Source organism: Pseudochryseolinea flava, assembly GCF_003286915.1.
Taxonomy (GTDB): Bacteria; Bacteroidota; Bacteroidia; order Cytophagales; family Cyclobacteriaceae; genus Ohtaekwangia; species Ohtaekwangia flava.
Map to the genome: position 1 here is coordinate 173,015 of NZ_QMFY01000007.1, position 57,671 is coordinate 230,685.

The following is a 57,671-nucleotide window of genomic DNA, read 5'->3' on the forward strand; positions in this document are numbered from 1 at the left end:
TATCCGGATCTTCGTTTTGCATACACAGAAAATTATTTCGACATCAAAAATACCAGCGAACATGGTCGTTGGTGGGGAAATACACAAGAAGCCTTATACACTTTTCAATTACCCGAAGGTTCTGTCGTTACATCGTTATCGCTTTGGATCGAAGGTAAGGAGCAAAAAGGAATTTTAACCTCAAAAGGAAAAGCAACCGAGGCATACAACACCATTGTAGGAAAAGAAGTACGCGATCCGTCCGTCGTCCATTGGCGTGAAGGTAATACCGTTGTTGTTCGCGTGTTCCCATGCACTACCGAAGAGGAACGAAAAGTAAAAATTGGAATTACGACACCGCTCCAAGTTCAAAACGGTGCGCTAATCTATAGCAACATCATGTTCGACGGACCTTCGCCAAATGAGGCACAACAAACAATTCGCATTCGCTTTCCAAAAGGAAATGCTGGAATTCAATTGCCCAACACCTTTGAACGCGACAATAAAGGCTATTTCACTGCAAAACAATCTTACGACGAAAAGTTTACACTTAAACTTCCACTGACCACTATTCCAAAAAACAACCAATTCTCTTTCGACGGGTTCACCTATCAAATCGCTGACCACCAACCAACCACTACCCACCTCGATGTGAAGTCGCTATACTTAGACCTTAACAACTCCTGGACATCGGATGAACTCTCCGCAATACAAAACACTCTTGACTACGCTCATGCCATCGCTTACACTGAGGGTGAATTCATCAACATTACACAAGCAAATTGGAGTCAAATCGTTCCAATTCTCGCAAAGCGAAATTTCTCCATCTTCCCATTTCACAAGATTAAAGATGTCGATCATGCACTCGTCGTAACCAAAGGAAATCCGCTTTCAATACAACTTTCAGATTTGAAAGACACACCATTTTCAGATGCATTGCATACCTATTTCAGTGATGAGAAGCGGATATTCACTTTCAACCTTACCGGTGGAACATCGACGTACATCCGCTCATTGCGTGAACTCAGGGTATTGCACTACGCAAGCGGAGATACCGAATACCTAAACAAACTCATCAAATCGAAAACATTTCCGACTGCAAACGAATCTGAGAACCGTGTTGTATTGCATGATGCAAACGTCGCCATTACGAAAACTGTATCAGATCCAACACCTAACATCAACACAGCACCAGACCACCTCGCAAGACTATTCTCCTACAATGACATCATGCGACAAACTGGTTATCATCATTTCCAAAAGGAGTATACCAATGACAACCTCGTCACCGAAGCCGCGAAAGCTTACGTCGTGTCGCCTTTATCAAGTTTAATCGTCCTTGAAACGCAAGCGGATTACGATCGCTTCGGAATAAAAGACGTCAATAACACTTTGGGCAATGCCTCGAAGCAATCAACAGGAGCTGTTCCTGAACCACACGAATGGATCATGATCATCCTCTGCGGAATCATCATACTCTATTTCAAATTCAAACAATAGCCGATATGATTTCGAGCGCCAACGCCATTCGCCTATCAAGCATGCTCATGACACTCCGCTTACATCATTTCATCGTAAGCCTGGTTATTCTCGCCGGTGCGATCGCTGCACTTCCACTTTCATTCTTCTCCGCCACGAATGTCTGGATGGGTGCGCTGCTCTTACCCTATGGTTTAATCATTGTGTCACAGCCGCGTTTCAACTTCGGTTACTGTTTGATGGCCATGGCGTTCGGCGCTCTATCAATTGTATACGGTGTTCGAATGTTCTACTTTTTTACGCTTGCATTTTCTATCCTCACACTCGTCGAATTTTACGTTGGAAGAACACATCGTCTAATTCTTTTCCTGCTTCTTGCCATGTCGCCATTTTTTAATCAGGTTATAGGATTGCTTGGGTTTCCCATTAGGATTTTGCTTAGTGAATGGGCGGGAAACCTCTTAGCCACCGCGGGCTGGGATGTTCACACTGACGGCAACATCATCGTGATGAGCGACGCAACATTTAGTGTTGACCAAGCATGCATGGGATTGAACATGCTGGCCATTTCAATGTTGATGACGGTTTTTATGATCGCGTTCCACATGCGGAAATTTAAGAAGACAATTTCATTCACCGCTGTTTCGAGTCTTTTTACATTAACATTTATACTCAACGTAGCTTCCAATTTTCTTCGTATCCTAATACTGGTTGTGTTTAAAATCTTACCGGAACATCCGCTGCATGAACTGGTCGGCATTGTTTGTCTGCTGCTCTATATCTTGCTACCACTTTATTTTATTACGAAATGGATCATTTCAAAGCTGGGCCAACCTCTTACTTCTTCTCAGCCGCAAATGCCATTAACAACAAAACAGCGAATGGTATTGTATGCAGTTGCCTCGAGTTTATTCATCGTCGGCATCTTTGTCAACTTAAAGCGCCACGATATTGACAATGCAATTTCTCAAGCTACGATTCACCACGACAGGATAGGCGTTCATTCTCATTTCAGAGACATCAAAATGAAGCACCTCGACAAGAATATTACCAAGCTATCAAATAATAACGTCTTGCTATACCTCAAACCCATACCAGAATTTTTTACGGGTGATCATTCACCGCTTTTTTGCTGGCAGGGTGGCGGATATGAATTCAAGAAAATTAACATCAAAAACATATCGGGCAATACTATCTACGTTGGACAAATCATCAAGGGTGATGAGAAACTTTTTACTGCTTGGTGGTATAGCAATGGAGAGATCATCACCATCGATCAATTCGATTGGAGGATCCGGATGATGAAAGGAGAACATGCGTTCAATCTTGTCAACGTAACCTGTGCTACAGAGCAAGCCCTGCAGGCCACAATAACAGAATTATTCAGTTCCTCATTGATAACTCTTAATCAGCGTTCCATATGACATTGGAAAAACAAATTCGATACCTCATCATTTTGTTCATCGTTGGATTGGTCTTCAGCGGCGTGACAGCTTTTCCTATCGAAACATTGTTGGCTTTCGGAAAGCAATGCCTCGACAATTTAAAGATTGACAATAGTCTTAGTCAATGGATCAATTTTGTTTACAAAGGCGTGACCGAGATGAATAAACGATTTCCATTTATGGCTTATGGAACAGATTGGCTCGCATTTGCGCATTTGGTTATCGCAGTTGTCTTTATAGGCCCATTACGTGATCCCATCAAAAACATTTGGGTCATTCAATTCGGACTTATTGCATGTGTCGCGATTTTTCCTTTGGCGATTATTGCTGGAGGCGTGAGAGGAATTCCCATGTTTTGGCGACTCATTGATTGCTCCTTTGGTGTTATCGGCGGCATACTGCTTTGGATTTGTTATCAGAAAATACTCAAACTCGAAAAAATTAAAACAGCATTATCATGAACACTACAACAAAAACAGTTATAGGTGTTATTATCTTTTCCATTGCCATGGCAGCATTAGAAAGTGCCGTGGTGGTATACTTACGCGCATTATATTATCCGGGAGAATTTACAGTTGCGCTTCGTTTGATCGAAGAAAAGATACTGTTGGTTGAAATCGCGCGAGAAGCTGCTACGGTTATTATGCTTGGTGCTATAGGATATTTATGTGGACGCAATTTCAAGGATAGATTTGCATACTTCCTCCTTAGCTTCGCCGTGTGGGATATTTTTTACTACATCTGGTTAAAAGTATTCATCAATTGGCCGGCAACGATTATGGATTGGGATATTCTCTTTTTGATTCCAATCACTTGGCTTGGTCCGGTGTTAGCGCCTGTGATATGCTCTGTTAGTATGATCGTCTTGAGTTACATGCTCATTACGCGATCATCGCAATATGTGATCTCTAAACAAGTATGGAGCTTTTTGCTTTTAGGGTGCGCGTTGATTCTATATACTTTCATCAAAGATTACAGCGCGATTTTGATTGATAACAATCTGCTTTCTGATTATGCCAACATCATGCAAAATGAAACATTCGTTCGAATTGCTTCATCGTACATTCCAACGTCTTTTAATTGGGCAATCTTTATTTGTGGAGAAGGATTAATCTTGATCGGAACGTTCTTTGTTTACCGTTCCGAACAAGATCACAGTGTAGTCAATGAGATGCTTAAATTTATCCCCAAGACCTAAAATTAGCGAATGGTCTTTAACCAAAAGTTATCGCCTGATGTTTTGAGTTTGCCCTCATTTTTATTCCATCCAAGCAAGTGGTTCTTTCCGTTGAAATTATGAAAGAGGTAAAGCTTTCCATCAACAATTTTAAAAGTAGAAGGATCGACTTTTACACGCTTTCCATCTGTTGCCATTGAGAATGCATCCCATCCACCGTAGGCAGGCTCATACTTCTGTGGAGATTTTTTAAATTCTTCCATGTTTTCAGCACTCACAAAATAATAGTCGATGCCTTTGTGTGTTACTTCAAATTTGTCAATTCCTTTCGCTGGTTTGCCTTTGAAATAACTTACTACATCAAATTCTCGAGCAGCCACACCGTTGTCAGTCAAATTAAAATTACGACGGCGTTGTGCATCTTCACTTTGTGCCATTACGTGCAACGACAAAAAAGTTAAAATGAAAGCAAATGATATTTTCATATACGATTCTTTATGCTCACAAAATTAGTACACTTAACGAGCAGACTAAGGTATTTTGGCGAGCGGATAAGAAGCTTAAAGCTGAAAGCGATGATGGTCAATCTGTATCATACCGATTCTCGCAAAAACTAACATAAGCAATGTTATGACCAACCCTTAAGAAAACACTAAATCTTTGATTGTAAGAGACATAAGCACAAAATAGAAAATCAAAAAAAACTAATTTATTTAGTTTTTACACTAATTATATTGGTTTTTATAGTTTTGTATAACAATCACAACGGGTTATGTCTCGCACATCGAAAGCTGATATTTTTGCGGCATTACAATCGGATATTCTCCGGCTGCAAGGCTTTAAGCCATCAAGCCATATACAAGTTGACGCTGGTCTTGGCCCGCTCATAGAAGCTTTTCCCAATGCGACATTTCCGTTGGGGGCAGTACATGAATTTCGATTTGAAAAAATAGAAGATTCTGCTGCGACGAATGGTTTTCTTTCTGGACTATTATCGAATGTAATTGCCGAACATGGTACCATATTATGGATTAGTGCTACACGTACATTATTTCCACCAGCGCTAAAAAATTATGGCCTTCAGCCTGACCGTTGCATTTTCATCGATTTAAAAAATCAAAAAGAAGTTATGTGGGCAATGGATGAAGCCTTAAAATGTGGCGCCTTATCTGCTGTTGTTGGTGAAGTGAACGAAATTGATTTTACAGCATCAAGACGTTTACAACTAGCGGTTGAAAAAAGTCAAGTTACAGGATTTATTATTCTACCGGAGGAAAAAAAAATCAACACAACCGCTTGTGTTTCGCGCTGGAAAATAACCGCACTCCCCAGTACTACTATCGATGATTTACCAGGTATAGGTATTCCCAAATGGAAGGTTGAACTTCTTCGTATACGCAATGGTAAACCAGGCGTGTGGGAACTGGAATTACGCAAAGGAAAATTTGAACAAAGTATAAATCCAAGCGCAGAAACATTGAAGCGGAATACCGAAAGCATTCAGCAAACAGCATAAGGCAACTCTTCATTAAAAATTAATGAACGCTTTGAACCTCTCACGAATTTTAAAACAGCAATCTATTCTAACACGAGCAATTGAGTACTTATATTGCCATATGGTTTCTTCACTTAAACACAGATTGGTTTTCACTTCGTCAACCTGTGTTAAAAACATTGCCATTGGTATTGCGTACACCATCTCATGGAAGAATGGTGATAACCAGCACAAATGCCGTTGCTGAATCCAAAGGCATCAGAAAAGGAATGGTACTGGCTGATGCCCGTGCCATTATACCAGACCTCCAAATAATAGACGACCAAGCTGATCTTCCACAAAAACTTTTACGGCGTATAGCGGAATGGTGTATTCGTTTTACGCCCATTGTTGCTGTTGACCTTCCCGACGGACTTTTGTTTGATGCTAGTGGATGTTCCCATCTGTGGGGTGGCGATGAAGCCTATGTAGGTGACATCGTTAAACGTTTAACACAACGTGGCTATAACATTCGTGTAGCACTTGCAGATACACCTGGGGCTGCTTGGGCTGTCGCACGTTTTGGCAATGATTCACTGATCATACCGAAGGGAAAACAATTGGAAGCAATTCTTCCCTTACCGCCAGAAGCATTGCGTTTAGACGTAGAAAATTGTGAGCGACTTCATAAACTCGGCTTTCATCAGATTCAACAATTTATTAATCTACCACGCGCATCACTGCGTCGTCGATTTGGGCAACAAGTACTAACACAATTGGATAAAGTATTGGGAAGCGAAGTAGAATTTCTCGATCCTGTTATTCCTGTAGTTTCTTATCAGGAAAGACTTCCATGTTTGGAGCCAATCATAACCGTTACAGGTATTGAGATTGCCTTGCAAGAATTATTAACCATGCTTTGTTTAAGATTACAGCAAGACCAGAAAGGAGTTCGTACGGCAATATTTAAAAGTTATCGCGTAGATGGAAAAATCGAGCACGTTGAAATCTCTACCAATCGTCCTTCACATCATGTAAAACATTTATTCAAATTATTTGAACTTAAACTTTCATCTATAGAGCCTGCGCTAGGAATTGAGCTTTTCGTTTTAGAGGCATCAAAAGTTGAAGATCATTTTTCGAAACAAGAAAAGATGTGGGAAGATACAGGTGGGTTAGATGACATCAGGCTTGCAGAACTTCTCGATCGCATTGCCAGTAGGGTTGGCATGTATGCTATTCACCGTTATGTCCCTGCGGAACACTATTGGCCAGAACGTTCTTTCAAAAAGGCTAACTCTCTGCAGGAGGAACTTACAACGTCTTGGCGGACTGATAAGCAACGTCCGCTTCAAATTCTTCGAAGGCCTGAGCGCATTGAAGTAACAGCACCAATACCAGATTATCCCCCCATGTTGTTTATCTATAAGGGAAGGATACACAAGATCGTTAAAGCCGATGGTCCTGAACGCATTGAACAAGAATGGTGGCTTCAACAAGGGCAACATCGCGACTACTATCATGTAGAAGATGAATCAGGACATCGATACTGGCTCTTTCGATTAGGACATTATCATGACAAGATTTTCCAATGGTTTATACACGGCTATTTCAGTTAATCATGTTGATTCTTAAGGAATGTTAAATGAAGTACACTGAACTTCAAGTAACGACAAACTTTTCTTTTCTTCGTGGAGCATCGCATCCGGAAGAACTGGTGGAGCATGCCGTGCAGTTAGGATACGATGCCATTGCCATTACCGATCGAAACAGTTTGGCTGGGATTGTTCGAGCGCATGTCGCTGCAAAAAAATTAGGAATCAGAATTATACCCGCTTGTCGTGTCGATTTTCTCGATGGATCAAGTGTACTTTGTTATCCTACTGATATCCATGCTTACGCACGACTCTCCGCACTGCTTACGTTGGGAAATAGCCGAGCGGAAAAAGGACAATGCATCCTTTATAAGGAAGATCTATATCAGCACGCAAAAGGTTTAATATGTATCATCATTCCTCCTTCATCCTTAAATAAGAATTTTGATTTCGAAGATTCTTTTAAGAACGAAATCCAAGAATACCGACGTGTATTATCTCAAAATCTTTATATCGCAGCGACTAAAACTTACGATGGAATTGATGCAAAAATACTTCATCGTATTCATCAGATATCAAAGGAATTTAAAATTCCTGTTGTCGCGACAAATGATGTGCATTACCATAATACAGCGCGCCGCGAGTTACAAGATATAGTAACGTGTGTACGCGAAAAATGCACGATACACAACGCTGGCTTTAGATTGCATGCTAATGCAGAAAGATTCTTAAAGCCCATGGAAGAAATGCATCGCTTGTTTCGCCAATATCCTGATGCTATTATCAATACACAAATTATTGCTGATGCATGCACATTTTCTCTTCAAGAATTAAAGTACTGTTATCCCAAAGAAGTTAATGACTCTGGCAAAACACCACAAGAACAGCTTGTCTATTTGACGTGGGTTGGTGCACATGAGATATTTGGAACCGAGATACCTCAAAAAATAAAAGATACTATTGAATACGAATTAAAGTTCATCGCTCAAGTGAACTATGCGGAGTATTTCCTCACCGTTCACGATATTGTTACCTATGCAAAAAGTAAAAAAATTCTTTATCAAGGTAGGGGATCTGCTGCCAACTCAACTGTTTGTTATTGTTTAGGTATCACCTCCGTAGATCCTTCAAAGTTCGAATTACTTTTTGAACGTTTTATTTCTTCGGCAAGAAATGAACCACCCGACATTGATGTAGACTTTGAACATGAACGCCGAGAAGAGGTGATGCAATATGTGTATCAAAAATACGGACGCGAACGTGCCGCTATCGTTGCCACTGTAACACAGCAACATCACAAGGGGGCTATTCGCGATGTCGGTAAAGCCATGGGGCTTTCAGTAGATATCATTAATCGTTTGTCCGGACTGATTTGGGATTTCGCTGATGACGGATTCGATCGAAGAAGAATTCTAAGCCAGGGAATTAATCCGGATGATCCTACCATTCACAAAGTACTTCAGCTTACACACCAATTCATTGGATTTCCCCGGCAACTTGGACAACATACTGGGGGCTTTGTCATTACAGATGGGCTGCTCTCTGATCTTTGTCCAGTACTCAATGCCCGAATGAAAGATCGAACTTGTATTGAATGGAATAAGGACGACATCGAGGCACTTGGTTTTCTGAAAATCGACATCCTTGCCTTGGGCATGCTTACGTGTATCCGTAAAGCCTTCGACCTTGCCGAAAAACACTACGGACTTCAACTCACCCTTGCCAATATACCACAAGACCAAGAGGAAGTTTATGAAATGATTAGTCATGCCGATACTATTGGTGTTTTTCAAATCGAAAGTCGCGCTCAGCAATCGATGTTACCAAGATTACGGCCGAAATGTTTCTACGATCTTGTGATTGAAGTTGCCATCGTTCGACCAGGACCTATTCAAGGCGATATGGTTCATCCATATTTACGACGAAGAAACGGTGAGGAACCTATCGAATATCCGTCTAAAGAACTTGAAGATATTTTAAAAAGAACACTAGGCGTACCGTTGTTTCAGGAGCAGGCAATGAAAATTGCCATCGTCGCTGCTGGGTTTTCTCCCGCTGAAGCCGATGAGCTCAGGAGAAGTATGGCTACTTTTAAAGCCAAGGGAAAGGTGTCGTTCTTTGAAAAGAAGCTTATCGATGGCATGATGACCAAAGGATATACCGAAGAGTATGCACGCCGGGTATTTCGCCAGCTTGAGGGTTTTGGTAGCTATGGGTTCCCTGAAAGTCATGCGGTCAGTTTCGCATTGCTCGTTTATGTTTCATCATGGCTCAAATGTTATCATCCGGATGTATTTGCTTGTGCTTTACTGAATAGTATGCCCATGGGATTCTATCAACCTGCGCAAATAATCATTGATGCTCAAAAACACGATGTTATCGTAAGGCCAGTTGATATCAATCATTCATCATGGGATAATGTGCTTGAAGAAAAAACAAATAAATATTGCGCGCTTCGACTAGGGTTTCGGCAGGTGAAAGGTTTACGTGAAGACGACATCAAGATACTGCTGGAAAAAAGAGGAGAGGGCTATCAAACGATTCATGAATTGCAGGCAATTGGTCTTTCTGAAACATTGCTAGAAAATTTGGCAGATGCAGATGCCTTTAGATCCATCAAGCACGACCGACGCGAAGCGTTATGGGAGGTCTCTACTAAAGACAAACCACTCGCGATCTATCGGGATCAACATACAAGTGATATTGTTGAAGACAAAATTACGCTTCCTAAAATGACATTGTCCGAACACGTTGTCTATGATTATGCTACCACATCGCTCTCGTTAAAAGCGCATCCTGTCAGTTTTGTGCGAAAAGATTTAGAAAGACTTCGCATAACCCCAGCTTCCAAACTAGAACAAACAAAGGATGGCGACCAGGTAAAGGTAGCCGGGTTAATTCTCGTTCGTCAGCGTCCAGGAACTGCGAGTGGTATTTGTTTTATTACCATTGAAGATGAAACAGGAACAGCAAACCTTGTCGTATTCAAAAATTTATTCGACAAATACAGGAAGGAAATTATTCAGTCCAAACTATTGATGGTCGAAGGTCAAGTACAGAAGGAGGGAGAGGTGATCCACGTCGTTGTAAAGCGATGTTACAACGTATCCAAGCTGCTGCAGCAACTTACATCCACGCAAGGAGAAATACCGACCGCTCCAAAATCACGCGCCGATGAAACATCATCACCGTTTCTAACAAAACCCACAGCCGAAAGTGAAATCATCCAGGGAAAGATATTTCCAGACGGAAGAAATTTCAGATAGTCATTCGCAACAAAGATTCAGCGAATAGTAATGGCAAAAGGGCGTTTAGAACAGAGCCAAATGCTTATTATTGCAAGCTATGAAAAAGGTTGGGCTCACATTGGGGAAATTTGCTCCGCTTCATCGTGGTCATCAATATATGATTGAGACGGCACTGCAAGAAATGGACGAAGTGTTAGTTATCATCTATGAAGCGAAAGAAATTACAACGGTACCACTACACTCCAGAGCACAATGGATTAAATCGCTATATCCTTCTGTAAAAGTAATAGAAGCGCCGGACGGGCCGACTGAAGTTGGCTATACGGAGCGAATCAAAAAGATGCACGAGACCTATATCCTGGCGTTGCTGAATGGCACCAACATCTCTCACTTTTACAGCAGCGAACCCTATGGTGAACACATGAGCGCTGCACTGAAAGCCGTCAACAGAATTGTCGACACAGCGCGCGTAAACATTCCGATCTCAGCAACAGCGATCCGCAACAATACATTTGCAAACAAGTCTTTTCTCGACCCATTGGTATATCGGAGTCTGATTACCAATGTAGTCTTTCTGGGAGCACCTTCTACGGGAAAATCAACAATCGCAGAAGCATGTGCCAAACATTTTCAAACATCCTTTATGCCTGAATATGGTCGTGAATATTGGGAGTTATATAACGTCGACAGAAGACTATCAGCAACACAGCTCGTCGATTTAGCGCATGGACATATTGAAAGGGAAAACGAAAAACTGTTGAAAGCCGACCGATATCTTTTTACAGACACAAATGCCATTACAACCTTCATGTTCTCAAATTACTACCATCGCTATGCGTTGCCTGAACTTGCTGACTTAGCTAAAGTAGCTGAAAAGCGATATCACTGCGTGTTTCTTTGTGATGTTGATATTCCTTATGACGACACTTGGGATCGTTCTGGTGATGTTAATCGGAAACAATTTCAAGAAGAGATTATCACAGATCTTGAAAAACGAAATATTCCTTTTAAATTATTGAGTGGAAGCGTAGAAGAACGCATTAGAAAAGTAGCATTAGAATTAGCGAACCTGCAAAAGATATTCATACCATGAGTGAACTGTTTGATAAAGCGAAGGGATTTTTTCAAAAGGTACCACAAGCGCCTACTAATCCGCACTCGGAACCGAGTAAAGTAAAATTTGATGTTCATGACCTCTATGGCAGTGATGAACAAAAAGCCGATCAAGGAACCGTCGCTTATGATGAAAAATTAAGACAAGCATACTTTTGGATTACCAACACGGCAATTATCAGTCCATACTACGATATTGAATACGATGACGGTGATGGGAAACAATTTGTATTTGGCGATAGTAAAGTGAAACTGACATTGCCGAATGGACAGAGTTATTCAAGCTTTGTTCTGATCCCATTACTCAATCTAGTTGTTCGGGGTAAATGTTTGATCGTCGGAGGGCCTGGTCGTGGAAAGACAGCGACGGCTGTATTGCTAGGATTACTTGCTGGGTACTCGAAGACCGACGTGCTACGTGCCATTCAACATGGACAGCCACAGATGACAATAAGTGATCTTCTCGGGCATCCGCTTCCTGCCGATATGGTGAAAGCAGAAAAAACTTCAGACATCCGTATCGCTTGGCGAAAATGGTTGAGCATGCGCGTTAAAATTATCGATGAGTACAACCGTATCCCTACGCGCACGCAATCTGCGTTACTAACCGTACTCGCTGACAATTATGCTGAGATCTTTGATCAGATCTATGAATGCCCGCCGTCGTCGTGGTATCTTACGGCGAATGATGATGCGGGCGGAGGTACTTATCAAATTATCGAAGCTTTAAAAGATCGGATAGATATTGTTATACGTGCCTTTCATTTCAATACACGCTTTATCGAAGATCTTCAAAAGCGAATTGAACTGAATTTTAAACCGGAATCGATGATCCCAGAAGAGATCATTTTTTCTGAAGAAGAATTGGATACGGTTTCAAAACAAATTCGTGAAATAGAAATTCCCAGTGCGCTGCGTAAGCGAATAGAATTCTTTTGTAGAAATTTTGAATTCTTCGAACCTGCATCCGATCGTATCGAATACATGACCAAGGATACCGCCAAATTATCAGGCGTCGATTTCCACACGTTGTTCAGCCAAGATAACGGCAAAGATCATGTGAAAGATCTTGGCTCCCAAACCATCAATGGAATCTCCGTAAGGAAGATTCAAACGCTTCTCATTTTTTCTAAAGCATTGGCCTACTTCCGTGGTAATCGTGCCGTTGAACTTGAAGACATCCGGCAGATTATGCCTTTCGTGTTGCATGATTCCTTCACCCAACATTTGGAATCTCCATTCTTTGATCAACCCGGAAATGAAAAATATCGCGTTGACCGTATTATCTGGATTAGAAAATTATTTGATCTATCATGTGAGGAATACCTCAGTCAAAATCTGGACCATGACGACCCTGTCGAAAAATTTGAAGCAGAGTTTAAAAAAGGACTTGAGAATATTTCATTACGTGATATCGAGAAAAGATTATTAGAAATAGAGAAACAGCTTTACACGTGGTCGCAAGACAAGAAACTATATGGATTTAGAGCTGATGATATTTTAAAATTGAAGTATCTGTATCAACGATACACTAACTACAGGCGCTGGCTGCAATGGAAAAAATAAGCTATGGTCCTTTAATTGAACACCTGCAGATAAAAGGTGACTATTATAATCAGCGGTATCGCGAGTACGAGTTACGGCATGGCACCATTGATTCGGCGCTCATTGCAATGTGGATCGTTCAAGTGATTGAACCAATAGTGTCGGCGACAGCAAGTAAAGAAGAAGATGTAGGGAAAGTTTTTAATCCAATGTATGATGCGCTGCTTTCATTGCTAGGGAATCAACTGGCGATTACGTTTGAATCTGAGTATCGATATGCGTGGCTGATGCTCAAGAAGAACCCGAACCTCGTGCGGCACTCGTGCACAGAAATAATGGCTGCATTAAATTCGGCACTCACTACAGTTCGAAAATACCAGCCGACGAAGACGATGATGTGGATTGACATGGTGAGCAAATCATTACCACAATGTCTAACGCTTGACGATTTCTTGAAATGTGGACGAATCAGCGCATGGTCGGTGGGGCTAGCACAACTGAGGAAACGGTCTTTAGAAGATCTGCAGTCATTATCATTTTCGCTGAAAGAAGTCGTGAATAACCGCGGGCCGTTCTTGCAACAGATTGCAACCAAACAATGGTTATCGCATACCCCGGCATTTGTTGGAAAGGTTGGAGGCTTCGTTGGAAATGGTGGAACATTTCATTGTCCACCGAAAGTTTCAGCGATAGATTCAGAAATTGTAGCCTCAGACAATGAGGACGCTTCCGTATTGTTTGCGGATGGTTTCGGATCAATACTCGTTCAGGGAACACCCTTTCTTGCGAAAGACGCTGCACAATTGGCAACAACAAAAGTCTTGAATGATTTTCGATCACGTTATGGAAAATCAATTGTTCCATTCGATGACATCACCTCAGCAGTGCTCACACACAACACACTGGTAATTTCAAGGGAAAGCTCTTTTTTTCTTTACATCTATGGATGGCAAAATTAACGTAAGTACCGAAACATTGAGATCGCAATGGCGAGAAGCGTGGATTTCTGCGCGATCGGTGTGGAGTGCGTTTTTAATGTTAAGAGAACCGGTGTGGTGTCTTACTTCTGAAGCGGCAAGAAAAGAAGGGTTGACTGGAAGTTTCGCAATGATTCGTCTTACAGATCATCGCATTGTGATTGACTTAGAGAAAGTAAAAAATTACGGCGTCGGTGATGAAGCCGTACAGGTATTGGCTCACGAGATCGGACATCACATTTACACACCTGCAAATCTCAGAGATAACGCAGTGCTTCTTGGACGAATTCGATGGTCGCTTGCAGACATGGAGGATAAGGCTGCATTTGTAGCAAATATTTATGAGGACTTGATCATCAACGACATTCTTCATCGGTCGAAAGATCTAGACATGGCTATTGTTTATCAAAAAATAAACAAGGATGTACCATTCTCACCCCTGTGGACATTGATCATGAGAACGTACGAATTTTTATGGAAGCTAAAGCGTGGTTCTCTCGCAACAGATTTATTACTTCACAATGACAAGATCGATGTTGACGCTTCACTGATGGCATCGTTGGTGAGAAGTTATGCTAAACGTTGGATCGATGGTGGTGGTCGATTCGCTGCGTTGATGTATCCTTATTTGGTAGAAGAAGAAGCCTTCAAAAAAGGAATGGCGAGTATGGCGGTATACCTGGACACCGAAAAAGCAGGAGAGGGCGGCGGAATGATTTCCGGGCTGGTTGAACTTGATCTAGAAGGAATAGAAGGTGCAATTGATCCACGAACAGAAGCAACAGGTGATAAGCAACCTAAGAACAAAAAAACTATTGACATCTCTGCGTCGTTTGGAAAAACAGATAGAGGGGGAACAGGGCCTAAACAACGATATCTTCAACCCGGTGTTTACATTGATTTACTGAAGCAAGTCAATCCGAATGTTGATGAGCAAGCGTTGATCAATCAATACTATCGAGAAATAGCGTCGCCGCATCTTATTCGTTTTCCAGTCGAGGTCACCAAGTCGACAGGTATAATGATTCCGGAAGGTACCGACGTATGGGAATCTGGCGATGCGATTGAAGAAATTGATTGGCTTGAATCAGCAATAGCTTCACCACATATTGTCCCGGGTTATAGCACGCGCAAGCGTCTTTATGGAGAAGATACCGATAGCGATCAAAGCATGAAACCATTGGACGTATACATTGGTATTGATTGCTCGGGCTCGATGTCCAACCCAAGAGTTTCTTTTTCATGGCCTGTATTGGCTGCAACGGTAATCGGACTTTCTGCATTGCGGGCAGGTGCCAAAGTAATGGGATGTTTGTCGGGCGAACCTGGAAGCTTTATGGAAACGAAAGGCTTCGTCACAAAAGAAGTGGACTTACTTACAATCTTGACATCATACTTGGGTACCGGATATTCGTATGGTATCCCACGATTGAATACGCCGTTTCACGCGCCGTTGAAAAAGAAGTCGCACGTTGTTATTGTAACCGATGATGATATCTTTCATATGCTCAATGCAAAGGAAGCTAATCACTGGGCAATTGCGGAAACTGCACTACAACATGCGGGTGGTACTGGAACAATGGTATTGCATTCGCGGCCAGATTGGAACAAGCCTGGTGTAAAACTATTGCGTGATATGGGATGGCATATTCATTATGTTACGGATGAGTCGTCGATGCTTGATTTTGCACGTGAGTTTTCTAAGAAGAATTATCACAAAAGAAGATAATCATGAAGAAGCAGAAAGAATTGTTTGCACTACTTCATCATTTGAAGAATTGCCCGTCTGATTTTTTAGACGTCAAGGAGAATCTATCCAAAATGATTACGAAGGCGCTGATCGCCGATCTATTCAGAAAATTGTTTAACGATTTCGAAGATGATAAAGATCTCAAGGCTTTACTTTCGCAATTAAACGTCTCAGAAAATGAATACCGTGCAATTCGTGTGGCTACTTGGTTCTTTGATCAACCACTTTTTCATGACAATAATCTACAAGACGGCATCACCAGCTTTTTATTCGAACGGTTACCATTGCTCAGTAAACATGTTAAAGCGGAAACCTGGTTAGATGACGAAGATAGAACAGAAGAGTTTGTGAGAGAAGCGCTTAGAAGTTGTCATGTACTGATCGATGGAGAAAGCGAAGATGAAGCACAAGATCGACTCGACGCACTGAGTACGATTAAGCGGTTGAAGATATTGGAAGAAACAAATGCACCACTTCTTCGAATGAAAGCGATTCGCCAAGCAATGGCGGAAAAAAAGGCACGCGAAGCTGCAAACGTTTATGGACGCGAGTAAGAAACCGACAGTGGCGCTAACCGATGAAGAGCGTTTCCCGCTCATCAATGATCTGTTCTATTTAAAGCAAATGCAACAGGACGACACGGCGCCAAAATTCAATTTTCAATCTGGAGATCGGCTAAGGTCCGAGCAGCTAGCGCATGTGAAGTCGTACGCGTCGAAAATTAAAACGAAGCAATTCTGGAATACGGATTCTCAACCATCATGGATGTCAGAATATTTAAACTGGTGTACGAGCACAGTTCCATTTTATACAAATCGATCCAATGTGTTAACGTCACACCCAACGATCAGAAGGCGCGACATTCATGATAGTCCTTGGCAGTTTGTCTCGGCCGATTGCGATCTCAAAGATTTGTTAGTGTATCAGACGTCAGGTACGACTGGCGCTGCAATGGATGTAGTATTTGACCCGATATCACAAGCGTGTTGGATTCCTCAATTGGAATCATTGCTGCAACCATTAGGCATCCGATTATCGCGCAGCAACCGGCATGTAGCCATAGCGTTGATTTGCGATCAACAAACGACAATCACGTATGCATCATTAAGTACATATTTGGATGGAGCCGGTGTGCTTAAAATCAACTTGAATCCCAGCGAATGGAAACGTGATGATGATCGCAGGGATTTCCTTGAAAAGTATAATCCAGAAGTTCTCACAGGCGATCCATTTGCGTTCAACTCATTATTGGCGTTGCAACCTAACATTAGACCGAAAGCAATGGTATCATCGGCGATGAAGTTGACAAATGACCTTCGGCAAAAACTTGAATCGTATTTCGACTGCCCTGTCTTAGACATATATTCGCTGACAGAGTGTAGGATGGTGGCTGTGGCGGATGGAGATGGTCGACACCGGGCGATTCGTCCGGAACTTTATTTTGAAATTTTTCATCCGCAAGAGGATGTTTTGATGCCGCCAGGTGAAAGAGGTGAACTTGTGATTACGGGGGGCAACAATCCTTTCCTGCCTTTGATTAGATATCGTACAGGCGATTTCTGTTCGATGACCATTGACAACGGCACTCCATATCTCGTGGATTTAGAAGCTCGTCTTCCCATTGCGTATTATCGCAGCGATGGATCCTTCATAAACAATATCGATATCTCTCGCGCCATGACAGATTTCCCACTCGTGGGTTTCTCCATACATCAACAGATCGATAAGCATGTAACATTCAAAGGATGGTGTTCGACGTTGGATGAAAGGATGAGCGAAAAAATCAGGGCAACACTTGAAGACCTTTTTGGAGAAAACATTTCTGTAAAGGTTTCGTGCACGCGCGAAACACCGACAACGAAACCAGTTTCATTCACGAGCGATATAGGTTGACCGCTCAGATACTTTTATGATTCTTTTGTCCGTCTTCGGACACTCAAAGTTCATTATTTGATCGTCTCGGAAAATATTATTGGGATTTTCTTCTAAAAACGCAGGTGCAACCAATGGCATACTATTGGCGTCTTAGGGACACGTTACTCAATTGAGCCGAAAATTCTTCGTATAAAAACCTAAGTCCATGCTGCGTAATTACATCAAGATCGCGTTCAGAAATCTTCTTCGCCACAAAGCATTCTCTTTTATAAACATCTTTGGACTTGCCATCGGTATGGCGTGTACAATCCTCATCATGCTATGGGTGCAAGATGAATTGGGGTATGATACCTTTCATGAGAAGAAAGATAGGCTCTATCGCGTGACATCAGCACTACCGGAACTTGACTTAAAGGCGGCGATATCTTCAGCGCCGATTGGTCCAGCGGTCAAAGCAGAGATACCAGCAGTTAAAAGTACAATGCGATTTAGCGCGAATAATTATGATCTCATGCAAGTGGGCGATAACATGTTCGAAGAGAAGCGCATCTTTTACGTGGACTCCAATTTCTTCGATTTTTTCACATTCAAAGTAAAGTCAGGAGACATTAAAACAGCATTACTCCAACCTGATAACATCGTTATAACTGAATCGATGGCTAAGAAATATTTTGGCAATGACGATCCGGTTGGGAAGACGATTAAGAAAAATCATAAAGATGATGTGAATATAAGCGCGGTGATAGAAGACGTGCCAACGAACTCCCACTTCCAATTCGATTTCTTACAACCCATGGCCTACCTGGCGCGAACCAATCGTGACTTGAAAGAGAATGTTTGGGATAATTTCAACTTCTATACTTACGTTGAGCTTGATGAACACTTTGAAGCAACACCAGCAGCACTGGATACGCTTAACGCAAAGTTCAAAGCCATTTACAAAGCCAATGAACCTAATTTAAAAGTCGAGTTTAGGCTTCAACCGCTAACGGACATTCACCTTCACTCGAATCTTTTTGCAGACCTCCCTGGAGAAGGGAACATTCAATATGTGTACATCTTCATTGTCGTGGGGATTTTTGTACTTGGCGTAGCCTGTATCAACTTCATGAACTTGGCTACAGCGCGATCGGCGCGACGGGCAAAGGAGGTAGGACTTCGGAAGGTTGCGGGCGCAGTGCGTTTTCAACTGATTCGCCAGTTTCTTGCGGAGTCGTCGATTATTGCAACCATGGCGCTCATCATCGGAATGCTTCTTGTGATCGCCGCCTTACCTTTCTTCAATGATCTCTCAGGAAAATCATTAAGTATTGATTTGCTCAGTAGCAAACTCGTTATCGGGATAGTCGTAATTACGATAGTCACCGGTCTTCTCGCCGGAAGTTATCCTGCGCTTTTCCTTTCTGGTTTTGTTCCAGCAAAAGTATTGAAGGGGAACTTAAAATCAGGAGCCGGGAGCAGCGTTTTCAGAAATACCATGGTTGTAATCCAATTCGCCGTTTCAATCGCGTTGATGATCGGAACCACGGTGATCTTCCAACAATTGCAATTCATTCGCGACCGAAATCTTGGATATGATAAAGAGAATCTGATATACGTGAATATGACTGGAGAGATGTGGAAAAAATACAGCGCATGGCGATCTGAATTAGAAAAGAATGAGTTGACGCGAGACTTTAGTTTTATCTCTTCGCTTCCTACCAATCTCACCAACGCCACGATTGGCGTAGACTGGGATGGTAAGTCCCCCTCAATTCAACCATTGTTCGCCAACATCGCAGTCGATGAAAACTTTATGGAAGCATTCCGCATGGAGCCTTTGTACGGACGTGGCTTTTCGAAAGAGTTCAAAGCAGATAGCACAAACTACGTGGTAAATGAAAAAGCTTTGAAGACAATGAACATGGAACCGTCAACGGCAGTAGGAAAAAGTCTCACGATGTGGGGAAGAAAAGGGGTGATTGTAGGCGTTGTCAAAGATTTCAATTTTAAGCCGGTACAGCATGACATCGAGCCGCTCATTATTCGATTGAATACATGGGGAGAGATTGCAGTAGTGAGAGCTAAGCCGACGAAGACTGCGGAGACGATCAAAGCGCTTGAAGAAATCAGCACCACACTCAATCCAGAGTATCCATTTGCATATGGTTTTATTGATCAAGATTTGAACAACATGTATCAGGCTGAACAGCGGCTGAGCAACCTCTTTACAATTTTTGCAGGATTAGCAATTTTTATTTCATGCTTAGGACTTTATGGACTATCTGCTTTCCTCGCAGAGCGTCGTACCAAAGAGATTGGCGTGAGGAAAGTGCTTGGCGCTTCGGTAACCCATGTTGTGTTTTTACTATCGAAAACATTTACAGTCCCAGTAGTAGTGGCCATGATGATTGCTGCGCCGCTATCGTGGTATGGCATGAATAGTTGGTTGGAAACTTTTGTATTTCATGTTGAAATTCATTGGGCCGTATTTGCTACGGCGTTTGTAGCCGCTTTACTCGTAGCATGGCTCACGGTGAGTTATGAATCAATAAAAGCTGCGGTTGTCAATCCAGCAAAATCCCTTCGCGACGAATAACAAGATTTCCTTTCTCGAAATCTTATCATTTTCACTTAGAATAAATAACAAGACCCGATATATCGTCGGGTCTTAATGCACGTTTATTTTTTGGAGTAATCCATCTGTTTGGCAGAGATAACATGGATTCCGTTTCCATGCGTACCAACAGCGACAACAATTTCAGGAGTATTATCAGATATAATATCAATCGCGTTCACCATTGCCTTGACTTTTGTCGTGTACTTTCCCAATGGAAAAATCACTGAAACCTTTCCACTACTTTCACCAAATGCAGCGCAGTAGTTGTCGTCCGTAACAATGTAATCGCTAGACAAAATCCAATCACCTATTTTTTTGTTCGTAGTTTCAATCAGCGTCGACGTCCACTCGCGGTAGTAACCGTCATCCCCTGATGTAATGACACCTTTCTTTGATGCCTTGATTGACCTTATCCAACTGCGATGTCCTTTGATGGCGTATTTATACTTGAGTGCATTACCTTCATAACTTGTAATCAGGCCGCCCTTGTTTCCTGTAATGATATCAGCATTTGAAGTACATGCGATTGCAGTAATAGGGCTTTTTTGCTGATGCTTCGCGATAACCTCTCCATTAAAAGCATTTATTTTATAGACAAATCCATCCTCTCCACCAACCACGAGTGCATTATCGTCGAACCAAGTAATGCAGATCAACGGTGTAGCACCAATATTTTTTTCCATTAGCAACTTACCTGAGGAAACGCTCCAAGTTGAAATTGTACCGTTTTTAGACACTCCTGCCACAACATTTTGACGAAGATCAATCGCAATGACTTTAGCGACAGTCCAACGCATTTCTAAAGTTCTGGTTTGATAATTCCAAACCTGCAATTCATTGCTAAGATTTGCAATAATGCGCGACGATGATTCTTCTAATTTCATATCTAAAACAATGGCCCGAGGGTCACCCAATACAAAACTATCTTGTGCCGCTGCTGCACTTGTAATCATCAGAATAACATTCAACAACCAACCAACTATCAATTTCATAACGTTGAATACTTGAACTGTTTATCTTGCTTAATTCGGAATAAGAAACCTGCGCGCATACTCCAAGCGCCATAGTAAGAATCAGGAAACACTTTAGATTCAGCATTCACATGCTGATAACCCACTGCGAGGCTAAATCCATATGTACGATTTTTGAGATAGCTAAAGTGAGCATCGATTCCCATTGTAAAACGTGTTGCTTCTACCGTAAGTGGTGGTGTAGATGAATCTAAATTAATGGACGATTCCCGTGTTGTATTGACATCAAGATTTGTTAACCCAGGTGACAAACATACATCTACACGAAATACATTGTTGTGTTTTTCGAAAGGCAACGGTAACCGATAGACAATCGTCGGTCCAAAAGATGAAAATTTGATTTTTGCATCTTTATAGTCACTAGCTGTTGAATGACTCCAATCGTTAAAGCTGGCATAATTCACCCATGCACCAATACGAAGTCTTGAAAAAAGTTTAGTTGTATAGCGTACATCGTATCCTATCCCGGGTTTCATATTGGGGAACAAAGTCGGTTTCGCATCAGCGTTTTTTGATCCTATCGGTGCTTGAACACTAACTGAAATTTGAAGTTCGTCACGAGCGTCAACAACCAGATTCTGCGCATAGCCATGCCGTTGCAGTAGCAACATTGTACTGGCCACAATCCCCATTAGCAGTATGCTCTTTTTCATTTATAACTAGGGTTGAACTTATAAAACACACGTCCACCGACAAAATAGCCATAATCGCCTATGCTAAAAGTGGCAGCACCGCCGGGAGCCTCTTTCATTACAGGAAGACTTCGGTGGGTCTGCGTTGCGGGATCGAATTCAAAGAGATTAGACCCATTTCCATAATACAGCTTATTGTTAATGACCCACGCAGGAACATCCCACCAACCAAAATTATTAGTATCGATCGTGGTCCAAGTATTTGTTGCTGGTTCAAATTCAAACATGCCGCTGACAAAGGCTTTCTTAAAATACCCTTTGTTCCCGACGGTTACGGCAAACTCATAAGCCCCATCAAGTTTTGGATCGTATTGAATGGACCATGTGTCCGTTGACGGATCATAACGATGTAGATACTCCGACTTGATAAAATAACCATAGTTACCAATTGCCGTAGCATAAACAAGCGTCTCACTGGTGTAGCTCCCTTGAAAATAGAAGTTGCTCTTTTTTGTCCATGTATCTGTCGCCGGATTATATTGCCATAGGTCAAAAAACAATGTGCTCCCATTAAAACCGCCACCCACATATGCTTTTCCATCAATCACAAACGAAAAAGCATGTCGTCGCGCCGGGCCGGGAAAATCTGCGACTTGAGTCCAAATTTCAGTGACAGGATCATATCTCCAAAAATCTTTTGAGTTCACACCCTGTGTTGACCATCCTAGTCCCACATATCCATAATTGCCAATTGTAAATGCCGTTGCACCGCGCTCTTTTATGCCTGGGAAACTTGGTTGCTTCGCCCAGGGACTTAATATAGTCAAGTCGAACGGTGTCGTGTAGGTTATCCCACCAATGTGTATGACAACAGGCGCACTCCTTGTCACGTCTAGCGGAACATAAACCTTCATTTCCGTCGGCGTCATGGATTCGATTGAGAGGGAACTGCTCGATTGCATCGAGAGCCACATGTTCAAATCGTTTGCAATAAAATTTTTACCATGTAGCGTGACATATGCACCCGGATATACTTCGCCGGGTGTAATACTTGCAATTTCTGGCCCTTCAACACTGAAGTTATCCTTAGAAGAATTGTAGATACTTTTTACGGTGATGCCAATTGGAGATGAGGTTGTGCTATACACCATGGGAACACGCACTTCTAATTCCGTCGGTGTCGCGCTAATAATTTCCGCAGGCGCGAGTGAATGCCCGATCATCACTTGATTCTCAGCAGCAACAGAAGAAAAACCTGTCCCATAAATTTTTAGTATTGAATGTTGAACCCCGGCGGAAGGTGAAAACGAAGTAATCACTGGTCCTGTCAATTCGAATCCATTTTGCAATTTACTTCGAGCCCCATGAACCTCAATCTCTACATCTTTCAGACCCGCTTCGCTGAGCCGAGGCGCGATTACTGTAAGCGTCGTTGAAGTAGCTTCTTTTACCACTACTTCCGTCGCGCCGATCGTCACGTGATTTTCTTGGGGCGTAGTCGAAAATCCACTGCCTAAAAGCGTAATTTCTGTACCTGCTGATCCTTTGACAGGAGCGATCTGTTGAAGTATCGGCCCGTTCAGTGTAAATTGTTCCTTCGACTGTGCGGACTTACCAGTAACCGTGAGCGCAATGGGCAGTGTCGCGGTATGGTACGATGCCGGAATTTTTACTTTCAGTTCATTTCTAGATGCTTCCAGAATTTCAAGTTGATTCTCGCCGATGAGAACCTGCATGTTACTGATGACTCTGGTAAAGTTATCGCCTTTGATAACGATCACATCTTCGGCGCCGCCGCTGGAAGGAGAGAAGCTGGTTATGAATGGAGTCGCAGAACCCAAACTTTCGAACTGTACTTCATTTGCATAAATAATTTGATTCTCTGACTTAATAAAAGCGCGAACGTAGTAAATTTTACCAGGCGTTAGGTCATTGTTAACGGTGTATAGAAATGTTCCTTGTTTCGCCAGTGTGCGAAAATAATAGACTGAGTCATCAATAGTAGGAGATGTTTGATCTGACCAGACAAAGCCATAGTCATCGGCAGATTGACCACCAAGCAAATTGATTTTCGCTTGAAAGGTGGCACCGGTATCGGCACGTGTAACCTGCAACGTTTCAAAAACTGGCTTGTTAACAACTTCATCTTTACAAGAAAAGACAGCCAGAATCGACAGGATCGATACAACGATTAAAATTTTCTTCATTGGGGTACCTTAGACCATCGTAAAATTACGTCTTGTTTTCGATTTGTATAGTGTACTTACAAAAATCTGATAAGTTTTTTAGGTGATGAAAAGGTGTTATTTTCAAGCCGATATAGGCACACGTCATGCTCATAAACGTCATGATAGTTTGCCTGAAGATTTAATCATCTATTCAATCAACGATGACACAACCATCACAGGGTCGTAGGCCAATTGCCTCGCGCGACTCAGGATGGGCTAAAAACACAGCCTCATTCCTAGCTAAACAAAATGTTTCACCCAACACCATTTCCATATTGAGTATTGTGTTCGCCGCAATATCAATGGCCGCATTCTACTTGGATGCAACATCAACTACTTTCGTGGTTCACGCTGCAATGATGACACTTGCAATCGTCGGTATCCAGGGAAGGTTAATCATGAACCTCCTTGATGGAATGGTTGCTGTTGAACACGATAAAAAATCCGCAGTGGGAGGCATTTACAACGAAGTTCCTGACCGCGTAAGCGATACGTTTACATTGTTCGGTTTAATATTTTTAGTTAAGACTCAGCCATATGGTTCCGAGCTGGTATATCTTGCCATAGCGCTTTCAATTACGACGGCATATATCAGAACACTAGGGGCTTCACTTCAAGTTGGACATCATTTTCTAGGGCCGATGGCTAAGCAGCATCGCATGGCATTGGTTACCGGTTGTTGTGTGATCGCGATCTGGTATCCACCAATTTTCTATTATGCGTTAATTGGTATGAACATCGGATTGCTAATAACATGTTACCGTAGACTCGCATGCGTCTACACCCTTTTAAACGATTCATCAAACGCGAAAAAAGAATGAACATGAAGAATATTTTTCATATGGATTTCATGGAGAACAAAGACCTCATGATATTGGTCTATGTCATCTTGGGAATTCTGCTTTTTGCAACATTGTTATTTTACATTGTTGGTAAACTAAAGCCACAAGCAAAACTTGGCGAGTTAAAAGCACGAACAAAATCATGGTGGGTTATGGCTACTTTGGTACTCGGGGCGACGCTGATCAATACGACGGCATGTTACATCGCTATTGCATTGCTATCTTTCGTTGCTTTCCGTGAACTTTATTCTGTGCTTGGATTTCGTGAATCTGATCGCCGAGCTATTTTTTGGGCATATGTTGCCATCCCTATTCAATACTATCTTGCTTACATCAAATGGTATGGCGCGTACATTATTTTTATTCCTATCGTGATGTTTCTGTTCCTACAGTTACGTCTTGTGCTGAAAGGAAACACAACCGGCATCATCAAATCCATGGCATCGCTCCAGTGGATGCTGATGTTGACTGTGTTCGGCATCAGCCACATGGCCTATTTGCTATCGCTCCCCAACCTTCCAAATTACGACGCTGGGGGAAGAGGTCTTCTTTTGTTTCTCGTGTTCCTCACAGAGATTAACGATGTGATGCAATTCACGTGGGGAAAATTATTAGGAAAGCACAAGATTATTCCCAAGGTAAGTCCAAACAAAACATGGGAAGGATTTATCGGAGGTGTTATCAGCACTACAATTATCGGATATTTCCTTGGATTCCTTACGCCGCTTTCCGTGGTACAAGTTGTGTGTGTAAGTTTTGTTCTTTCATGCGCTGGATTTTTTGGCGACATCGTCATGTCATCTGTCAAGCGTGATATCGGTATCAAAGATATGGGCGCTTCAATTCCTGGACATGGAGGCGTATTGGATCGCATCGACTCGCTCGCCTACACCGCCCCTGTATTCTTCCACCTGGTCTATTATTTGGCTTATCCTTCTGTTTGCTGATGCAAAAACTAGTTCTTCGTTTTGTATACGGGTACATCATTCGTGTATTTCTGCGAATCATTGTCGGTGTACGCTTTGCTGACGCACGATTCTTGTTGAAAGAAAAACAATTCATCATCGTTGCCAATCACAACAGCCACCTCGACACCATGACCATTATGGCGTCGTTGCCCAGAAGTATTATCCATAAAGTAAAACCTGTCGCGGCGGCAGATCATTTTGGAAAAACAAAACTGAAAGCAAAGCTGAGTAACTACTTTGTCAACACATTACTCATTCAACGCAAGCGCGACAAAGACAATCCTGCCAACGATCCGATCAATCGAATGGTTAAAGCACTTGATGATGGATATTCGTTAATTCTTTTTCCAGAAGGAACGCGTGGTGAACCAGAAATTCAACAGCCTTTGAAGCCTGGTGTCGCCATGGTTTTGTTGCAACGCCCTCACATAAAGTATGTACCCTCCTATATGAAGGGAATGGGTAAAGCTATGCCGAAGCACGACAGCCTGATTGTGCCGTTCAGTTCTTCAATCGTTTTTGGAGAACCGAAAGAAATTCTTCCGGGCGATGATGTTAGTTCAATTTTAACACGCATGCAGCTTGACTTCAATGAACTTCAATCAGAAATCAGTACACCTTGATCAAAAAGTTTAAATGAAGATCTTCTACTTAATTTAATTCATGAGCATTAAACCTCCATTATCATCCGCTACAAGAATCCGCTCAATCGCAGGTGGTGCGTTAGGAAATCTTGTTGAATGGTATGATTGGTATGTTTACTCTGCCTTCGCGCTTTATTTTTCTGCAGCATTTTTTCCAGCCGTAGACCAGACTGCGCAACTTCTTCAATCTGCCGGAATCTTTGCTTTGGGTTTTATTATGCGTCCACTAGGGGGATGGTTGTTCGGTGTGGTGGGAGATCGTTACGGGCGGAAACAGGCCATGACAACGTCAGTCCTTTTAATGTCGTTTGGTTCGGTATTGATCGCCATCATTCCAACGTATCAACAAATTGGTGTGCTCGCGCCGATCTCGTTACTAACCGCAAGATTAATTCAAGGTCTAAGTGTAGGCGGCGAGTATGGGATCTCAGCAACATACCTTAGTGAAATGGCGACACCTGAAAGACGTGGTTTCTTTTCGAGCTTCCAATATGTCACATTAGTGGGAGGGCAAGTTCTTGCACTTGCAGTTCAATTAATTTTACAGTACTTCCTTCTGACGGAAGAACAACTCCATCATTGGGGATGGAGAATTCCCTTTGCGATAGGAGCCATACTATCCATTGTCGTGCTTTATATTCGATCAAGGCTGCACGAGACCGAAGCTTTTAATGAACTGAAGGAAAAACACGCAACGCTTAGGCATCCCGTTGTAGAATTATGGCGGCATCCTAAATCTGTATTGTTGGTGGTTGGACTGACTATGGGAGGAACGTTAGCATTTTACACGTACACAACTTACATGCAAAAATTTCTGGTGAACAGTGCGGGCGTATCGAAGCAACTGTCTACGGTCTTAACATTTATTGCGTTACTCGTGTTTGCAGGGTTGCAACCAACCTTCGGAGCACTATCAGATCGTATTGGTCGGAAGCCTTTATTGATAGGGTTCGGTATCGCTGGCACGATCGCAACCATTCCAATATTTAGCTTGTTATCATCGACCACATCTATCGTTGTTATATTGGCGTTGATGATCGCAGCATTGATGATTGTTAGTGGATACACAAGTATTAATGCTGTGGTAAAGGCTGAATTATTTCCGACCAACATCCGCACATTGGGTGTAGGACTACCTTACGCACTCACCGTTGCAATATTTGGCGGATCCGCTGAATACATCGCGCTGTCATTCAAGCAAGCTGGGCACGAAGCATATTTCTATTACTACATTACTGGCACTATCGCAATCTCATTGCTGGTTTACATTTTTATGCGCGACACAAAACAAGACAGCGCTATGGATCATCCGGAGCAATAAAAAACTCCTGCACACCACGATGCAGGAGTTAAAGAATTGAATTCTAATCAAGTTGTATTTTTCTGTTCACTTTCTTTCCGTCGAAAGAAATAACAACCAGATACGTGCCCTTCGGAAATTGTTCAAGTGTAACATGTCCGGTATTACCAGCGAGTTGAGTTTCTGTAACTTTTTCACCCGCAAAATTAAACACTTGAACTTTTACTTCTTTTACAGCCTGCTTTACCTCGACACCGAGTTTTTTACTCGTTGTTGGATTAGGCCACACCGTAACAGATTCGTCGATTGCTCTCGCCTCTTCTGCTGTCATTGTCTGCGAGGGGATTGGCTGAGCTGCATCGGGATAGGTAAAGGGGAAATCAATTCGTGCTTGGTTGAATTGTGCTTCACGCTCTGCTGGCCATCCAAAAGCTGTTGCTGCTTGAGGTTTCAAATTCACACCGGCGGCGCCACTCCAGAAATGTACGAACTCTCCCCAATTCATATTACGTGAATAGCGCTTGCCATTCTTGGGAAAATACATCGAAACAAGTTGGAGGAACTTATTAAGCACTGCTCCCTGACCGCGGTCACGCCAAATGGGATAGAACCAGTCTCTAAACCAAACGTCGTTGTTACTTTGATTATACCAGCGCGTAGCTTCACTCGCCCAACCAACGTTTACGTAAACATCGTATTGATAGATAACACACCACTTGCTGTCGCCCCAAATCGGAAATGCAGGGGAACCTTGTCCGTTGTGTGTCGTCGATTCAACGATGTGGCCTATCTCGTGAATGGTAGCATCTAAACTCCAACCTGTCGGTTGTGCCCAAGATCCGTTTTGTCCCAAGTCAATAACATTTCGATTATCGTGACCGGCATCAAAATAATATCCAGGATGGCCACCACCGAATTTATTGGCGTGATAGATTCCGAATAACCTTCCATCGCCAGTTCCACCACTCATATCGCCATAGAGTGTTTTAGTGTAGCGCCAAGCATCTCCAACATATTGTTGTATCCATGTGATTGAACGATCCATATCGTTGTCGTAGTAGATCGCGACATCACAGTCATTAAACACTTTCGCAACATTGAGATTGTGTTCGAACCAATGTTCTTGCCACGTATCTGGAAACGTTCCACATGCCGAAAGACTTTCCACACGAATAGAGGTTGTTTTATCGTTCCATAAATCATCTACGAGATTCGCGTCATCCGCATTCTTGGTAATGGACGCGCCACCAAAATTATCGTTCTCAAAAAGGGTCACACGATAGCCGGCGTTCACCCGAATAGAAGAGATCCAATTGTCGGCAATACCGCGCGCTTGAAGTTGAGCCAAGGTGTATGAGCCAACGGGAAGCGTTCCTAACGTACCTCCATAATTTGTATGCTGGTACGCGGTAACGACGTCTGTACCTCCTGCAGGAACGCCGTACAATTCCAATTCAGCGAGTTGTAGAATGGTACCACTGTTATTTGTCATTTGCAAACGATAATAACTATACGCCGTAGAGTTGGTGAACGTAAATTCTCGACGTTGTAAACGATTTGGAAAATCTTGGTTGCTTTGCACATTCAAGTTTGCCCACGACGTGCCATTGGTTGATCCTTGCAGCGTCCAGTTCAATGGATCTCTTTCTGCGGCATCGTTCGCCGATGTAATTGCGTACCGTGTTACAACGTATGGGCTGGACGCCTGAAATTGGATCCATGCCGCATTATGAAAAGTTAGGTACTTCGTTGTCGCTTGATTGTCGATTACCATGGCAATTCCTTCTCCAGAAGGGGAGTCCGAATATTGCGCAGAGGCAGTTCCCGCGGAATTTGTGATATCACTTTGCGCGACGGCTGTTACAACGCAAAACAGCCACAAGCTACTGCCGAGTAGCATCATTCTTCTTGTCTTCATGATCAGCTTTGGTTTAGATGTTATGTAAATTGTGCATGCCGCTAAGCATTCACGAATACATAAGGGAGCAGCAAACCATTTTTAACAGAAAATCTAAAGGGTATTTATCAGGTAATGCTTCCCGAAACAAATCGCGTTATTTACGCGAGCGAAGACTTCGCCCTAGTGCTTCCCAATCAAACCCTGTCTCCTTACGATTGTGTCGCAGCGCGGGGATCTGTGTGGTGAGTATTAGCTTCGTAGTACCATTGATGTCGGCAATATGATGTTGTGGTACCTGCAGCTTAATACCCTTCACCATCTTAAACTTCACGTCAGAAAATTTTTCTTGTATCGCAGATTTCAATGCATTTATATTATTCATCCCGTACATCAATACAACTTCTGGTTGATATTCAGAAATGCAATTCAAAATCTGCTTTATGCGCAGACTAAAAACGTGTTGTTCGTAAAGGGAACGTGTTTTCAAGAATGCAAATTCTTCAGACAGATCAAGCCAACTGTAATACCATGCATGGTTATGTGCAGGAAGCGGATACAATTTAATTAAGGCCTCCGACGATTTTGTGAATTGCTGTTGCTGATACGTGCGTAGGTCGGGTGTTGATTCATTCCTGAATCCATGTGCAAATGCAATCAAATTTTTCCAGGTGCCATGGAGAACGGCATGCTCCGCAAAACGATGGTCATAGAGATTGTTAAACTTGTCCGCGCGGGGCCCATCAATTCGAAATGCTACGTTTCGCGACAAGTCGCGTATATCGCACAACGTGGCATCACTCGCGTTACCATGATGTCGATAAAAGTAGTTAAGCTTGTCAGCGACTTCTTCCGGCAGATCTCCACCGCCTTCTTCAAATCCCACAAACCACACTTTCGCTTGCCAAGTGCCAAAACCGAAAAAATGATTAATCCAATGTCGCAATGGATGTTCCTCTATAAGCATAATCGAACTTTTTAACGATGCATTCTCAACGATCAAATACCATGTTTTTATTGCGAAATGCAAACATTCACTATGGATTTAACCATTGTTGGTTGTTAGATCCACCCGCCCGCACGACTAACAATTTCAACAATAAATGCACGCACTTGTCGCATGTAATATCAGCCTGCTAAAAGAGAAGTTTGATTATTCGCATCTACCGTTTTTTGCAATCGTTACCCCACGTTAACCCCTAACACTATGATCGTTTTTGGTCACAACTCATTTCTTCTGCATGGTTGTAAGCCCTCAGAATTGGGCATGCCCGTTGAAATCGACAACCAGTATCGCATCGAACGACGCCAACGTTATGTTCACCTTTTCTGGATTCCTACTTTTGGAATTGGTAAGATTTGGGTGTTACGCGATCTTAAATCTGATCAGCTCTTTGAGCCCAACATGGCTATCGGCAAGATCTTGAACTCACTGCCACTTGAGGACAAAACACCTTGGTATACTTTTGCACTTCCGCTACTCGCATTGGTCGCCGCTATTGTTGTTCCAATCGGCATGAAGATTAGCGATTATGCGTCGCAGAAGAAACATGAGGCGTATGTACACGAGAAAAACGAAGCGATAAAGAAAGCAATCGAAACGCCAAGCACTCACCAATACTTTGAGCTTCGCGACGATCAATACAACAAATCCTTTCTTAAAGTCGTCGGGAGCGATAATAGCACTTTGAGATGTGTTATTATAACGGGAGATTATGACGATCCAAGTTTTCTCGCTCCATTTGCTCGAAATAAAGGTCAGCTCGATACGATTTCATTGCGTAAAGATGAACTCATCAAAAACATTACGGAGAAACTAGCCATACTACCTGATGGGAATCCACGGATAATTGAAGAAAAGTATGAGTACAACGATGCGCTGTTCCATAGCAAGCACGCTGGATTTCAAGAAGGAATATTTGCTGCCACGATTCAAAATTTAGGTGCAGACGTCACCTTGGTAAAGTCCGCGACCGTCAGCGGAAATCTTTCCCTTAATCCATTACCGGGAAAAATTGATAATGCGGATTCATTGCAATTGGTAGGAACGTTTACGGGAATGGAACCACAGTATCAAGGCTTATGGACATTCAAAAACAAAGCCGGTGAAACGCGTGCGTACGATGTATATATTAATTCAGCAAGAATTTTCTTTAACAAAAAATAAATGAATACGCGAAGAAAAATTTGGGCAGGGCTCACCGTATTTGTAGTGATCCTGTTTTGCTTCCTCATTCCGGTGCACGTCTTCGAAGGCTCGCCGATGATGTTTTCATTTCTCGGTGGTGCGCTATTGTTCGTTACGCTAGGCCAAACACTCGCTGACTTCGATGCAATCTACGAGGTATTCGATAAACCAGACCCAAACGAGCCTCAACCTCCTGGGAGGAAAATGGCGCCATTCGCCATCATTCCAGGTTTCATCTTTGTATTTATACTGCTTGTGATGGGTAGTTCTAGAAAAGATGCTGAATTAAAACAATACGGCGTGTTGGTAAAGGGCGCCATTGTAGACGGCTCGTCGACAACCACAACACGACGGTTCCAGAAGAACACCAGCTACGACCTCATGTTTTCGTATGAAGACTCGACAGGACGCAAACATCAATTCGAGCAAAGTGTAAATGGCAGCGAATTCCATGACGCGTACATGGGACAAGCGGTAGATATTCTTTACTCAAAAAAACACCCAAGCTTAGCAAAAGCGATTCTCAGTTTGAGTGAATTAAGCAATCACATTAAGATTGCCGATGCGCCCATTCAAGTTCAACAACTCATCAGCATTCTTGAAAGTAGCAAGCCAGATACGATTGTCAATTTTCTAAACGGTATCAGCTATCAATGGGATCAAAAAAGTGATGGCGTGTATGCGAATGAAAAGCGAAATCTCGCCATAAAAGTATTTCCAGGCAATCAAGAACTTGCTTACATGGATAACAGCAGCACAGCACTCAATCATTCCAATAAAGATTTCGAGAGCAGTTTAGAAAGTTATGGATTCAAGAAGAAGGCAGTAGCCGATGGAAATCAATCGCAAGAACTTTATTATACCGAGAAATACGGTGTCACCAAGGAAAACAAAATGGTGAATGGTGAAGATGGCGCACTTGGGTTTTCCGTGGTAACGATTTACCATGTCTTTCTCTTTAGCAGCCTGGGAGAATAAAACGCACTAAATATCGATCGCAAAGGGAGTCAGCTCCCTTTTTCTATTTTAAGCGATAAACGCTTCGAAACGGCGATTATCAGCGTCAAAACGACTCGGATACTTCTTGCAGGATGATGGCAAAATATTAACTTTGATTTAACTCATGATGGTATACACATGGGTATGTTAGCACAAGTTACTTACGTTTGACGAAAGCCACGCTGCTCCGTTAATCAAGCATAAATTACAGCGCAGCTTTGTCATCGTAGTCCCGGTTCCTTCCGGATTCTGATCAGTACTTCATATTATTAGTATCGCACGCCATTGAAGAGATGTTAACATCTCATTATGGTAACGCTATCAAAATTGGCAGTCGCGACATCGTCATTGATCACAAATGTTATCCGTTATTAATATTAAGGCCATGTTATTCATTCGCAAAACGCTCTTCTTTACGCTGCTTCTATTAGTGCTTTCAGCATCAACCGCCATGCTTGCACAAACGCCAGGACTGATCGTGAAAGCTGCCGTAGCAGGAAGACCAGTGCTCGATCCAAACGGAGATAATTATGTCTCTGTAGATAACGAGGGGTTTGTTACAGACGATGAACTGGAAAGTGAAATCCCATTCGTCCCCATTGTTCATCCCAATGGAGAACCGACCAGCGACGTCGCGACTGGACCATCCTGCGGCTTTACCGACCTCGTTGATGCACCAAGTCAATACCATTCAACTTTCACGTATCTCTCACCAGCAAACAATTGGATGTTTCGTTTTCGCCTTGGTAATTATGCATCAAACTCAAAAGGATATAGCATATTGGTTGATACTGATGGGCTCTTCGGCGCTAGTGGCACACTTAAAGATCCAAATTATGTGGTTGGTAATCCTGGATTTGAAATTGAAATACTACTGGTTACCAACATTGGCATTCGGCTAAATGATGTCGATGGTACAACGGCGGCTACCACGAGAACGACACTATCGTACAATGATTTCTGTCAAAAATCCGTAGCGCTAAGTACCAATTGTGGTAACGCGGACTACTTCTATGATTTCTACATACCAGTATCGGTCATCACCACACACTTCCCAAGTTTCTCGGCGAGCACCCCCGTACGAATTACGGCCAACACAGTGATTAGCACGCAGTCTGTTTTGGCAGGAGGACCGAGTGACATCGCCGGGGTCAATGATGCCGGATACGGCGGCAACTACGGAAATGCGTGGACATCGGTAATTGATGCATCACTGCCTGCAGCACCCAACACATTCAACAGCGGGCTACCCCCGGTACGCTCTGCTACACCCACGGTAAATAGTCCGCTCGCAGTAGGCGCAACTACCGTGAGTGGTACGTCAACAGAGCCTAATGGCACAACGATACGGCTATACGTCAATGGTTCGCTTGTGGGAACTACTACCGTATCAGGTGGTGTCTGGTCATTGACTGGAATTCCGGCCCTTACGCTTAGCGCATCCGTAAAAGCAACGGCACAGGCCGCGTCGAAATCTGTAAGCTATGACGCTAACGTTGTCACCGTTGGAGCAACCTGCAGCGCTGTTCCCACCATCTCGTGTCAATCTGCAAAAGGGATTGTCGGATCAGGACCGGCGGGCGCGCCTGCAGGAACAACGATCAGGATTTACGGCCCGAATTCACCAACCACTTTACTCACATCCACCACCACTGATGCACTCAACGCCTTCTTATACAACTGCGCAGGCGGAACGAACTGTTCAGGTGGTGGTCCTAATTGTATCGCAACGGGCGTGTATTGGATAACAGCGCAAGAAGCAGGGAAATGTGAATCACCAAAAACATTAAGCGTTTGTATTGGCACGGTGGCAACACCGACAACAACGCCGACAATCAGTACAAGTCCAGTCCTTAGGACAACCACTTCCATTACGGGAACCGCGACAACCGGAAACACAGTATTGCTTTACATCGATAACATATTACAATCAACTACAACCGCCGGTGGTGGCACGTATACATTTTCTGGACTCTCTTTATCGCTTGGCCAAGTATTGACGGTATATGCTGTACATCCCGGAAGATGTACTTCTTCTGCGACTACCGCCACCGTGGTTGAAGTATCAACAGCGCCTATCGTAAAATCACCAATCGTTACGGGCGCAACAACGATTTCCGGAACATCAGTTGAGGCTGCTGGTACACTGATATCCATTAGTAAAAATGGATCCGCACTCACGACAACAACCGTAGACGCAAATGGAAATTGGAGCGTAACGGGACTTGCAGCGTTAGTTGGAGGAGATGTGATCAGAGCAACAGCGACGGCCTTCGGAGAATCTGTGAGCGTCAACTCCAATGCCGTAACGGTGCAATCTAGAACCACAGCGCCTGTTATAACAGGGTCTTACATTGAAGGCGCAATCCTTGTTCTAGGCACATCCACGAGTCCAACCTTAACCGCGATCAATGTTTACATCGACGGCGTACTCATTGGAACAGGAACCGTTGCCGCAGGAATATGGAGCGTAGGAGTAGGGCTCACGGACTTGTATCCAGGTGGTGTGTTAACCGCTACAGCGACAGAAAGTGGAAAAGCAGAGAGCTTGCCCTCATCATCTGTCTCCGTCTCCTGTGCCAATCCATTGGGATCATTAGGTGTCAATGTGTTGACGGGTACAATTTGCTTGAATACGAAGGCGTCGATTCAAGTGCTACTTTCTCAAAGCGATGCGATATACACATTATGGAACAACGCAGAAACAACCGCGATGGGTTCATCTGTGTTGGGTACAGGCGGGACCATTACGTTACCGTCAGTGCGCGTAACATCGACACAAACATTCATTGTGAAAGCGATTAAAATACCCAGCACGACTTGCAGCACAACACTGTCCACGTCAGCAACGGTCACGGTAACACAGCCTTCGAACACGAGCGGAGTCACAAGTGGCGACTACTTTTGGATTGGTTCTTCAGGAAACAGCTATTGGACAGAGGAAGCGAATTGGGTCAAATGGAATGGTACAAGTTTTCAAACGATGACCGTGCCACCAACAACGTTGGATAATGTAGTCATTAAGCCGATGGAAAGTTGCATCGCCACCCAGCCCTCTGTCATCACGACTTCCAGCGCAAGTATTCCTGCAGTGTGCAGAAATTTAACGATCGCAACTGGCGCGACACTATCGTTGGAAAGCTCTGCCGCTGAACGCGCAATCACTTTATCCGGAAATTGGACGAACTCCGGAACATTAATCCCTAACAGTGGCACTATTAAATTCAACGGTGGCACAACACAAACCATCAATAATACAAATGGAAATGAGACGTTCAGTTCACTCATCATAGAAGGTAACAATACGGTATTGCAACCCTTGGTCGACGTAACACTGAACGCCACAGGTGTCTTACAAATTAACGGTGGAGCGCTGCAACTCAATGGTAGAAAAGTTACAGTCACGAATCCAAACACCGCTGCCATTACACGTACTGCACCGGGCTGTGTGATTTCAGAGAACCAAAATGGCGTTGCTGAGTTACGTTGGGCGATTGGAACCAACACGGGGAGTAATTATGTGTTTCCACTTGGAACAGCATCGAAAGTTTATATTCCATTGACCATTAACTTGGCATCGGGCAATATCGGCACTGCCGGTGTGAACTCGATCTTTGCGCAGCAATCTGTCCCCGCAAATTGGCCAACGGGATCGGAAGCCGTAACAACCGTAGCAACACCCGCGCAGGCTATTAATCGCTATTGGCACTTGTCTAGCACACAAGCTTCCGGTGCGTATAGTGCTACCGTTACATTTAGTTTTCCAAACACCGAAGATCCAACTGCGACAATCTTAGATGTTGGTGTGAACGGCATAAAAATGCAGCGGTGGGATGGAACCTCGGCATGGCAAAATGCGATCGCCGGACAAACCTTCTCGAACACATCACCACGCACAGTTTCGGTACCAGGGATCACGCAATTTAGTTGGTGGTCCGGAGGAAACAACGGCGGAAATCCGCTACCATTGACATGGATTTATTTCAAAGGAAAGTCTCAATCTGGCGGCGTATTCCTCGAGTGGGTAACTAGCCAAGAAAAGAACAACGCGTCAATTACCGTGGAGCGTTCAAAAGATGCTGCGTCCTTTACGGCAATTAGTACAATAGCCGGCGGTGGAAACACAAGCGTAAATACGCAATACACATTCTTTGACGATGGTGCATTTGCTGGCCAAAATTATTATCGAATAAAGCAGACTGACTTTGATGGAGCATTTAGTTATTCTGAAACGATTGCTGTAATGCACGGCGAACCGAATCAACTTCTCGTGACGCCGTATCCAAATCCCACACGCGGCAGCAAACCAACACTTTTGATTCGTAGCGACAAACAACAACTTATATCAATAAAGCTATACGACCTCTTCGGAAAAATCAGATATCAGGCGACCATCGAAACAGGTCAACAACACGAGTTGATTACAACGTTGGAGGGCACTGACCTCCTTTCCGCAGGACTGTACATTCTACATGCATTTGACGGGCTCCAGACGGTAACACATCCTTTGGTCATTGATTAAACTAAAAAGGGATTTGTAGTCCTGTTACAAATCCCTTCAGCATTTCTTAATACAGTAGTTATTCCGTACGCAACGCTTTCGTAGGATTCGATGTAGCCGCTTTCAACGACAAGAAACTAATCGTTGCGCTCGTGAACACAAACACCGCCAAACCTGCGATAGCAAATTGCACTGGATTAATGGGCGCCTGCAGTGTGAAGTTCTGTTCCCATTCGCGAATTAAATACCAAGTGACAGGCGTAGCGACTATTAAAGCGACTGCAATAAGCCAAATAAACTCCCGTGTAATCAACATTACGACGCTCACCACCGACGCGCCGAGTACTTTACGGATACCGATCTCTTTCGTACGGCGCTCTACCACAAAAGAAGTAAGACCTAACAGTCCAAGACATCCGATAAAAATGGCGAGTCCAGTGAATACGCCAGCAACTTTTCCGAGTTGTTGATCCGCTTTATATTGACGATCAAAGTCCACATCCAAGAACGAATAGTTGAATGGCAAATAGGGGATGAGTTCTTGCCACTTCGCCTGCACACGATTTACCGTGCCTGTTAGATCTGCGTCGTCAATGCGAAAGGCAATTTTCCCAACATACGTTGTCAATGCCAACAGCAATGGTTCAACACGCGTGTGCAGCGATCGGTAATGAAAATCTTTTACGACGCCAATGATTTTTCCACCCTGATATCTTCCACTTACGCGCTTACCGATAGCTTGCTCCGGAGTCCAGCCAAAATCTCTAACAGCGGTCTCGTTAATTAAATATGCTGTTGTGTCGTCAGCTTTAGCTTCGCGAAGAAAATCACGTCCCGCGATGAGTTCAATATCATAGGTTGATAGAAAATCGTGATCTACGAAATTGAAGTTAATGTTCGTTGGCGACAGCTTCCCATCCATCATTTCTATTTCTGTATAGAGGTTCGTCGTCGATTGCCCTGGCACGGTCGATGAGCCAGAAACAGATTTTACCCCACGCACATTCTTCAATTCGTTTTTTACAGCATCCAGGTGTTTTACAATTGCTGTGTCGCCATTTGTGGGAACAATCAAAACCGCATTCTTATTAAAGCCGAGATCTTGATTTCTCACTAAGTCAAGCTGATCATAAATAAGTAATGTTCCGGCAACCAGCATAATCGAAATTACAAACTGTGTTGCTACCAGAACCTTTCTAAAATTTTGATGACTATAAACACCCTTCGTTGATGGCTTAAAAATCTGCAATGGCTGAAATCCCGAAATAATTAATGCAGGGTAGGCGCCAGCAAAAACGCCAATCAAAAGCACAAGGGCAACTGCAACAGCTGTAATCACCAACGGATTCGGGAGTACGGAGAAATTTAAGGGTGATTCAATTAATATTCTGAATGCTGGCAATGCAGCCCATGTCAACATAACCGCGAGAACTGCCGCGATAAAAGCGACAATGATCGATTCACCCAAAAACTGCGCTACCAACATTCTTCGTAGCGCACCGAGCGACTTCCGAAGTCCAACTTCTTTCAATCGTCGCGAGGCACGTGCTGTTGCCAAGTTGATGTAATTGAAACACGCAATCAAAAGAATGAATACAGCAATGATTGAAAGAATATAAACATTATTCAAACTACCACGCATACCATTTTCCCATGAACGTTGTGGCGCCATGTAGATACTCGAAAGCTCTTGTAAAGGGAGGTCTTCATAATACATGCCACCCTTCTCAATGTTACGCGCTATGAAATCTTTCATCTTCGACCGAACGTTGTGAACTGCGTCTGCATCACGCAATAACACATAGGTATGGAACCCATTCCAAAACCAAGCATTCTGTTCATTTTCTTTCTGATTCTTACTCCAAGTGGAAAATGAAATCAAGTTTGAAAATGTAAAATGAGAGTTTTCCTGAACGTCCGCCACGATCCCTGTTACCTTGAACTGATCATAATCCATTTTGAGCATTTTTCCGAGCGGTTCTTCATCGCCAAAATATTTCGTCGCCATGGATTGCGTGAGTACAATTGAGTACGGTTCACGAAGTGCTGTTCTTTTATCGCCTTTCACTAGCTTAAAATCGAATACGTCAAACACAGTGCTATCAGCGATGTAGCTATCCGGCTCATAGTCGGTAACGTCGTCATACTGGGCTAACAAATTCCATTTCTGAAAACGTACGTAATTTTCGACTTCAGGAAAGTCCTTGAGCATTCGTGGTCCCATCGGCGGAGAACTCGTAGACTGTAGGAGCAACTCGTTTTCCGTTCGTAGATTTTCAACGATACGAAAAATGCGATCTCCTTTCGAATGATAGCGATCGAAACTGAGCTCGTGATAAACATACAACGATATCATGCTAAAGGTAGCAAGACCCACGGCTAGACCTACAATGTTGATCGCCGAAAAGCCTTTGCTTCGCATGAGCGATCGGATGGATGTAATGAAATAATTCCTAAACATAGGCGAAGTTTGCGTAAAGGGTTGTCGTCCAAATTTCTTTATAATGCCTGGACGGAAAAGGCGCATGATATTGAGCGAAAACTTAAACCGCGCGGCAGAGATACTTTTACTTTCGGCATCGCGGTAGAACATCTCCGTAAGATCTCCTTCAATATCTTCTACGAGCGCAGGATCGCAGAACCATCGAAAAAATCTTAAAAAAATGCTTGGTGGTTTAATATCGTGTGGGGATGTATTCATCGGCTAAGATTTTGGGAATGCCACGCGTGGGATTGCTTTATACAATTCTAGTCGTTGCTCTTGTGTTTCGCGCAATACACGTGATCCTAACGAGGTAAGACTGAAATAGCGCTTCCGTTTCCCGCCACGCACATTAGTCGCTTCGCCAAATTCAGACGAGAGGTAGCCTTTATCCTCCAACCTCCTTAACACAGTTTGCAACGCACCGATGCTGACATTCCGCTGTAGACGTTTTTCCATCTCATCAATAATGGCAACTCCATACGCTTCCTTATAAAGTATACCCACCGTCAACATGACGATTTCTTCGAATTCTCCTAGCTGATGACGACTCACATTTCAAATATTTGACTTAAATGTAGTTAATATACTCGCAATGCAAAAAATGGTTACACAAAAAATGAAAAAGATTTAAGGCATATTGAAGGGATGCCATGGAAGAACATCCCTTGAACCATTATTGAATGCTATAACCCCAGCAGGCTAAACTTACTCACATAGCTTGATTCACCAAGATTGGTTAACAATGCGGTACTCTGTCGCAGCGCATATAAATCGAAATTGTCGGGATGCTCATCTCGTTTCATCTGTTGCGAGACTTGATTATAGTAGTAGTCAAATGTTGAAGTCGACAACAATTTTGCTTTCTCTTCCTGTCCAATAGCAAGTAACATTTGTGCAGTGTGTAGATCGGTAAAAGAAGGTGGTAGGTGAGGATAATGTAATTTCTCGATGGAAGCATTCAACACCTTTTCGGCCAATGGTTCATTTCCCTCTTTCAAACACGCAGCCGCAAGTGCGTTAAACGATTGCCGTAGTGGAACGATCATTCGCGAATAGTATTCTTCATAGTTAAAATTCACGGTAGGATCGGCAAGATTAGTGAAATCGGCCTTCTCCACTAGATTCTGATAACTCACAGCGGTATTGACAGCCAGGTCACCCGTTGACCGTTGTGGTGTAAGTCGATAGATTAAGCCTTCTTGTACAAGATATGGCTTGATGTCCATACTCAAGGTATTCATCGAGGTGAAGTTGAAATAGAAAGGCCGCTGCCAATCGTTGCTGGCAATTAGATCAAGAATTGTAAGCGCGTTCTTCTCGAGAAAATTTCCCGGCACCGCAAAAGAAAGTGTCTGCGTTGGATCTTGCTTGTATGTCAATTTTAGAATACGCGATGGGAGTATGTGATAGTAATCACCATCATTCGCCTGACGACGCAGCGCCACGTGCTCTTCTTTAATGAGTTTTAAATACTGATGAACATCAATTCCTTGTTTCACTTGTTCATCGAGATAAAGTACATCGTTCTTACCGTACTGACGGTAATCCTTTTGCGTTAAGGTAAAATTCAGTGGTGCCGAGTTATAATACGGTCGGCGGAGTTGATCGATATACCAGTCTGTGTTGAAGTAACTTAAAACAACAACGCGCACATCCGTTCTGAATCCCTCTACCTCTTGGAGATACCACAATGGAAACGTGTCGTTATCACCACCGGTAAAAAGCACGGCGTTTGGTGCGCAATTGTTCAACACGGCCCTTGCATAATCAATTTGAAAAGTCCTTCCTGCACGGTTGTGGTCATCAAAGTTTTGATAGAATATCCACAACGGTAAGGCTAGGGCAAAAATCATTGCGGGCAATTGTAATTTGTAACGTAGCAGCGTCATACAAACGGCAATCACACCTAAGCCAATCCAGATACAATAGGCGATGTATGATCCCACGTAGATGTAATCGCGTTCACGTGGTTCAATCGGTGGGGAATTCAAATAGAACGCCAGGACAATTCCCGTAAAAAGAAAAAAGATTCCATTCACAATAAAGCTTCTTCTGTCATTCCAATATTGCAACATTGCACCAAAGACACCGATTAGAAGTGGAATCATCCAATATTGATTACGCGAACGTTCGGAACTTCCCTCGCTTAAGCGGTCCCATGGTTTTAACCAAGCACTATTTTGAACATCACTTTCTCTACCCACAAAATTCCACATAAAGTAACGCAGGTACATGTGGCCAAGCTGATAGGTAAACATAAACTTGAGATTATCGCCGAAGTCCGGCTTCTCATTTGCGCTGAGCCCAAGCCACTCACGGTAGGCAAGAATATGATTATCGTCACGGCTATATATTCTGGGGAGTATCGTCACTCGTGAACTTTCATATTGATAATCGACTTTCGTTCCCCCGATTTTATAAGCTGCGGCGTCTTTATAGTACGCTTTGCCTCGCGGCGTCACGTCGTCTATGCGCGCGTCAAAGTACGGACCGAACACTAGGGGACTAGATCCATAGGAATCTCGATTGAAATACGCTTTTATTTGGTACAGATTCTCTGGATTAGTCTCGTCAATCGGAGGGTTCTGATTCGATCTTACAAAGAGCATTACGTAGGGCGTAAACCCGAGAACGAGGAAGACAATTGCCCAGCTGTACAGCTTATACTTGGGAAATTTTCGTAACAAAAAGTATACTATGGCAATTGCCATCACGAGTAGGATGATAACACCTGAATAAAATGGCAGATGCAATGTGTTGACAGCCACAAGGTCGAACACAAATGCTAGATCGAAAATTCCAATAGCAACAAAGCGATTGATTAAAAAGACGACCAACATTCCAAAGAGAAGTGAGGTGACAATAGATTTGATTTTAGTTGTCTTCACATACCATGCAAAAGGCAAGGCCGGTAGCACGAGCAAACACATCGGGTGAATGCAATATCCTAATCCACTCACATATGCGATTAAAATAAACATACGAGAACGGAATGGCTCCTCTGCTTCCGCTCCTTTTAAGATCATCCAAAGTAGAAGAAGTAATACAAAGCATGCACCACCATAAGTTTCTGCTTCCACAGCCGAAAACCAAAATGTATCAGAAAACGCAAGACACAGACTACCGGTAAACGCACCACCGGTCAGGATAATTTTAGGCCATGCACCGTTACCAATAAATATTTTTTCTCCGAAATGGTAAATTATAAAAAACACTAACACTACTGACAGCGCGGAAAAGAAAGCGCTCATGACGTTTACCATCCATGCCACGTAGATTACATCGGGCGCAAGCATTGAGAATATTCTTCCGAACAGTAACGATAACGGTGTACCCGGTGTATGCGGCACCTGAAGTTTATACGAAGACGCGATAAACTCGGAACAGTCCCACAAACTCGCGGTAGGCTCGAGTGTATAGATGTAAATACCGAAGGCGATTAGAAAAGAAGCCAAGGCAAAAAGATTCTTCCAACTGAGACGCGGCCAAATGCGGACGCTTCGATCGATAGCGAGAATTCCGGGAATCGGGAGTGCTAACCCTATTAATAGAATCGGTGGTGCCACCCATAATGTGAGTAAGCCAAAACCGTTTGGCTCGGCATCTATAGCCATAAGCACGAGTGATGTTGTCGTCAGCAAGGCTGAAACGATGAAGTAATTGACGCTTTTCGATGAAAACATAATTTCTATTCCTCAGTGCAATGGTCGTTGCTCATGAGGGAAATTGATGTTAACGAGTGTAAAGAAGGGTTAATGAAGTGTTAAATATCTATTTAAAGTATGGTGATTCTGATAATCGTTTAACTTTGACAACGAAAATTCGAGCACATGAAGACTCAAAATCTAAGGCACGTTATTGCGTTAGGAACGCTACTACTGATTAGCTTATTCGGTGTGCAAATCTATTGGTTTAATCGCGCATTCGATGTCGCGGAAAGACAATTCGACCACAGTGTGCAAATTGCCTTAAAGAAAGTCGCCGATTCGTTGACCGAGAAGGACACTGAAATTAAGAAGCTTTCATCTAATTTCTTTTTAGCAACCACAGCTTGTGCGATCAACAATGAAGCCATTGAAAAATTACTGCGACGTGAATTCATTTTACGAAGTCTCGATGTCGACTACGAGCTAGGCATCTACAAAGCTGAGGACGACACACTTGTTTACGGAACCTACATCGAAGCAACACGAATGTTTCGACAGGAATCAGGAATCCAAACACCAGGTATAGGCGACGCTAAAAATTTTGCAGTATATTTTCCGCGCAAGAAAAGCTATCTCGCTGCAGAACTTGATATTTGGATTTTCTCCTCAGCAGTCTTGCTACTCATGCTCGGTTTCTTTGCTTACGCTATTTGGTCTCTTCTGCGGGAAAGAAAATTCTCAGAATTAAAGAACGACTTCATCAATAACATGACGCATGAGTTTAAAACCCCGGTAACAAACATTGGTATTGCTGCCGAGATACTGAAAAAGAAAGCCCATGCCGATCACCAACTCTACATCGATATTCTTCAAAAAGAAAATGAAAAGCTGCGTCAGAAAATTGATCAAGTTCTTCTCGGCGCATCGGTAGATCAGCTTCGTCGTCCATCATTAGAGCAGATTGATCTCCACACACTCATCGTCGATTGCGCAGAAACATTTCAGTTTAAGGTCAAGCAAAGAAATGGCGACCTTCAGTTGGAATTCAATGCGACCGATTCCAAAATATTGGGAGATCGCGAATTGTTATCACAGGCAATATCCAACCTAATCGACAATGCAGAAAAGTATTCAAATCAAGATCCGAAGATCGTCGTTAGAACGAAAGATTTAGGAAATGAAATTGAAATACATGTGATCGATCAAGGAATCGGTATCCCGACATCAATGACAAAAAAAGTGTTCGACAAGTTTTTTAGAATTCCATCGGGCAACGTACACAACGTAAAAGGATTTGGATTAGGATTGAATTTTGTTAAACAGGTCATCCGCTCACATAAAGGAAAGGTAGGGCTTTGGAGTGAACTGAATGGAGGAACAGACGTGAGAATTGTATTGCCCAGATTATGAAGCAACGCGAAATCATGTTGGTAGAAGACGATGAAAGTCTTGGGTTCTTGATCAAAGATGCTTTGGATGCCTATGGCTGGAAAGTAAACCTTTATCCGAGTGGGGAGAAGGGGCTTACAGCGTTTCACAACAACCGTTTTGATCTCTGCATTTTAGATGTAATGCTCCCTGAAAAAGATGGGTTCACGTTGGCAACCGAAATCAGAAAATACAACCAACAAGTTCCCATTGTTTTTCTGACCGCAAAAAGTCAAACCGAAGATCGAATCAAGGGATTTCAAACTGGGGCCGATGATTATGTATGCAAGCCGTTTAGCGTAGAAGAGTTCAAGTATCGTCTGGAGGCAATCTTTAGAAGAACAACGGACGAAGATGTAGCGCCGCTTGAAAATTCAATTTTAAAGGTTAGCAATTCAACACTTGATGTCCACAACCTGATGCTGGATTCTAACGGTACGGTTACACGCCTGACGCATAAAGAATGTAAACTACTTCAATTATTCTTCCGTCATACAGGCAAACTCATTGAGCGCGATGTCTTTTTGAAATCAATCTGGGAGGATGACGGTTTCTTTGTGGCGCGTAGTATGGATGTGTTTGTTTCTAAATTGCGAAAGTACCTTAAGTCCGATACAAAATTGCGCATTGAAAACATCCGCAGTGTTGGGTACATCCTTAAAAAGGATTAGGAGATCTGCGCTGCAAATACGGACGGTATCAAATCTTCTTGGCATCGATCCAATGAATTCCAGCGTCTTTGAAACCGTTCCAAATCGTGGGTAGTGCTGCGTTCGCCTTCGGGTGAATATCATGAAAAAGAATAATACCTCGTCGCCATAGGAGCATCAACGTCGTCACACGATCAGCAACTTCCTTCGCCGTAATGGTTGCATTCCAATCCTGTGAATCAATATTCCAAAGCATCACCTGGGTTTGCCGTGTTTTCAAAAAGGCAACCATTTTATCGTTACGTTGTCCGTACGGGGGACGAAAATATTTTTGAAGGCTGTTATTTCCGATAACCGAATCAAGCAATTGATCCGTGAACGCCAATGATTGTTCCCATTGTTCATAACGTGGATGTGGTTGATGAACTTTGCCATGAGAACCAAGCGCCATGGCACCAAAAAACGCACGTGTCTTTTCTATCGATGTTTTTTTGACTCGTGCTGCAAGCATATCACCGAGCACGAAGAACAGACCATTCACGCCGTGCTGACCTAACGTTGCCAATAATTTGTCTGTGTTACCCCCCACAACAGTTGGTCCATCATCAAACGTAAGAAGAAATTGTTTGTCGCTGTATTCAGAACCAATGATTTCTGTATTGCTAAGCGTTAAGATTTCGCTCGTTATCCTTGGAAAAAGGGCGGCAAGTCGAAGCTGTTCGTAAATATAACCATCATAAAAATCACAGGCATTTGCAAACCACGGCCTGAGATTCGTCGGAATATTTTCCTTTACCTTCATGGATGCGGCTATGACGTCGGCCCATCCGCGCGGCGCTGACATCTTCATGAAGTCATGAGGAGTGGTCTGCCGCAGCACACTAAAATTTGCCAGCAGAATCTTTTTCATATTCTCTCGCCATGCTTTCATAGACTCGACGTCAATCTTTTGAACCCCGAGTTTACTTCGAATGCTATCTTCTATCGTGATATGTTCATACTCGTCGAGCACACGCGCGAAAACGAGCATTTCCATTTTCGAAGCAAAGTCGAATTCCGAAGGAGAATTAATGGCGTACGGCCAGAGGCTGCGGTTGCTTTTCGCTACTTTTCTCGGGCCTCCTGCAAATGCAGACGACACAATCAAAAGTGTAAGTATAATGAACAATTGTATTTTCATACTCCTTCAACGACAAACAACCGCAGCTTCATTATTATCTTCCTAATTTAGTATTCATCCGCTTGATCGCGTTATCGTATACCGGATTGACTTTTAGTTGCTTTGCTCGGGTATAATTGGAAAGCGCATCTTCCCATTGCCCTTTGCTTTCATAAATTTTTGCAATGTTGTAATAAGAACTTGCCTGCGTAGTCTTCATTGCGGGCCCATGTGCCAATGTAATAGCCTTTCTATTTGCCCAAAGTGCCTCAGCTTCACGATTCAGTTTTTGAAAAGAAAGTCCAAGGTTACTATAGGCTTGCCCATTATTCGGATCGAGTTCAATAGCGAGTTGGTAGTACTCTACTGATCCTTCAAGATTACCGGCGTGGTAGGCCGCTTCTCCCTTTTTATTAGCTGCGATGGATTGTGTGATATTCGCTTGTGGAGTAACGCTCCCCGCAACGGTCTCGCTAGGTAACAGATAGCGTTGCAATCTTGCATCAACAACTTCTTGCGAACCGGCATCACTAAATTTATTAATATCCACAAACGCGCCACCTTCATCAATCATAAATACAACCCACAGATTTCCCGCAGCGTTGTTCTTGGGCACGAGATAAGATTTGATAAGCGTGTTACCAATGTAAACAAAGACCTTCGCATCACTCTCGGAAGACAAACCGCTACTTCCCGTTTGTTCCATGTCGGTATAATTGTGTACAGCATAAACATACCGTTTGCCGTCAGCCTTTTTTATAACTGTGATTGTTTCTGGACCATAGCCGTCAGTATCATCGACATCGAGGTTAGCTTGCGCCCCCGTTTTACGTTCGAAATAAATGTGACTACCTGGATAGGCGAGGTGAGAGTCGATGTCGAGCGGATTTTGATTCCAATGCAACACGACACGTAAACCATCGAGTGTATTCATCGTAGGACTCAGTGCATAAGTAAGGCCCTTTACCGGACCTTTGGTAACGAGCGTTGAGTAACCCTCTTTCTTAATGATCAATGTTACAGACGCGTCGTCCACACCGCCGAAAGGAGAGGTGATCTTAATTTTTCCGCGTGCGTCCGTGGTCGCTGTTACAGATGCTTCGCCATTCTTTTGGAAAATAACTTGTGCGCCAGCGATCGCCTGATCTTTGACAACGGCGCTCAAAACCTGAATCTCAGTTTGTTGCGCAAGTACCGCCGAACTACAAAATAGTACGGCAACAACAACGTGTAAAATGCTTTTCATAGAAGTGTAATTAAATGGGACGATAAAGATAGGAAAGAGTCTAGAAGTCGAAAATAACAAGTACAGGAAAGCGGAAAACCACCCCAACATGGAGGACAATCACGATATCATTTAACGACTTTTACAATCGTACACGAGAGGTAACCTACCTATTTCGCCACATCTTTTCTAAAGATCATCCCGCCACCATTTTCAAAACTTTTGAACAGCGTTTCCAGCGACGACAATGTAAACAGTGATTCGTATTCAGCATAAATTGCATTTCTGATCTCGATGAGATTACGTTTACCATCCGCATAACAGGCCATCGCGTTGTAGAAATCGTAAATACGAAGTTCATCTGTTTCACGCTCTCGGAGTATTGTCATCATGGTGGTAACTTCCTTTTCCAATGCCGTTATAGCCGCGGCGTTGTTTTTCATCATGCCTTCACGCACTTCATAGTAGTTCATTAACTCTTTTCCTTTAACACGCTGCGGAACTTTCGTTGCATATTTTTTAAACTCACCGACTTCGAGCTCGTCGCTTGAAGTTGCTAACGGCGCCAACGTCTTCAGCGTTTTCAAGAGCAACTGCTCTTTTTGATCCAATGCGACAACATATTTCTTAATTAAAACACTAACGTTTCCTTGCGTAAGTTGCTGACAGGTTTCAAGCGCTTTCCTTTCACGGTTAAATCCTGCAGATACGATTGCGCGGCTCAAATAGCCCGACTGCGAATTTGTTGTCGCGCGACTTGCTAGCGTGATCGCATTTTTCTCATCATCAGCAAGTCGTCTTTGTCCGTACATATAAGTCAGGCCGAGTAACGCATTTAGATTGGAATCGTCCGCATAGGCAACTGTTGTAATCATCGCTAACCCACCAAAACAAACGCGATGCAATTGCGTAGGATCAACATACTCAGGTCTATCCTGGCTTGAGTGATAATTATCATCGGGCCATGTCAAGAAGCCAATACCTGCAATACCATAATCGTTGAATACTTGACTATCCGATCCGCGACTATTCTTTTTCATTGTAGCCTTGGCAGGATTGTGTGTTCCATTAACCGATATGATCTGGTAATCTTTACGCTTTGGATAGCGCGTATTATTGTACTTGTTAATAAACTCTAAAATTGATTCGGACAGGGCATTAACAAAATGGGCATTCGCGCCCGGCGTGTAATCGATGCTGAATTCAGAATTCACTTCTTGAAGATTTGCACCAAGCATATCCAAATTCAAATTCAAAATCCGCTTCTTGCTCGCGTCTGGCAAATGACGATTGACCCAAGCCGTAGACCCACTAAATTCAGGTATCCAAAGAAATCGGATGGTGCGCAAAGGTCTTGCAATTTGCTTCGTCTCTATCAAATAGTTCAGTGTACGAATCATTTCCAGAACAACAGCCGATCCAGAGGCGTTATCGTTAGCTCCAGGCTTATAGTGGTCAAGGTGTGCGGTCACTATTATTTCTTCATTGGGAAAGCGCTCACCAGGAATAATTCCAGTCACTACCCGAAGAGAGTCGGGTTCTTTCGTTGTTTCCAATGACACATGAAGGAGCACGCTATCCTTTCGTTCAATCACCGATTTCAGTTCACCACGCTTTCGATCAGAAATCGCGAACGCAAAAGCTTTGGCATTGTTAGCACGAATTCCAGTCCAGCCAACCTGATCCGGAAAATCTCCCGGGAGCCTGTTCGTAGCATCCCAATAGGGAACAGAATAAGAGGATACAACTCCGATCGCACCTTTCTTATCGATCGCAATGCGGGCTACTGCCGATGGATTTTCCGTTGCGAGAACGATCTTTCCCTTCACATCCTTGTTTGTATAATCTTCTTCTCGACTACCACCGCCAACGTCCACTAGCTGTGCCGTTGTATCAATGCTGCCGCTATTAATAGCAACCGACATAGGCAAATCATCGAAGGAAGTAATATTGAAAGCATAAGGATAGGTTGCGCGCAAAACACCACGCTTTACAATCCACGTGTTCTCTGTTGGAAACATTTCAATTTTAACTTGTTGCAATCCAAAGTCTTTTGCCTTCGTTTCCACCCATTTTGCAGCATCGCGATAATGTTCGCCAGAGCGATCCCACATCGCAAGTTGCTTCACATAGTCATGCGCGCGGTCGCCAGAACTTTCTTGGATTAACATCCGCGTAACTTGATCGCGCAAAAGTAAACCAGTTTCTTCACTACGCTCAGACAACGGCTTTGTCTGACAATACGCAAAATTTGAATGGTATAATATGGCTGCCGCGGCAAGCACAACATAACGGCGGAAATTCAGAGAATTCATCATGGTAATGGCTAAATGTTAGTGACGCAATTTATCACATCTTAAGTCATTATTGAAAGGGTTAGAATTTTTCGTTTACATCGATCGGTGATTCCTTAGTATATTGTCGGCGTGATGACCACTGAAAAAATAAGATCATGTTTCCTAGGGCTTGCTGTTGGCGACGCACTCGGTGTTCCCGTTGAGTTTAAGGACCGCAAAATCTTACAAGAAAATCCGGTTGTAGGCATGCGCGAAAATGGAACGTGGCGACAACTCGCAGGTACCTGGTCTGATGATAGCTCCTTGACATTCTGCCTAGCCGAATCAATGGTGAATGGTTATCACCCAATCGACATTGGTCTAAAAATGGTAGATTGGCTTACCACGGGATATTGGGGCGCACACCATAAAGTATTTGACATTGGCATCACCACGCGAATCGCTTTGATGCGGATAAAAAAAGGTGAAGATCCGCTTACCGCTGGTGAAGTTGAAGTTGATTCAAATGGCAACGGGTCCCTTATGCGCATCGCACCTGCCGCGTTGTATTTCGCATCCGAAACTGATGAAACCCTATACAACCGCGTGAAGGAAATCTCATCTATCACTCATGGTCATTTTCGCTCAATCTTCAGCTGTTACATTTTTTCCAAGATGCTTATCGCACTGGCAAAGAATGATGAAAAGTTATCGACCTATCAAAAAGTTGTTGAACAGGTCACCGATTTCGCTACGCGACAAGGCTTCGAGCTTTCAGAATTGAAAATGTTTAACCGTGTGCTTTCAGGAAATATCCAGGATGTTGATGGGAGTGAAATCCAATCTACCGGCTATGTGTTGCATACGCTGGAAGCCTCATTGTGGTGCCTACTAACCACGAATTCATTTTCCGAAGCCGTATTAAAAGCAGTTAATCTCGGCGGCGATACTGACACAACAGGATGTGTGACCGGCGCGATGGCCGGTGTACTGTATGGAGAAAAACAAATCCCTTCAGAATGGACGAACGTATTAGCGCGCCACAACGACATTGTTTCGTTGGCCGAACGATTTCATAGCGCAATACGCTAATACAATTTAAACACTTACAGTTTCTTCAAGTCATTTGCAACAACAGACAAATCACTATTCAATTGATGACCACCGGAGTCTATTTTACGAATTGATGCATTCGAAAAACTATTACCATAAAGTTCGAGATGTTCAAATGGCACAGTTTCATCATCACGGCTGTGATAGAAAAACACCGGTACATCGTCGGCGATCTTAAGGGTAGTTGTAGGCAAGGCTAATGTCTCATACCCATCGTATTTCCATCCTTTATCGCCGCCCCAAAAAGGTGCAGCAATAATGAACACGCCCGCAACGCTTTTTTTATAATCCTTTTCGGTAAGAAATTTCATCAGCACTGACCCGCCTACCGAATGACCTACAAGAAATATAGAACCGTCTTGCGCTTTCAAAAGATCTACAATTTGACGAGCCCAAGTTTCATAGTCAGCATCCTCTTCATTGTGCATTTCTGGATAATGAACGACGTACGACGTACCGAGCAAGTGCTGAAGATTGTCAGCTAATTTCTTGTCCATTCGATAGCTGCCCGTTCCGGCACCTTGAATGAATAATATCTGTTTTTTCATTGCGTCGAGGTTTTGTTTCGATGTACTAATCAGGTGCCAACGCAGCGCTTCCACACAGAACTCATAAAATAATACTACAAAATAGGATTTACGTACTTTTATCACTAACATTACTACTACATAATAGTAATAAATGAAAAAAATCCAGCTTGGTGAATTTGAAGAGGTCGTATTGTTAACGGTAGGGGTGTTACATGGAAATGCATACGGTGTTACGATCAAGGATGAAATCGAGCAACGTCTCGACAGGGAAGTAACGATCGGCGCCCTTCAAATTACGCTACGACGTCTCGAAGCAAAAGGATTTCTGACATCCAAACTCGGCGAGTCAAATGAAATTCGACGGGGAAGACCAAAGCTATTTTTTGAAATTACTGCTTATGGAAAAAAAGCGCTTGACTATACGAAGGAGTCGCGCGACGAACTTTGGAAAGCATTGCCCAAACTTGTGTTGAAGCTAAAATAATAAATATGACGCCTTCAACACCACCGCGCTTCTTGTTGCGTCTTCTTAAATCATTCTGCAAGCCCGCATACCATGCGGACATAGAGGGCGACTTATTAGAATTCTATCAACAAAAACTAGCTGTGCTAGGAAGAACGAAAGCAAATCTACTGTTCTTAAAAGAGGTTCTTTTCCTCTTTCGTCCTGGAATCATTCGTTCAATAACTTTCACCCAACACTTAAACAACAATGGTATGATTAAAAGCTACTTCGTGATGGGCTGGCGAAATATTCTGAAGAGCAAACTCTATTCAAGCCTTAATGTGATTGGACTTACATTTGGGATTGTCTGTTTTCTATTGATCGGACTATATGTTTATGATGAACTCACTTTCGATAACCAACACCAGCAGCGTGATCGAATTTTTCGCGTCATCACCCATGAACAAAACCCGAACAACGACGCTACTACCGTTGCTGCCGCCGGGTTCATGCTTGCAGAAGAATCGCGACGCGTGTTTCCTGAAGTTGAGAAGACTACGCGCATGCAACGTGTCGGTCGGGCCAACCTCGTTGATCCAGAACATCCGGTAAACATACAGGAGACCGTTACCATTGCCGATGAATATTTTTTTCAAATATTTGACTTTCCGTTTGTAGAAGGAAACCGCGTTACAGCACTGAAAGAGCCGAACACCATTGTTATCACGGAAGATCTTGCGATGAGAATTTTCAGTACGGTTGATGTCTTAAACAAACACTTGCAATTCAATCACATGGACACGCCGCTGAAAATCACAGGCGTCTTAAAAAATCATGCAAACAATTCCACGTTCAATTTCAGCAGTATAATGTCTGAATCGACACAATACAGCAGCGAGGAATTTAAAACCGAAGCTCAGACAGATTGGGCATCGACAAGTTTCACCGTGTATGCGCTCCTAAAACCCGCTGCTGACCCCACTGCCGTGTCGAACAAAATGACGCAACTCGTACACGCGAATGCTACATTAGAACCCGGAACCAAGTTAGCCTACACGTTACAGCTATTGAAAGACGTGCATCTCCATTCGGCAGACATTATCGACGGAGCACGTAACAGTAACGTCGATAGCATTCCACAAAGCAATCCGATTTATGTAACCGTTTTTCTTTTTACAGCAATATTCGTTCTGCTCATCGCAGGCATAAATTACACCAACCTAACCACAGCACGCGCGTCCAGTAGAATTAAAGAGATCGGTGTACGAAAAGCAATCGGCGCGGTACGCGGAAATCTTATCAGGCAATTCCTCGTCGAATCGTTGCTTACCACAGCAATTGCCTTTGTATTCGCGGTAATACTTGTCGCGCTTCTTTTACCGTCATTTAACAATTTCACAAACAAGAATTTTTCACTCATCACGTCAGCGGGTATAGGCTTTTGGATGATTGCAGCAGGATTGATAATCGTCATCGGATTACTGTCAGGCGGTTATGCCGCAGTCTTGCTATCGCGCTTCAACCCTGTTTCACTTTTAAAAGGATTAAAATTTAGAGAAGCAGGAAATTTCTCGATGCGCAAGGCATTGGTTGTCGTTCAATTCACGATATCAACGATCATGATCACCGGTACAATCGTGCTGTTTATGCAGGTTAAATATCTAAACAACACCCATCTCGGCTTTGACAAAGACCTAATGGTTGTGATCGATGTCAATGTTGGGAGAGCAAGAACAAACTTTGAATGGGTAAAAAATGAAATGTTAAAAATATCAGCCGTTCATCACGTATCCGTTACATCACGTGTACCAGGAGAATGGAAAACATTGAGACGCGTGAAAGCAAAATCGGAAGGCACAGCAAGTCCTCACCAAATTAGTTACGCGATTGGTGCCGACCGAGACTTTCTATCAACCTATAACGTTACGCTTTTAGCAGGTAGAAATTTCGCTAACGATAGTGACAGCACCGCCATCATTATCAACGAGGCCGCAGCAAAGATGCTTGGCATTACTGACGCGAATGGTCAGGTCATCGACATTCCACAAATTGCACGCAATTCTTTTTTCGTACCCATTTTTGATGACGTTAATGATTCCTTTAAACCTCGTCTCATCGGCATTGTCAAGGACTTTCATTTTCAATCGCTGCGTAATCGCATCGAACCGCTCATCATTGCTTACCAACATAATCCAATACAACTTATAGACTATTATTCGGTAAAGATTGCAGCACAAGACATTCAAGGGACGCTCGAAAAGTTGAAAGCCATTATGGTCACCAACGATGAGCGTGAACCATTCGAATATCATTTTCTCGATCAACAGCTAGCCTTGTTCTATGCCGAAGATCAACGCAGTCAAACCATTCTTGGCTGGGTCGCATTAGCAAGTATTATTATAGCCTGTCTCGGATTATTTGGTCTGGCAACCTATGCAGCGGAACAACGATTAAAAGAAATCGGGATGCGGAAAGTGTTGGGCGCGACAATGCTTGGTCTAATTACTTTACTTTCTAAAGATTTTGTGAAACTCGTTTTTTTTGCTTGCTGTATTGCCTTTCCAATAGCATGGTGGGGAGCGAATCGATGGTTGGAAGAATACGCTTACCATATCGACATTGCTTGGTGGATGTTCGCATTGGCAGGTGGTATGGCGCTGGCCATCGCTTTACTTACCGTAAGTTATCAGGCCATCAAAGCGACGTTTATAAACCCTGTTAAAATTCTAAAAGCGGAGTAAAAAATACGCCACGCTCCGTAAGTGTTAAGCAAAAAGTCACGATAACTCGAGTGTCGCAATTGCCACGTATCAATGTCGCAATCACACATGATTCGGCATGTTATTGTTATCGATATTTGTCTTAGACAAAATCGTTATTCTATGAACAACCGATTTCATAGACTCCGATTTAAAAACAACGCCACCTACTTTTCAAAATTGGCGACTCATCGAATGAATTAATTTTGCGTGCTCAACCCTCAAATGACTGTAACATGAGAAAAATAATTGTCATCTCTATGATCTCCCTTGACGGCATAATACAATCACCCGGTAGCCCTGAAGAAGATACGTCTGGAGATTTTAAACACGGAGGTTGGGTCGCACCGTTCAGCGACGGAGAAGGCAACAAATTGTTCTCGAAACTTATGGCGCCGGCCGATGTGCTTCTGGGAAGAAAAACTTTTGACATTTGGGAAAACTATTGGCCGCAACATGAGAATATCTGGCCTGGTATCAATGATGTAACGAAATTTGTAGTTTCTAAAACGAAAAAGAAATCTTCCTGGAAGAACACTATGTTCCTACAAACGATAGGGGATATTAAAAAACTTCGTCACGCCAAAGGTGCTGACATCCAAGTGTGGGGGAGTAGTGAACTTATTCAGGCACTCTTGGAACATGATCTCGTTGATCAACTTTGGCTTATCCTTTACCCTATCACGCTTGGGCACGGAAAGAAACTGTTCACCTCCGGATCTATTCCTGCATCATTTAGACTACACGAGAGTATCGTTACAACTACCGGCGTAATCGCAGCACATTACATACGCGCAGGACAAGTGAAGACAGGAACAGCCGGAAAGTAACTGTCGTAGCTTGATTAAACCATTGCTAACAAAACATCGTTTTATCTTTCTCAAAATTCCTACTAACTTGACACAACGGCGAACATACTGGTCCCAACGCCGAGCACCTATTCATCCCGTACACGCTGCATGGTAACCCTCGATAAACTGTTAGGAATTAAATACCCTATTATTGTTGCACCAATGTTTCTCATCTCTAACACCAAGATGATAAAGTCGGCCCTGCGTTGTGGCGTAACCGCTGCATTTCCAGCATTAAATTACAGAACCGATGACGAACTCCGCGCCGCCATTATCGAAATCAAGAATTCAACAGACAAGCCATTTGGCGTAAACCTTATCGTTAATAAATCAAACCCGAAATACAAATCACAGCTAAATACGTTACTCGAACTAAAAGTAGATTTTATTATAACATCACTTGGCAGTCCACAAGAGGTAATCGAAAAATGTAAACCCCTTGGAATTAAAGTATTTTGTGACGTAGTCGATTTAAAATATGCACAAAAAGTCGAAACGTTGGGTGCCGATGCTGTGATTGCTGTCAACAATAGAGCAGGGGGCCACGCTGGTCCATTGCCACCTCACGAACTTGTCACGTTGTTAAAACAGAACTGCAACATTCCAATCATCTCTGCTGGAGGTATCGCCACGGGCATGGACCTAAAAGAAGTTATTTCGTGGGGTGCGGCTGGGGCTTCCGTAGGAACGATTTTTATAGCCTGCGAAGAAGCAGACATCACACCCGAATACAAACAGGCGATGATCGACTATGGCGCAAAAGATATTGTGATGACCACAAAACTGTCGGGATCACCACTAACGGTAATCAACACACCCTACGTTCAGCAACTCGGAACCAAGGCAAACTTTTTGGAATGGATCCTAAACAACAATAAGACGTTGAAGAAGTATGCAAAAATGTTGATTGCTTTTCGTGGAATGAAAGCGGTTGAAAAGGCCGCTTTTGGTGCGACGTACAAAACCGTTTGGTGTGCTGGCCCTGCGATAGAACACGTTCATGCGATTCAACCCATCGCCAACATCATCGAATCGATCACGACAGAATTCGACCAATACAATAGATAGGTATTCTTCCTATATGCTGAAACCAAGTCGGTTTCCCGGTCGCCGCAAAATATATTTACTCCATTAGTTATACAAAATATATACAAATCGATATATTTGTTTTACAAACATTATACAAATGAGCAAAGAATACCTTGGCGAATTTGAAGAATTGGTATTAACAATAGTCGGCATATTGAATGATGACGCTTACGGAAACGCGATTGTCAATGAAATAAAGGAACGGATGGATCGCGATTGTAACCTCAGCGCTGTTCACGTTACACTTTACCGCTTAGAAGATAAAGGACTCATTAAGTCGAAAATGGGAGGCGCTACCAATGCACGCGGTGGAAGGCGAAAACGCATCTTCACCATCACAAACGCAGGCATGGCCATGCTGAAAACGATGAAAGACTCTCGCATGGAATTATGGAAACTAATTCCGCAGCTCAAATTCATCGGTATGTAATTGTTGATTTTTTCTATCTAACGGCCTTTCAACCGCGATGTGAATTATGGAGGACAATAAAAAGCTATTGGCAATAAGATTACTCACGTGGTTTTGTC

The 57,671-nt window shown here is 43.1% G+C and carries 43 protein-coding genes (2 of these 43 running past the window's edge); 30 read left to right on the forward strand and 13 right to left on the reverse strand.

Features of this window, described 5'->3' with window-relative positions; translation table 11 throughout:
- The 4 genes in view from DQQ10_RS14955 to DQQ10_RS14970 are tightly spaced (at most 5 nt apart) and all read left to right on the forward strand, a layout consistent with a single transcriptional unit that may run on beyond the window.
- Window positions 1–1,479, forward strand: the 3' portion of a protein-coding gene (locus tag DQQ10_RS14955; RefSeq protein ID WP_112747695.1) for an XrtN system VIT domain-containing protein. Its footprint begins 1,080 nt before the window's first position; the window shows 1,479 of its 2,559 coding nt (coding positions 1,081–2,559); the start codon falls outside the window, past its left edge; its stop codon occupies window positions 1,477–1,479.
- A gap of 5 nt (window positions 1,480–1,484) precedes the next feature.
- Window positions 1,485–2,882 carry an exosortase N gene (gene xrtN, locus DQQ10_RS14960; protein WP_165823946.1) on the forward strand — a complete coding sequence of 466 codons (1,398 nt, stop codon included), beginning with the start codon at window positions 1,485–1,487 and terminating at the stop codon, window positions 2,880–2,882.
- Complete coding sequence (locus tag DQQ10_RS14965) at window positions 2,879–3,364, forward strand: hypothetical protein (RefSeq protein WP_112747697.1); 486 nt, start codon at window positions 2,879–2,881, stop codon at window positions 3,362–3,364. Before xrtN ends, DQQ10_RS14965 begins: the two co-directional genes overlap by 4 nt.
- Window positions 3,361–4,101 carry a hypothetical protein gene (locus tag DQQ10_RS14970; RefSeq protein ID WP_112747698.1) on the forward strand — a complete coding sequence of 247 codons (741 nt, stop codon included), beginning with the start codon at window positions 3,361–3,363 and terminating at the stop codon, window positions 4,099–4,101. Before DQQ10_RS14965 ends, DQQ10_RS14970 begins: the two co-directional genes overlap by 4 nt.
- A gap of 2 nt (window positions 4,102–4,103) precedes the next feature.
- Here the strand turns inward: DQQ10_RS14970 and DQQ10_RS14975 are convergent, their stop codons facing one another.
- Window positions 4,104–4,565 (reverse strand): YHS domain-containing (seleno)protein, encoded by a 462-nt coding sequence (locus DQQ10_RS14975; RefSeq protein WP_112747699.1) that lies wholly within the window; start codon window positions 4,563–4,565, stop codon window positions 4,104–4,106.
- A gap of 287 nt (window positions 4,566–4,852) precedes the next feature.
- Here DQQ10_RS14975 and DQQ10_RS14980 point away from each other — a divergent pair, with 287 nt between their 5' ends.
- From DQQ10_RS14980 to DQQ10_RS15025, 10 genes are all read left to right on the forward strand, one after another.
- Window positions 4,853–5,596, forward strand: a complete 744-nt coding sequence (locus tag DQQ10_RS14980; protein WP_185147035.1) for an ImuA family protein — start codon at window positions 4,853–4,855, stop codon at window positions 5,594–5,596.
- 80 nt (window positions 5,597–5,676) lie between these two features.
- The gene (locus tag DQQ10_RS14985; RefSeq protein WP_112747700.1) at window positions 5,677–7,173 is read left to right on the forward strand and encodes a Y-family DNA polymerase; all 1,497 of its coding nucleotides are present in this window, start codon (window positions 5,677–5,679) and stop codon (window positions 7,171–7,173) included.
- A gap of 26 nt (window positions 7,174–7,199) precedes the next feature.
- A complete protein-coding gene (locus DQQ10_RS14990) occupies window positions 7,200–10,415 on the forward strand; it encodes an error-prone DNA polymerase (RefSeq protein ID WP_112747701.1) in 3,216 nt (1,071 codons plus the stop codon).
- Window positions 10,416–10,494: 79 nt separating this feature from the next.
- Window positions 10,495–11,490: an AAA family ATPase gene (locus DQQ10_RS14995; protein WP_112747702.1), complete on the forward strand. Its 996-nt coding sequence runs from the start codon at window positions 10,495–10,497 to the stop codon at window positions 11,488–11,490.
- Complete coding sequence (locus DQQ10_RS15000) at window positions 11,487–13,076, forward strand: AAA family ATPase (RefSeq protein WP_112747703.1); 1,590 nt, start codon at window positions 11,487–11,489, stop codon at window positions 13,074–13,076. Before DQQ10_RS14995 ends, DQQ10_RS15000 begins: the two co-directional genes overlap by 4 nt.
- Entirely contained in the window at window positions 13,064–14,014 is a 951-nt protein-coding gene (locus tag DQQ10_RS15005; protein ID WP_112747704.1) for a hypothetical protein, read from the forward strand. Before DQQ10_RS15000 ends, DQQ10_RS15005 begins: the two co-directional genes overlap by 13 nt.
- Entirely contained in the window at window positions 13,998–15,761 is a 1,764-nt protein-coding gene (locus DQQ10_RS15010; protein WP_112747705.1) for a DUF58 domain-containing protein, read from the forward strand. Before DQQ10_RS15005 ends, DQQ10_RS15010 begins: the two co-directional genes overlap by 17 nt.
- A 2-nt stretch (window positions 15,762–15,763) precedes the next feature.
- Window positions 15,764–16,336, forward strand: a complete 573-nt coding sequence (locus tag DQQ10_RS15015; RefSeq protein WP_112747706.1) for a hypothetical protein — start codon at window positions 15,764–15,766, stop codon at window positions 16,334–16,336.
- Window positions 16,323–17,675 carry an AMP-binding protein gene (locus tag DQQ10_RS15020; protein ID WP_112747707.1) on the forward strand — a complete coding sequence of 451 codons (1,353 nt, stop codon included), beginning with the start codon at window positions 16,323–16,325 and terminating at the stop codon, window positions 17,673–17,675. The genes DQQ10_RS15015 and DQQ10_RS15020 overlap by 14 nt, the downstream gene beginning before the upstream one ends.
- A 187-nt stretch (window positions 17,676–17,862) precedes the next feature.
- Complete coding sequence (locus DQQ10_RS15025) at window positions 17,863–20,235, forward strand: ABC transporter permease (RefSeq protein WP_112747708.1); 2,373 nt, start codon at window positions 17,863–17,865, stop codon at window positions 20,233–20,235.
- Between the two features lie 83 nt (window positions 20,236–20,318).
- Here DQQ10_RS15025 and DQQ10_RS15030 read toward each other — a convergent pair whose 3' ends face one another.
- From DQQ10_RS15030 to DQQ10_RS15040, 3 genes are read right to left on the reverse strand one after another with little or no spacing between them, the layout of a single operon-like run.
- Window positions 20,319–21,248, reverse strand: a complete 930-nt coding sequence (locus DQQ10_RS15030) for a WD40 repeat domain-containing protein (protein ID WP_112747709.1) — start codon at window positions 21,246–21,248, stop codon at window positions 20,319–20,321.
- Window positions 21,245–21,940: a hypothetical protein gene (locus tag DQQ10_RS15035; protein WP_112747710.1), complete on the reverse strand. Its 696-nt coding sequence runs from the start codon at window positions 21,938–21,940 to the stop codon at window positions 21,245–21,247. The genes DQQ10_RS15030 and DQQ10_RS15035 overlap by 4 nt, the downstream gene beginning before the upstream one ends.
- Entirely contained in the window at window positions 21,937–24,126 is a 2,190-nt protein-coding gene (locus DQQ10_RS15040) for an IPT/TIG domain-containing protein (RefSeq protein ID WP_112747711.1), read from the reverse strand. Before DQQ10_RS15040 ends, DQQ10_RS15035 begins: the two co-directional genes overlap by 4 nt.
- Window positions 24,127–24,308: 182 nt before the next feature.
- On the opposite strand from DQQ10_RS15040, the gene DQQ10_RS15045 reads away from it, so the two are divergent.
- From DQQ10_RS15045 to DQQ10_RS15060, 4 genes are read left to right on the forward strand one after another with little or no spacing between them, the layout of a single operon-like run.
- Complete coding sequence (locus DQQ10_RS15045; RefSeq protein ID WP_112747712.1) at window positions 24,309–24,968, forward strand: CDP-alcohol phosphatidyltransferase family protein; 660 nt, start codon at window positions 24,309–24,311, stop codon at window positions 24,966–24,968.
- A gap of 2 nt (window positions 24,969–24,970) precedes the next feature.
- Complete coding sequence (locus DQQ10_RS15050) at window positions 24,971–25,936, forward strand: phosphatidate cytidylyltransferase (protein WP_112747793.1); 966 nt, start codon at window positions 24,971–24,973, stop codon at window positions 25,934–25,936.
- Complete coding sequence (locus DQQ10_RS15055; RefSeq protein ID WP_112747713.1) at window positions 25,936–26,580, forward strand: lysophospholipid acyltransferase family protein; 645 nt, start codon at window positions 25,936–25,938, stop codon at window positions 26,578–26,580. The genes DQQ10_RS15050 and DQQ10_RS15055 overlap by 1 nt, the downstream gene beginning before the upstream one ends.
- Before the next feature lie 40 nt (window positions 26,581–26,620).
- The gene (locus DQQ10_RS15060; protein ID WP_112747714.1) at window positions 26,621–27,922 is read left to right on the forward strand and encodes an MFS transporter; all 1,302 of its coding nucleotides are present in this window, start codon (window positions 26,621–26,623) and stop codon (window positions 27,920–27,922) included.
- 43 nt (window positions 27,923–27,965) lie between these two features.
- Here the strand turns inward: DQQ10_RS15060 and DQQ10_RS15065 are convergent, their stop codons facing one another.
- Together DQQ10_RS15065 and DQQ10_RS15070 are read right to left on the reverse strand one after the other, a co-directional pair.
- Window positions 27,966–29,819: a T9SS type A sorting domain-containing protein gene (locus DQQ10_RS15065; protein ID WP_112747715.1), complete on the reverse strand. Its 1,854-nt coding sequence runs from the start codon at window positions 29,817–29,819 to the stop codon at window positions 27,966–27,968.
- 136 nt (window positions 29,820–29,955) lie between these two features.
- On the reverse strand, window positions 29,956–30,765 hold the full coding sequence (locus DQQ10_RS15070) for a hypothetical protein (RefSeq protein ID WP_133259660.1): 810 nt from the start codon (window positions 30,763–30,765) through the stop codon (window positions 29,956–29,958).
- 240 nt (window positions 30,766–31,005) lie between these two features.
- On the opposite strand from DQQ10_RS15070, the gene DQQ10_RS15075 reads away from it, so the two are divergent.
- From DQQ10_RS15075 to DQQ10_RS15085, 3 genes are all read left to right on the forward strand, one after another.
- A complete protein-coding gene (locus tag DQQ10_RS15075; RefSeq protein WP_112747717.1) occupies window positions 31,006–31,965 on the forward strand; it encodes a hypothetical protein in 960 nt (319 codons plus the stop codon).
- Window positions 31,966–32,964, forward strand: coding sequence for a hypothetical protein (locus tag DQQ10_RS15080; protein WP_112747718.1), 999 nt, complete (start codon window positions 31,966–31,968; stop codon window positions 32,962–32,964).
- A 406-nt stretch (window positions 32,965–33,370) separates the two neighbouring features.
- On the forward strand, window positions 33,371–37,507 hold the full coding sequence (locus tag DQQ10_RS15085; RefSeq protein WP_165823948.1) for a T9SS type A sorting domain-containing protein: 4,137 nt from the start codon (window positions 33,371–33,373) through the stop codon (window positions 37,505–37,507).
- A gap of 58 nt (window positions 37,508–37,565) precedes the next feature.
- On the opposite strand, the gene DQQ10_RS15090 is transcribed toward DQQ10_RS15085, so the two are convergent.
- From DQQ10_RS15090 to DQQ10_RS15100, 3 genes are all read right to left on the reverse strand, one after another.
- Window positions 37,566–40,187: an ABC transporter permease gene (locus DQQ10_RS15090; protein WP_112747720.1), complete on the reverse strand. Its 2,622-nt coding sequence runs from the start codon at window positions 40,185–40,187 to the stop codon at window positions 37,566–37,568.
- A 3-nt stretch (window positions 40,188–40,190) separates the two neighbouring features.
- Window positions 40,191–40,523, reverse strand: coding sequence for a PadR family transcriptional regulator (locus DQQ10_RS15095; RefSeq protein WP_112747721.1), 333 nt, complete (start codon window positions 40,521–40,523; stop codon window positions 40,191–40,193).
- 131 nt (window positions 40,524–40,654) lie between these two features.
- Complete coding sequence (locus tag DQQ10_RS15100) at window positions 40,655–43,654, reverse strand: glycosyltransferase family 117 protein (protein ID WP_112747722.1); 3,000 nt, start codon at window positions 43,652–43,654, stop codon at window positions 40,655–40,657.
- A gap of 147 nt (window positions 43,655–43,801) precedes the next feature.
- Here DQQ10_RS15100 and DQQ10_RS15105 point away from each other — a divergent pair, with 147 nt between their 5' ends.
- Window positions 43,802–45,028 (forward strand): sensor histidine kinase, encoded by a 1,227-nt coding sequence (locus tag DQQ10_RS15105; protein ID WP_112747723.1) that lies wholly within the window; start codon window positions 43,802–43,804, stop codon window positions 45,026–45,028.
- Complete coding sequence (locus DQQ10_RS15110; protein ID WP_112747724.1) at window positions 45,025–45,717, forward strand: response regulator transcription factor; 693 nt, start codon at window positions 45,025–45,027, stop codon at window positions 45,715–45,717. Before DQQ10_RS15105 ends, DQQ10_RS15110 begins: the two co-directional genes overlap by 4 nt.
- Window positions 45,718–45,745: 28 nt before the next feature.
- Here DQQ10_RS15110 and DQQ10_RS15115 read toward each other — a convergent pair whose 3' ends face one another.
- From DQQ10_RS15115 to DQQ10_RS15125, 3 genes are all read right to left on the reverse strand, one after another.
- Complete coding sequence (locus tag DQQ10_RS15115; protein WP_112747725.1) at window positions 45,746–46,876, reverse strand: polysaccharide deacetylase family protein; 1,131 nt, start codon at window positions 46,874–46,876, stop codon at window positions 45,746–45,748.
- Window positions 46,877–46,910: 34 nt separating this feature from the next.
- Window positions 46,911–48,101, reverse strand: coding sequence for a tetratricopeptide repeat protein (locus DQQ10_RS15120; RefSeq protein WP_112747726.1), 1,191 nt, complete (start codon window positions 48,099–48,101; stop codon window positions 46,911–46,913).
- Window positions 48,102–48,250: 149 nt separating this feature from the next.
- Entirely contained in the window at window positions 48,251–50,398 is a 2,148-nt protein-coding gene (locus DQQ10_RS15125) for a DUF4910 domain-containing protein (RefSeq protein WP_112747727.1), read from the reverse strand.
- A gap of 111 nt (window positions 50,399–50,509) precedes the next feature.
- On the opposite strand from DQQ10_RS15125, the gene DQQ10_RS15130 reads away from it, so the two are divergent.
- Window positions 50,510–51,448: an ADP-ribosylglycohydrolase family protein gene (locus DQQ10_RS15130; protein ID WP_112747728.1), complete on the forward strand. Its 939-nt coding sequence runs from the start codon at window positions 50,510–50,512 to the stop codon at window positions 51,446–51,448.
- A gap of 14 nt (window positions 51,449–51,462) precedes the next feature.
- Here the strand turns inward: DQQ10_RS15130 and DQQ10_RS15135 are convergent, their stop codons facing one another.
- Complete coding sequence (locus DQQ10_RS15135; protein WP_165823949.1) at window positions 51,463–52,017, reverse strand: alpha/beta fold hydrolase; 555 nt, start codon at window positions 52,015–52,017, stop codon at window positions 51,463–51,465.
- A gap of 133 nt (window positions 52,018–52,150) precedes the next feature.
- Between DQQ10_RS15135 and DQQ10_RS15140 the strand changes: the two genes are divergently transcribed.
- The 6 genes from DQQ10_RS15140 to DQQ10_RS15165 form a co-directional block, all read left to right on the forward strand.
- Complete coding sequence (locus DQQ10_RS15140) at window positions 52,151–52,483, forward strand: PadR family transcriptional regulator (RefSeq protein WP_112747730.1); 333 nt, start codon at window positions 52,151–52,153, stop codon at window positions 52,481–52,483.
- A gap of 5 nt (window positions 52,484–52,488) precedes the next feature.
- Window positions 52,489–55,185 (forward strand): ABC transporter permease, encoded by a 2,697-nt coding sequence (locus DQQ10_RS15145; RefSeq protein ID WP_245970426.1) that lies wholly within the window; start codon window positions 52,489–52,491, stop codon window positions 55,183–55,185.
- Between the two features lie 254 nt (window positions 55,186–55,439).
- Window positions 55,440–56,033: a dihydrofolate reductase family protein gene (locus tag DQQ10_RS15150; protein ID WP_112747731.1), complete on the forward strand. Its 594-nt coding sequence runs from the start codon at window positions 55,440–55,442 to the stop codon at window positions 56,031–56,033.
- Between the two features lie 129 nt (window positions 56,034–56,162).
- Window positions 56,163–57,122, forward strand: a complete 960-nt coding sequence (locus DQQ10_RS15155) for an NAD(P)H-dependent flavin oxidoreductase (RefSeq protein ID WP_112747732.1) — start codon at window positions 56,163–56,165, stop codon at window positions 57,120–57,122.
- Window positions 57,123–57,240: 118 nt separating this feature from the next.
- Window positions 57,241–57,573: a PadR family transcriptional regulator gene (locus DQQ10_RS15160; protein ID WP_112747733.1), complete on the forward strand. Its 333-nt coding sequence runs from the start codon at window positions 57,241–57,243 to the stop codon at window positions 57,571–57,573.
- 46 nt (window positions 57,574–57,619) lie between these two features.
- Window positions 57,620–57,671: the start of an ABC transporter permease gene (locus tag DQQ10_RS15165; protein WP_112747734.1), read on the forward strand. 2,621 nt of this gene lie beyond the right edge of the window; only the first 52 of its 2,673 coding nucleotides appear in the window; the start codon lies at window positions 57,620–57,622; its stop codon lies beyond the right edge, outside the window.

Coding starts and splice junctions, on each gene's coding strand:
- DQQ10_RS15020 (WP_112747707.1), top strand. CDS start 16,323: ATGGACGCGAGTAAGAAACCGACAGTGGCGCTAACCGATGAAGAGCGT.
- DQQ10_RS15120 (WP_112747726.1), bottom strand. CDS start 48,101: ATGAAAAGCATTTTACACGTTGTTGTTGCCGTACTATTTTGTAGTTCG.
- DQQ10_RS14990 (WP_112747701.1), top strand. CDS start 7,200: ATGAAGTACACTGAACTTCAAGTAACGACAAACTTTTCTTTTCTTCGT.
- DQQ10_RS15110 (WP_112747724.1), top strand. CDS start 45,025: ATGAAGCAACGCGAAATCATGTTGGTAGAAGACGATGAAAGTCTTGGG.
- DQQ10_RS14975 (WP_112747699.1), bottom strand. CDS start 4,565: ATGAAAATATCATTTGCTTTCATTTTAACTTTTTTGTCGTTGCACGTA.
- DQQ10_RS15070 (WP_133259660.1), bottom strand. CDS start 30,765: ATGCTTATAGAGGAACATCCATTGCGACATTGGATTAATCATTTTTTC.
- DQQ10_RS15040 (WP_112747711.1), bottom strand. CDS start 24,126: ATGAAGAAAATTTTAATCGTTGTATCGATCCTGTCGATTCTGGCTGTC.
- DQQ10_RS15150 (WP_112747731.1), top strand. CDS start 55,440: ATGAGAAAAATAATTGTCATCTCTATGATCTCCCTTGACGGCATAATA.
- DQQ10_RS15085 (WP_165823948.1), top strand. CDS start 33,371: ATGTTATTCATTCGCAAAACGCTCTTCTTTACGCTGCTTCTATTAGTG.
- DQQ10_RS15145 (WP_245970426.1), top strand. CDS start 52,489: ATGACGCCTTCAACACCACCGCGCTTCTTGTTGCGTCTTCTTAAATCA.
- DQQ10_RS15035 (WP_112747710.1), bottom strand. CDS start 21,940: ATGAAAAAGAGCATACTGCTAATGGGGATTGTGGCCAGTACAATGTTG.
- DQQ10_RS15060 (WP_112747714.1), top strand. CDS start 26,621: ATGAGCATTAAACCTCCATTATCATCCGCTACAAGAATCCGCTCAATC.
- DQQ10_RS15155 (WP_112747732.1), top strand. CDS start 56,163: ATGGTAACCCTCGATAAACTGTTAGGAATTAAATACCCTATTATTGTT.
- DQQ10_RS15025 (WP_112747708.1), top strand. CDS start 17,863: ATGCTGCGTAATTACATCAAGATCGCGTTCAGAAATCTTCTTCGCCAC.
- DQQ10_RS14970 (WP_112747698.1), top strand. CDS start 3,361: ATGAACACTACAACAAAAACAGTTATAGGTGTTATTATCTTTTCCATT.
- DQQ10_RS15065 (WP_112747715.1), bottom strand. CDS start 29,819: ATGAAGACAAGAAGAATGATGCTACTCGGCAGTAGCTTGTGGCTGTTT.
- DQQ10_RS15045 (WP_112747712.1), top strand. CDS start 24,309: ATGACACAACCATCACAGGGTCGTAGGCCAATTGCCTCGCGCGACTCA.
- DQQ10_RS15050 (WP_112747793.1), top strand. CDS start 24,971: ATGAAGAATATTTTTCATATGGATTTCATGGAGAACAAAGACCTCATG.
- DQQ10_RS15100 (WP_112747722.1), bottom strand. CDS start 43,654: ATGTTTTCATCGAAAAGCGTCAATTACTTCATCGTTTCAGCCTTGCTG.
- DQQ10_RS15005 (WP_112747704.1), top strand. CDS start 13,064: ATGGAAAAAATAAGCTATGGTCCTTTAATTGAACACCTGCAGATAAAA.
- DQQ10_RS15010 (WP_112747705.1), top strand. CDS start 13,998: ATGGATGGCAAAATTAACGTAAGTACCGAAACATTGAGATCGCAATGG.
- DQQ10_RS15125 (WP_112747727.1), bottom strand. CDS start 50,398: ATGATGAATTCTCTGAATTTCCGCCGTTATGTTGTGCTTGCCGCGGCA.
- DQQ10_RS15090 (WP_112747720.1), bottom strand. CDS start 40,187: ATGAATACATCCCCACACGATATTAAACCACCAAGCATTTTTTTAAGA.
- DQQ10_RS15055 (WP_112747713.1), top strand. CDS start 25,936: ATGCAAAAACTAGTTCTTCGTTTTGTATACGGGTACATCATTCGTGTA.
- DQQ10_RS14965 (WP_112747697.1), top strand. CDS start 2,879: ATGACATTGGAAAAACAAATTCGATACCTCATCATTTTGTTCATCGTT.
- xrtN (WP_165823946.1), top strand. CDS start 1,485: ATGATTTCGAGCGCCAACGCCATTCGCCTATCAAGCATGCTCATGACA.
- DQQ10_RS15075 (WP_112747717.1), top strand. CDS start 31,006: ATGATCGTTTTTGGTCACAACTCATTTCTTCTGCATGGTTGTAAGCCC.
- DQQ10_RS15160 (WP_112747733.1), top strand. CDS start 57,241: ATGAGCAAAGAATACCTTGGCGAATTTGAAGAATTGGTATTAACAATA.
- DQQ10_RS15140 (WP_112747730.1), top strand. CDS start 52,151: ATGAAAAAAATCCAGCTTGGTGAATTTGAAGAGGTCGTATTGTTAACG.
- DQQ10_RS15135 (WP_165823949.1), bottom strand. CDS start 52,017: ATGAAAAAACAGATATTATTCATTCAAGGTGCCGGAACGGGCAGCTAT.
- DQQ10_RS15080 (WP_112747718.1), top strand. CDS start 31,966: ATGAATACGCGAAGAAAAATTTGGGCAGGGCTCACCGTATTTGTAGTG.
- DQQ10_RS15030 (WP_112747709.1), bottom strand. CDS start 21,248: ATGAAATTGATAGTTGGTTGGTTGTTGAATGTTATTCTGATGATTACA.
- DQQ10_RS15130 (WP_112747728.1), top strand. CDS start 50,510: ATGACCACTGAAAAAATAAGATCATGTTTCCTAGGGCTTGCTGTTGGC.
- DQQ10_RS15000 (WP_112747703.1), top strand. CDS start 11,487: ATGAGTGAACTGTTTGATAAAGCGAAGGGATTTTTTCAAAAGGTACCA.
- DQQ10_RS14995 (WP_112747702.1), top strand. CDS start 10,495: ATGAAAAAGGTTGGGCTCACATTGGGGAAATTTGCTCCGCTTCATCGT.
- DQQ10_RS15015 (WP_112747706.1), top strand. CDS start 15,764: ATGAAGAAGCAGAAAGAATTGTTTGCACTACTTCATCATTTGAAGAAT.
- DQQ10_RS14980 (WP_185147035.1), top strand. CDS start 4,853: ATGTCTCGCACATCGAAAGCTGATATTTTTGCGGCATTACAATCGGAT.
- DQQ10_RS15105 (WP_112747723.1), top strand. CDS start 43,802: ATGAAGACTCAAAATCTAAGGCACGTTATTGCGTTAGGAACGCTACTA.
- DQQ10_RS15115 (WP_112747725.1), bottom strand. CDS start 46,876: ATGAAAATACAATTGTTCATTATACTTACACTTTTGATTGTGTCGTCT.